The following is a 57369-nucleotide window of genomic DNA, read 5'->3' as shown; positions in this document are numbered from 1 at the left end:
ACGCCGTACAGCTCTTCGCTGCTGTAAAGCGGCGCCACGGGCGTACTTTGCAGCAACTCGCCCTGTTTGCGCCAATTGAGGTTGGCCACGCTGCGCCGGGCCAGCGCCAGCGCGTGTTCATCGCTGTCGGCATAGTGATCGGCCACGCCGGAGATCTTGCAGTGCACATCGGCACCGCCGAGGTCTTCGGCACTCACGACTTCACCGGTCGCGGCCTTCACCAGTGGCGGCCCGGCGAGGAAGATGGTGGCTTGCTGGCGCACCATGATCGCTTCATCCGCCATGGCCGGCACGTAGGCGCCACCGGCGGTGCACGAGCCCATCACCACCGCAATCTGCGGAATGCCCTGTGCACTCATGTTGGCCTGGTTGAAGAAGATCCGCCCGAAGTGCTCGCGGTCGGGGAACACCTCGTCCTGACGCGGCAGATTGGCGCCGCCGGAGTCGACCAGGTAGATGCATGGCAGGCGGTTCTGCTCAGCGATGGTCTGGGCGCGCAGGTGTTTTTTCACGGTGAGCGGGTAGTAGGAGCCGCCTTTCACCGTCGCATCGTTGGCGACAATCATGCATTCGACGCCTTCCACCCGGCCGATCCCGGCAATCACTCCGGCGGCGGGTACGTCCTCGCCATACACCTGATGGGCGGCCAATTGGCTGAGTTCAAGAAACGGCGAGCCGGGGTCGAGCAACCGATTGATACGTTCACGGGGCAACAGTTTGCCGCGTGAGGTGTGCCGCTCCTGGGCCTTGGCGCCGCCGCCTTGTTGCACGTGGGCAAGCAGGCTGTGCAGGGCGTCGACCTGTTGGCGCATCGCCGCGCTGTTGGCGGCAAACTCCGCCGAGCGCGGGTTGAGTTGGGTATGCAAGGTGGCCATGGTGCGCTCCTTCAGCGGGTTTCGTTGAAGAGTTCGCGACCGATCAGCATCCGGCGGATTTCACTGGTGCCGGCGCCGATCTCATACAGCTTGGCGTCGCGCAACAGGCGCCCGGCCGGGAATTCGTTGATATAGCCATTGCCACCGAGGATCTGAATCGCATCGAGGGCCATTTGCGTGGCGCGCTCGGCGCTGTAGAGGATCACCCCGGCCGCATCCTTGCGCGTGGTCTCGCCGCGCTCGCAGGCCTGGGCCACTGCGTAGAGGTAGGCACGGCTTGCGTTGAGTTGGGTGTACATGTCGGCAACCTTGCCCTGGATCAGCTGGAATTCGCCGATGCTCTGGCCGAACTGCTTGCGGTCGTGGATGTAGGGCACGATCAGGTCCATGCACGCCTGCATGATCCCGGTAGGGCCGCCGGACAGCACCACGCGTTCGTAGTCCAGGCCGCTCATCAGCACTTTGACGCCGCCATTGAGCGTGCCGAGGATGTTTTCCTCCGGCACCTCCACGTCATCGAAAAACAGCTCGCAGGTGTTGGAGCCGCGCATGCCCAGCTTGTCGAACTTGTTACTGCGGCTGAAGCCTTTCCAGTCGCGCTCGACGATAAAGGCGGTGATGCCGTGCGGACCCTTTTCCAGGTCAGTCTTGGCGTAGATCACATAAGTGCTGGCGTCGGGACCGTTGGTGATCCAGGTCTTGCTGCCGTTGAGCACGTAATGGTCGCCGCGTTTGTCGGCGCGCAGTTTCATCGAGACCACATCGGAGCCGGCATTGGGCTCGCTCATGGCCAGGGCGCCGACGTGTTCGCCGCTGATGAGTTTGGGCAGGTACTTGAGTTTCTGTGCGTGGTTGCCGTTACGGTTGATCTGATTCACACACAGGTTGGAATGCGCGCCGTAGGACAACGCCACCGACGCCGAACCCCGGCTGATCTCTTCCATCGCCACCACGTGGGCCAGGTAGCCCAGGCCGGCGCCGCCGTATTCTTCCGGGACGGTGATGCCCAACAGGCCCATGTCGCCGAATTTCTGCCACAGGTCGGCGGGGAACAGGTTGTCACGGTCGATCTGTGCCGCGCGCGGCGCGATTTCCTTGCTCACGAAGGACTGCACCTGGTCGCGCAGCATGTCGATGGTTTCACCGAGGGCGAAGTTCAGGGACGGGTAACTCATGGACAGGCACCTTAATGTGAGCTTTGTTTTTGTGTGGAGGGCGCGCCAGGGGAGGGCGCTCACCTTTACGTTAACGTAAACTTGCGTTACGGCGGTGTCAATCGTAGTTTACGTTTACGTCAACCTACAAAAAAGACAAACAGGGGTCGTTATGGATCAACCGAACCAGAGCTACAGCCGTGGCTCCCAGGACAAGACCTTGCTGGCCATGACGATTGGCCAAGCCTTTGACCGCACCGTCGCGCAATTCCCCGATGGCGAGGCCCTGGTGGTGCGACACCAGCAGCGTCGTTACACCTGGCGGCAATTGGCCGAAACGGTCGATTTGCACGCCCGTGCCTTTCTCGCCCTGGGTATGCAGACCGGCGACCGCCTGGGTATCTGGGCACCCAATTGCGCCGAGTGGTGCATCAGCCAGATCGCCAGCGCCAAGCTCGGCGTGATCCTGGTCAATATCAACCCGGCGTACCGCAGCAGTGAACTGGAATACGTGCTCAAGCAGTCCGGCTGCCAGTGGCTGGTGTGCGCCGGGTCATTCAAGACCTCCGACTACCACGCGATGCTGCAGGCACTGAACCCCGATCTACGCGGCATGATCAGCCTAGACCCCAGCCCGCCCCCGGGATTCCTGCCCTGGGCGCAATTGGCCGCGCTCGGGACAGGCATCCCGCTCGAACAGTTGCACAGCCGCCAGGCCAGCCTGCACTTCGACCAGGCGGTGAATATCCAGTACACCTCCGGCACCACCGGTTTCCCCAAAGGCGCCACCCTCAGTCACCACAACATCCTCAATAACGGTTACATGGTCGGCGAAAGCCTGGGCCTGACCGCGCAAGACCGCCTGGTGATCCCGGTGCCGCTGTATCACTGCTTCGGCATGGTCATGGGTAACCTGGGCTGCATCACCCATGGCACCACCATGATCTATCCCAATGACGGCTTCGACCCGCTGCTGACGCTCACCGCCGTCGCCGAAGAGCACGCCACCGGCCTGTACGGCGTGCCCACCATGTTCATCGCTATGCTCGATCATCCACAGCTGGGCGGCTTTGACTTGTCCAGCCTGCGCACCGGCATCATGGCCGGCGCCACGTGCCCCATCGAAGTGATGCGCCGGGTGATCAGCGAGATGCACATGAGCGAGGTGCAGATTGCCTACGGCATGACGGAAACCAGTCCGGTGTCCTTGCAGACGGGGGCGGATGATGACCTGGAGCGCCGCGTGACCACGGTCGGGCGCACCCAGCCGCAGTTGGAAAACAAGATCATCGATGCCGACGGCAATACGGTGGCGCGAGGCGAGATCGGCGAGTTGTGCACCCGTGGCTACAGCGTGATGCTTGGCTACTGGAACAACCCCGATGCCACCCGCGAGGCCATCGACGACGCTGGCTGGATGCACACCGGCGACCTGGCGAGCATGGACGCCCATGGCTACGTGTGCATTGCCGGGCGCAACAAGGACATGATCATCCGTGGTGGCGAGAACGTTTACCCGCGTGAGCTGGAGGAGTTTTTCTTCACCCACCCGGCAGTGGCGGATGTGCAGGTCATCGGCATTCCGGATGAGCGTTACGGTGAAGCCATCGTCGCCTGGGTCAAGTTCCATCCAGGCCATGTGGCCAATGAGCTTGAGCTGCAAACCTGGTGCAAGGGCCGCATTGCGCACTTCAAGACGCCCAAGCATTTCAAGTTCGTGGAGGAGTTCCCGATGACGGTAACGGGCAAGATCCAGAAATTCCGCATGCGCGAGATCTCAATACAAGAGCTGAAGAACGCGCTCTAGCTAATGACGCAAGACCAATGTGGAGCGGACTTGCTGCGAATGGGGTGCCTCAGTCGCCACCTGTATCGACTGAACCACCGCATTCGCGAGCAAGCCCGCTCCTGCATTTTTTGACGCGTGCCAGGCCAGGGTTTATCAATTCCCAGAAAGCACAAAGGGGACCCGAGGGTCCCCTTTAATTTGTCGTTGCGTGCTCTTTTTTTATTATTGAGGGGCGGTCTATTGTTGTTTTTGGCAACCGTTACCCTTTACCGCTGTTTTTGGCGACCCCCATGCGGGGTCAAGAGCAAACGTATTTTTTTGAGCGCTGATCTGCTTCTTCGTTATCGATCCAACCAGTGGGTAGCTACCTGAGGTAGTTTTATTTTTCTCTAACCGGTTGCGGGTTTCGGCATGCCGTACCCTGCGAAGCACATCTTCTCCAAAAAAATCTGTTAGCTGCGTCTCTGCCGTGTTGTTTTTGTTATGTCAGAGTCGTTTCGTCTTATTTTTATTAGGTTTGGCGCTTTTTATTCTTGTTATGCCATAGAGATAGCAGAAGCCGTGCCAACTTTTAAAAATGCTTTAAAATCAATAACATAATTTTTATGTAGGGATTGGCCTACGGCAAATACGACAAAATATGTTCCCGTGTTACTCGATGTGTAGCAGGGCGGTAACACATTCTTACCGCTAAGCTACTCAACCGGCGTTACGCGCCTTCGCCACGCGCGACCCGGTAGGCCTACCCAGCACGCTGCTGATTTGCTGGCCCGCGCCGATCAAGGCCTCCAGGTCGATACCGGTCTCGATACCCAGGCCATTGAGCAGGTACACCACATCTTCGGTGGCGACGTTACCGCTGGCACCTTTGGCGTAAGGGCAGCCGCCGAGGCCCGCGATAGAGCTGTCGAACACCGAAATCCCTTCCAGCAGGCTGGCGTAGATGTTCGCGATGGCCTGTCCATAGGTGTCATGGAAGTGCCCCGCCAGCTTGTCCCGTGGCACCTGCGCACCGACCACCTCGAACAGGCGACGCGTGGCGCCCGCTGTGCCGGTGCCGATGGTGTCGCCGAGGGACACCTCGTAGCAGCCCATGGCATACAACTCCCGTGCGACCGCCGCCACTTGCTCTGGCGCGATCTGACCTTCATAGGGACAACCCAGCACGCACGAGACATAACCCCGCACGCTGACCCCATTCTGCTTGGCCGCCGCCATGATTGGCGCGAAGCGCTCCAGGCTTTCGCTGATGGAACAGTTGATATTGCGCTGGGAAAACGCCTCGGATGCCGCCGCAAACACCGCCACTTCCTTCACGCCGGCCGACACTGCGTCCTCGAAACCGCGCAGGTTCGGCGCCAGGGCACCATAGGTCACGCCAGGCTTGCGCTGGATCTGCGCGAAGACCTCGGCGGAACCGGCCATCTGCGGCACCCACTTGGGCGATACAAAACTGCCGACTTCGATATAACTCAGGCCCGCCGCGCTGAGGGCGTCCACCAACCGGACCTTGTCCGACACGCTGATGGGCTGGGCTTCGTTCTGCAGACCGTCGCGTGGGCCGACTTCCACCAGGCGGACGTGTGAGGGGAGTGACATGGCAGTTACCTTCTGATCAATGGCCGGCCTGGCGCATGGTGTGGGCCAGGGCCTGGGTGCAGCGTTCTTCGGCGGTGTCCAGTTCCAGCTTCATCTGTTCGATGTCCAGCAGTTGCTGTTCCAGCTGTTCACGGCGCTCGGCAATTTTTGCGAGCATGCTGTTGAGTTGCACATGGTTGCCGCTGGTGGGGTCGTAGAGTTCGATCAACTCACGGCATTCCGCCAGGGAAAAACCGATCCGTTTGCCGCGCAGGATCAGCTTGAGGCTGACCTTGTCCCGCGCCGAGTAGATGCGCTCCTGGCCCCGGCGTTCCGGAGCCAGCAGGCCTTGTTCCTCGTAGAAGCGAATGGCGCGGGTGGTGATGTCGAGCTCGCGGGCGAGGTCGGAGATGCTGTAGGTAGTGCTCATGGCGGCGCTCAAGAAGGTCTTGGCGCTAAGCTAATGGCAGGTTGACGTAAGCGTCAAGCTCAACCCTGTAGGCGCTAGCCTTAGGGTTGTTGCTTGTCGAGCTTCTTTTCGTGCGCCGTGACCTGCTGGCACAACTCGATCATCTGCTCACGCATCCAGCGGTTGGCCGGGTCCTGGTCGGTGCTTTCGTGCCAATACAAATGGGTTTCCACCGGCGGCACGTCGTTGACCGGCAGGTTGAACCAATGCAGTTCGTGGCGGCGGGCGAAGCGCTCGGGCACGGTCATCACCATGTCGGTCTGCTGCAGCACCTGCGAGGCCATCAGGTAGTGCTGGGAACGCAGAGCGATCTTGCGCTGCAGGCCCATCTTGCCCAGTGCCAGGTCCACATGGCCCAGACCGTTGCGCCGGCTGGAGATATGGATGTGGGTCAGCCCCAGGTAATCATCCAGGGTCAGCTTGTCCTTGCCCGCCAGCGGATGACCCTTGCGCATGGCGCACACGTAGCGGTCTTCCATCAGCTTGACGTGTCGCACCTGCGGATCGGTGTTGAGCGGCGCGTCCACGGCAAAGTCCAGGCGCCCGGCGGCCAGTTCCTTGGTGGTTTCGCGGCGTTTGGACAGGAAACTCTCGATCACCACGGTAGGCGCCAGGCGGCGCAGACGCTGAAACAGCAGCGGCAGGATCACCGCTTCGGTGAGGTCGGTCATGCTGATGCGGTAGGTCTTGGCCGCCTGTTGCGGGTTGAAGATGCGGCTTTCCTGCACCGACACCCGCAGCAACGACAACGCATTGCGCACCGGGCCGATGATGTTCTGCGCCATCGGCGTGGGCACCATGCCTTGGGCGGTGCGCACGAACAGCGGGTCGTTGAAGGTCTCGCGCAGGCGTGCCAGAGCGTTGGACACCGCCGGCTGGGTGATGCCGACAATCTGCCCGGCGCGGGTCAGGTTGGCTTCGGTGTAGATCGCGTCAAAGACGATAAACAGGTTGAGGTCGACCTTGCTCAGATTCATTTCGTAGCGCTCTTATTGTTAGGTGGCCATACGTCGATCATATATCGGTGATGAATGTTAATACACGCCGAGAATAGGCTAGGTAAATTATCAACGCTGTTCTAGCATCGATTGCATGACCTAAACAACCTCTCAGAGAAGGGAGCTGCTCATGGATTTCGCCTATTCGCCCAAGGTTCAGGAACTGCGTGAACGCGTCACTGCGTTCATGGACGCTTACGTGTACCCGGCCGAGCCGGTATTCGAACGCCAGGTCAGCGAAGGCGACCGCTGGCAGCCCACCGCAATCATGGAAGAGCTGAAGGCCAAGGCTAAAGCTGAAGGCCTGTGGAACCTGTTCCTGCCGGAGTCCGAACTGGGCGCCGGCCTCACCAACCTCGAATACGCACCGTTGGCTGAAATCATGGGCCGTTCGCTGTTGGGCCCTGAGCCGTTCAACTGCTCCGCCCCCGACACCGGTAACATGGAAGTGCTGGTGCGCTATGCCAACGAAGAGCAAAAGCAACGCTGGTTGGAGCCGTTGCTGCGAGGCGAGATCCGCTCGGCCTTCGCCATGACCGAACCGGATGTGGCGTCCTCAGACGCCACCAACATGGCCGCCCGCGCCGAGCGCCAGGGCGATGAATGGGTGATCAACGGCAAAAAGTGGTGGACCTCCGGCGCCTGCGACCCGCGCTGCAAAATCCTGATCTTCATGGGCCTGAGCAACCCGGACGCACCGCGCCACCAGCAACATTCGATGATCCTGGTGCCGGTGGACACCCCCGGCGTGAAGATCGTGCGCCCGCTGCCGGTGTTCGGCTACGACGACGCGCCCCACGGCCATGCCGAAGTGCTGTTCGACAATGTGCGGGTACCCTACGAAAACGTGCTGCTGGGTGAGGGGCGGGGCTTTGAGATCGCCCAGGGCCGCCTTGGTCCGGGCCGTATCCACCACTGTATGCGCTCCATCGGCATGGCCGAGCGCGCACTGGAACTGATGTGCAAGCGCTCCGTCAGCCGGACTGCATTCGGCAAGCCACTGGCGCGCCTGGGCGGCAATATCGACAAGATCGCCGACTCACGCATGGAGATCGATATGGCACGCCTGCTGACCTTGAAGGCGGCGTACATGATGGACACCGTGGGTAACAAAGTCGCGAAAAGCGAAATCGCCCAGATCAAGGTGGTCGCGCCGAATGTGGCCTTGAAGGTGATCGACCGCGCGATCCAGATCCATGGTGGTGCCGGTGTTTCCAACGATTTCCCGCTGGCCTACATGTACGCCATGCAACGCACCCTGCGCCTGGCCGATGGCCCGGACGAAGTACACCGGGCGGCGATCGGCAAGTTCGAGATTGGCAAGTATGTGCCTAAAGAGCTGATGCGCGGCGGGCAGTAAGACCGAGCCGCCTGCATCACGGGCAAGCCCGGCTCCCACATTAGATGGCGTTTACATGAACGACTCGATCCACTGTGGGAGCCGGGCTTGCCCGCGATGAGGCCGGCCCGAACACCACAACGCTCAAGGTTCAGTAGACCCAAACCTCCACGCGCCGATTCTTGATCCGGCCTTCATCCGCCGTATTCGCCGCCACCGGCATCTGCGCGCCAAACCCTCGGATATCGCGCAATACCACGCCGTTCTTGACCAATTCCCGGCGCACCGCCATTGCCCTGAGTTTCGACAGCAATGCCGCCCGCTGCGGGTCATTCTTGGCATCTCCAAACCCCACCAGCGTCACCTGTTTATCCAGCTTGTCGTGGCTTTTGAGATACGCCACCACCCGCTGCAGATCCTGGCGTGCCTTGTTGTCCAGGCTGGCGCTGCCTTCCTCGAAACGAAAATTCACCGTCAGGCGCTGAGCATCACGTGCGATCGCTTGATAGTCCTCAGGCATCGACGCGCGCGGCTCCACGGCGATCGCCTGCACCTGCTGCGCGATAAAGCCGTTGGCTGCCACAATCGCCTGGCCCTTGCTGCTCTGGCTGAAGTCCACCAGCGCCTTGGCCCATGGATTGCGACTGGATGGCGGCAAGTAAAAGAACAGTCGACGTGAGAGTGGGTAATCCTCGGTAGCAATCAGGCTGTTCAGCGGCAGCATGGGGTGCGAGTCGCCATCCACAATCGCCACCGCCTTGGCCTGGCGTACGTAGGGCAGGCCGATAAAACCGATGCCTTGGGGGTCCTGGCTGACCGAATCGGACAACTGCTCGCTGGACTCGAAACGTGTGGCGCCCGAGGCGAGCGACTTGCCACGCAGGCGCAGTACCAGTTCCTTGAAGGTGTCATAGGTGCCCGACTGATCATCCCGTGCGTACACGTGAATCGGCCCACCCACGCCACCCAATGCCTCCCAGGTGCTGATCTCGCCATTGAAGACCTGCGCCAGTTGCTCGGTATTCAGGGTGTTCAGCGGGTTTTGCGGGTGGAGGATGATGGCCAGGCCATCGATGGCGATCACCTGTTCGGCTTCGGGGCTTTTCAGGTCGCCGAGGGGTTCGAGGTCCACCAGTTCGCTGTCCTTTATCGGGCGCGATGAGGCCGCCAGGTCGGCAGTGGATTTCTTTAGGGCAGTGAAACCGGTGCTTGAACCATGAGCGGCGATTTCGATGATCACCGTCTTGCCTTGGCGGGTCTTGCCGATCACGCGCTGTTCATTGGCGCCTTCCGCCGGTTCACCGTGCACCGCCTGCAAACCCTGATGCTCCATCAAGCCCTTGACCAGCGCCGGGCCCAACGCCGCGCCAATGGTATTGGAACCCTGGATGCGTAAAGCAGGGCCTTGATCGGGAGCGGGTAGGGGGGCGGAAACAGCGTAGAGAGGAAAGAGTGCCAGCAGAAACAGAACGCGCAGCATCATGCCGGCACCTTCTTAAGCCAAAGGGAGTGCCGCGAGAATAAGTCAGGCCGGTTGCAGAAATATGACTGATAAGCCAAGGATCCAATTGTGGGAGCTGGCTTGCCTGCGATAGCGGTGTATCAGCAAACCAATCTTTCACTGGCCCACCGCTATCGCAGGCAAGCCAGCTCCCACATTGAATGGTGGTGTCAGCTCAATTCCAGCCAGATCGGCGCATGGTCCGACGGTTTTTCCAGCCCCCGCAGTTCGTAGTCCACCCCGGCATCCTTGACCCGCGACAGCAGGCCATTGGAGGCCAGGATCACGTCGATGCGCAGGCCGCGCTTGGGCTCGTCTTCAAACCCACGGCTGCGGTAGTCGAACCAGCTGAAACGATCGGCAACGTCCGGGTTGAGGTGGCGGAAGCTGTCCACCAGGCCCCAGTTCTTCAGGCGCGCCATCCACTCGCGCTCTTCCGGCAGGAAGCTGCACTTGCCGGTCTTCAGCCAGCGCTTGGCGTTGTCGGCGCCGATGCCGATGTCGATGTCTTCCGGGGAAATATTGATGTCGCCCATCACCACCAGTGCCTGATCATTGCTGAACTGGCTTTCCAGCAGTTGCTGCAAGTCTTCGTAGAAGCGCTGCTTGGCCGGGAACTTGGTGGGGTGGTCACGGCTTTCGCCCTGGGGGAAGTAACCGTTCATGATGGTGACCGGGTGGCCATTCTCGTCGGCGAAGGTGCCCCAGATAAAGCGGCGCTGGGCATCTTCTTCGTCACTGGCGAAGCCTTTGTGCAGGCTCAACGCCGGCTGGCGCGAGAGCAGGGCGACACCGTAGTGACCTTTTTGGCCATGGTAGTACACGTGGTAGCCAAGGGCCTGTACTTCGGCGAGTGGGAATTGGTCATCGTGGACCTTGGTTTCCTGCAGGCCGATCACATCGGGCTGGTGCTTTTCAATCAGCGCCGCCAGCTGATGAGGGCGGGCGCGCAGCCCGTTGATATTGAAGGAGACGATTTTCATGGTCGGCAGTCCAGTCCTGGCAAAAGGGCGATGCTAGCGGACAAGACGGACGGGGGCCAGCGTGGCGGTAGGACAGATGCACTGCTAATGTCTGGGAACGACTGATGCTGTGTAGGTTCGTACCATAAGAGCGCCATCCTTTCAGTGGCGCCCAGGGAGATTGACGGTATGCCGGACACTTCAACTGCAATCGCTGAAATTCGCCTGCTCAACAGCGGCTATTCACGCGAAGCCCGTTCCTTGTTGTACCAGGCTTATCGGCATGAGCCGACGTTCGCCTACATCTTCGAAGCCGAACGCCCTGGCTATGAACAGCGGGTACGCGCCACCGTGCGCGAACTGGTCAAGCAGCACTTCTTTCAGAAACTTCCGGCCATCGGCCTGTTCGTCAACGACCGGCTGATCGGTATCGCCCTGATCGCACCGCCGCAGCGGCGCCTGGGCATTACCGAAAGCTGGGCCTGGCAACTGCGCATGTGGCTGAGCACGGGTGTGCGCGGTACGCGACGTTACCTCGACTACCATCACGCGGTGCTGGCGTGCCTGCCCACTGAATCAGTGCATGTGCTGCCGTTGTTGGGTATTCACCCGCACTTCCAGGGCAAACACTACGGCGAGCAGTTGCTGGAGGCCGTGCACAATTGGTGCGCCGAAGACCCGCATTCGTCCGGCGTGGTACTGGACACGGGCAACTCGCGTTATCTGGAGTTCTATAAGCGTCAGGGCTATCAGGAAATCGGTGAAGTCGCTGTAGGCCCCATCCTGGAGCATGTGTTTTTTCACCCCAATCCCCAGTCGTTACATGCTGCAACGGCTTAATACAGAATTATTCAGACATTTCCGAGTTCAAAGAGGCTCCCCAGGTCGTGTAGCATCCGCGCCTATGAAGTTTCCAGGAAGATTTACCAGCGGCTTGATTCTGCTGTTCACAAGCTGCGGCGCCTTGGCGCAAAGCGAATTGGACGTGCGAGTCAAACCTTCAAACGACGCGTTGAAAGCCAACATCGAAGGCTATATCGGCGGGGTGGGCGATCGTGATGAAGAGGCCTTGCTACGGTTCAGCCGTGGCGCGGAGGAGCAGGCGCGCAAAGCCGCCCAGGCCCTAGGCTTCTATCAGCCACGGATCGAGAGTGACGTGAAGGGCGGCAACAACCCGCGCCTGATCCTCACCATTGACCCCGGCGAGCCCGTGCATTTGCGTAACGTGACCATTCGGGTCGACGGCCCGGCCGCCGACCTCAAGGCCTTTCGCGTGCCCGTCAGCAACGACCTCAAGTCCGGCGCCGTGCTCAATCACGGCCATTACGAAGACGCCAAGCGTCTGATTCAGAACCAGGCCTCGCGCTATGGCTTTTTCAGTGGGCGCTTCACCCGTCAGAAATTGGCAGTAGACCCGCAGGCTGGCGTCGCCGATATCGAACTCATCTACGACAGCGGTCCGCGCTATACCCTCGGCAAAGTGAGCTTTGCCGGCGATACGCCATTTGACGAAGAACTGCTGCACCGCATGGTGCCGTTCAAAAGCGGCACGCCCTACGACTCTGAACTGATCGCCGAACTCAACCAGAACCTGCAAGCCAGTGGCTTCTTCGAAGGCGTGCGCGTGGACGCGGCCCCGGCCGCTTCGACCAACGACATCATTCCGGTGGCTGTGCGCTTGGAAACCCGCAAGCCGCGCACCATGGGGCTCGGCCTGGGGTTTTCCACCGACGTCGGTCCGCGTGGCAAAGCCAACTGGACCCGCCACTGGGTCAACCCCCAGGGCCACAGTTATGGCTGGGAAGCCGAGCTGTCGGCGCCCCGGCAGAACGTCGGCCTGTGGTACGACATCCCGCTCGACCCGCCGTTGACCGACAAGCTGCGTTTCGCCGGGGGCTACCAGAACGAAGAAATCGCCAACACCGATACGGTCAGTAAATTGCTGACCCTCGGCCCTGAATGGCATAGCAAGTTGCCGAGCGGCTGGACACGTGTGATTTCGCTCAAATACCAGCGTGAGGAATACCGCCTGGGCAATGACTCCGGCCTGAGTAACCTGGTGATGCCGGGCGTCAGCTATTCCTACCTGCGCAGCGATAATCGCATCGACCCGCACAACGGCTACCGCCTGCAATTCGACACCAAGGTCGCCAAAGAGGGCCTGGGCTCCGATACCAACCTGCTGTATGGCACGGCCCTGGTCAAAGGCCTGACCACGTTGTGGGACAACCACCGCTTCCTGGCCCGCGCACAGGTGGGTGGCAGTGCCACCAACGGCTATAAATCGGTGCCGCCGTCACTGCGTTTCTTTGCCGGTGGTGACCAGAGTGTGCGGGGCTACGAGTATCAGACGCTGTCGCCCGAGAACGACCGTGGCGACCGCATCGGTGGCCGCTACATGGTGGCCCTGAGTGCCGAGTACCAATATTCCATTGCCGAGAAATGGCGGATCGCAACCTTCATCGACCAGGGTAATTCCTTCAACAACCTGGACCTGCCGAGCCTGAAAACCGGCGTGGGTGTCGGCATCCGCTGGGTTTCGCCGGTCGGTCCGATCCGTCTTGACCTGGCCCATGCCCTGGAAGACCCGGGCGGTATTCGATTGCACTTTTCCATGGGGCCTGAGCTGTGATGCGTGGTGTAAAAATAGCGGGGCTGGCGGTGGTGGCCATCCTTGCCGTGCTGTTACTGGCACTGTGGGCGGTGCTCGGCACCCAGGCGGGCAGCCGCTGGGCGTTGGGCCGCGTGCCGGGTTTGACCCTGGAAAATTTCCAGGGGCATTTGGGCGGCCAGTGGAGCGCCGACCATGTGCTGTGGCAGCAGGACAGCAGCCGTGTCGAACTCAAGGCGCCCACATTTGATTGGTCGCCGGCATGCCTATTGCGCATGACCCTGTGTATCGAGACGTTGGATGTGGAGCAGGTCAGCCTGCAATTTCCTCCGAGCACCGAAGAAAGCAGCGGGCCGATTCAACTGTCTGACTTGAAACTGCCGCTGGCCATCCAGTTGGGCGACGTTCGCGTCGGCAGCCTGCTGTTCAATGGCAGTGAGGAACTCAAGGGCCTGCAATTGGCGGCGCATTGGACCGCCGCCGGATTGCAGATCGACTCGGTGCACCTGCAACGCGATGACCTGGTGCTGGACCTCACCGGGCTGCTGCAACCCACCGGCGACTGGCCGTTGAACGCTACCGGTAACCTGAGCCTGCCTTACGCGCCGGGCGGCGCTTCGTGGAAGGTGGCGCTCCAGGTCGACGGCGACCTGCTCAAGACCCTCAAGCTTGACGCTGACAGTACGGGTTACCTGCCGGCCAAGCTCACGGGCGAACTGCAACCCCTGGTGGAAAATCTACCGGCTCAATTGCACATCACTGCCGACGGCTTCAAACCGAGCGCCGATCTGCCCGATACCCTGCAACTCAATCAACTGGACCTCACCGCCAAAGGTGACTTGAACCGCGGCTACCAACTGCTTGGCAAAGCCGTATTGCCGGCGGAAAAAGGTCCGGTGGATCTGCTGCTGCAAGGCCGGGTCGACGGCAAGGGTGCGCAGATCGCTGGCCTGGACCTGAATGCCGGTGACAAACAAAGCCTCAAGTTGACGGCCCAACTGGATTGGCAGCAAGGCTTCAGCGCCGACGCCAAGATCGACTGGCTGGATTTCCCCTGGCATCGCCTCTATCCGGTGATCGACGAGCCGCAGGTCGCCCTGCGGACGTTCAACGGCGAGATTTCCTACAAGGACGGCAACTACCTGGGTAATCTCAAGGCCGACCTCGACGGCCCGGCGGGCACGTTCAATGTGGTCACGCCCTTCAGTGGCGACCTCAAGCAGATCTTCCTGCCCGAGCTGAAACTCGCCGCCGGCCAGGGCAAGGCTGAAGGCCACCTGAACCTGCAATTTGCCGACGGCATTTCCTGGGACACCGCGCTGGACCTGTCGGCGCTGAACCCGGCGTACTGGGTCGCAGAACTGCCGGGCACCCTGGCGGGACCGCTACGCAGCAAGGGCGAGTTCAAGAATGAGCAACTCAAGCTGAACGCCGACCTCGACCTCAAGGGCCGCCTGCGTGGGCAAACCGCCGTGTTGGCGGCCAAGGCTGAAGGCGCTGGCGAGCAGTGGACGTTGGCCAACCTGGATATTCGCCTGGGTGACAACCGCATCAACGGCAGTGGCAGCCTGCAACAGCGTTTGGCCGGGCAGATCGATATCAAGCTGGCGCGCCTGGCCCAGCTCTGGCCGCAATTGCGCGGCCAGGTCAACGGCCGACTTGACGTGGCCGGCAGCCTCAAGGCTCCCCAGGGCAAACTCGACCTCACGGGCCAACAACTGGCGTTTGCCGACAATCGCCTGCAAAGCCTCACCCTCGACGCCACCCTCGACAGTGCCCAGCGCGCCAAGATCGACTTGAAAGGCAGCGGCATCCAATCCGGCGACACCCAGGTTGGCACCCTGACCGCCAGCGCCCAAGGCGATATCAAAAACCAGAAAGTCCAACTGGACCTGGCGGGACCGCTGGTCAAGCTTGCCCTGGCGTTGGATGGCAACCTCGACAAAGGCAACTGGCGCGGGCGCCTGGCCAGTGGCGATGTACAAGCCGGTGGCCAGGACTGGAAGCTGCAAGCCCCGGCGAAGATCGAACGCATGGCCGATGGCAAGCTGACGTTTGCCGCGCACTGCTGGGTGTCCGGCCCTGCCAGCCTGTGTGGCGAAGACCAGCGCCTGATGCCCGAGCCGAAACTGCGCTACCACCTCAAGCAATTCCCCATCGACAGCCTCGCGGCGTTCCTGCCTAAGGATTTCGCCTGGCAGGGCACGCTCAACGCCGACGTGCAACTGGACTTGCCCGACAGCGGCCCCAAAGGCGTGGTCGCGGTGGATGCCAGTGGCGGCACCTTGCGTGTCAAGGACAAGGACCAGTGGCTGGACTTCCCCTACGACACCTTGAAGCTGGAAACCACCCTCAATCCCAAGCGGATCGACACGCAGCTGAATTTTCGTGGCGGCAAGCTTGGCGAATTGATGGTGCAGGCGCAGATCAACCCGCTGCCGAAGAACAAACCGATCACCGGCAATTTCAGCCTGGTCGGTCTGGACCTCGCGGTGGCGCGACCGTTTGTGCCGATGGTGGAAACCCTCAGCGGCAAGCTCAATGGCAACGGGCGTATTGCTGGTGGCCTGTTGGCGCCCCAGGTCAACGGCAACGTGAACCTGGTGGGCGGCGAGGTTTCCGGTCCGGAACTGCCCATCAGCCTGCAAGGTTTGGACGTGCAAGCAGTGATTGCCGGCGAGAGCGTGCAGCTCAACGGTGGCTGGCGCAGTGGCAAGGCCGGGCAGGGCAGCCTCAAAGGCCAGATCGAATGGGGGCAGGCGTTGGCGGTGGACCTCAGCCTGCAAGGCTCGCAACTGCCGGTGACGGTGGAGCCCTACGCGGTGCTGGAAGTGGCGCCCGATCTGAAAATCAGCCTGAAGAACGACAAGCTGGCCGTCGCCGGCAAAGTGCACATCCCGCGCGGCGATATCACGGTGCGCGAGTTGCCGCCGTCCACCGTCAAGGTCTCGGATGACACGGTGATCATCGGCAGCCAGACCGAAGAGGGCAAGCCGCCGATGGCGATGGCCATGGACATCGACGTGATGGTGGGCGAGGACAAGCTCAACTTCTCGGGCTTCGGCCTCACCGCCAAGGTACAGGGCCAGGTGCATATCGGCGACAACCTCGACACCCGTGGCGAGCTGTGGCTCAACGATGGCCGTTACCGCGCCTACGGGCAGAAGCTTGATGTACGCCGTGCGCGACTGCTGTTCGCCGGCCCCCTGGACCAGCCATACCTGGACATCGAAGCGATTCGCAAGACCGACGATGTGATCGCCGGGATCCGCCTGAGCGGCAGCGCCGAGCAGCCCACCACGCAGATCTTCTCGGAGCCGGCCATGAGCCAGGAACAGGCGCTGTCCTACCTGGTGCTGGGGCGTCCGCTGAGCACCACCGGTGAAGACAACAATATGCTGGCCCAGGCCGCGTTGGGCCTGGGTTTGATGGGCAGCGCCGGAGTGACGTCGGACCTGGCGAAGAACTTGGGCATCCAGGACTTCGAACTGGATACCCAAGGCAGCGGCAACAACACTGCCGTCGTGGCCAGCGGCAAGATCACCGAAAAACTCAGCCTGCGTTACGGCGTAGGGGTGTTCGAACCGGCGAGTACCATCGCCTTGCGTTATCTGTTGAGCAAGAAGGTGTACCTGGAAGTGGCGAGCGGTGTGGCCAGCTCCCTGGATATCTTCTACAAGCGCGACTTTTAAGTCCGACCACTCGGCACCTCGCCCGGCTTAGCGTGCCCATACTCCGACATGGATTTGGGCCAGCGTGTTTGACGAGGTGCTTACGGGTTCGGCGCGCAGGTGAGTGCTACCCGCTCGTAGTTCAGCGCCTTGTTGCGTTCGCCCAACGCATAAGGTGCCTGGCAGTGCTGGTCGGCCCATTTGATCACCAGCGTACCCGTATCTTCTTCCACCAAGGCCAACGCCTTGCCACTCGGATCGGCGATCGCCATCTGCTTGCCCGCCATGCTTTCCAGCGACGCGCCAAACGGGATCGGCCGATGTTGGGCGTCGAACAAGGCGAACTGCACGCGGCGCCCGCTCTTGCTGGCATAGCGCGCCAAGACCACGGCCCCGCGCCGAGGGACAACTTGCTGGGTGGCGTTATCGATTTCGATATCAGCGCCCAGGTCGCGGGTGTCCAGGCTGATCCAGTTAACCCGATAAGGCTGCGTATTGGGGATCACTGCATAGCCGTTGCTGCCAGTCCTGGCGCCGGAGAAACTGCTGATCTTCACACCGGGCACGCCTTCGACTTGCGCCAGCGCAAAGGTCTCGCCCACGGTCTGTCCCAGGTTGATACCGCCCGCGTGGGCCACCACTGACCCGGCCACATTGAGGTTCTGTGCGCTGTACCCACGGCCCTGGCTGTAGCCACCGCTGATGTCCATCAGCGCCGTGCGGGTGCTGAGGTTGGCCGAACCGGTGCTGCCGCCCGTGCTGCTGTTGCCGGCTTGCAGCGAATAATAGGTGTTGCTGTCTTCCGTCAGGTAGCCGTTGACGCCCATTTGCGTGGTGTCGTTGTCTTTTTGCGTGCTGGCAGAAACGAATGCCCTCGGCGCACGGGGCTTCGAGCCCAGCGGAAACGACAGTGACAGGTTAATCAACGTGTCGTTGTTCGACGGCCCGTAGTTGCCCACATCCTTGGTGTGCGTGGCGCTGAGGTTGTAGGTCACGTCTCTCCAGTAATTGCTGTAGCCCGCCGACAAGCTTTGCGCGCCGCCGCGTCCCCAGTAGCGCTGGTCGCTGGCGTTCAGGTACACACTGCCGAACTGCTGGTTGCGCCCCAGGCTCTGGTTGACGGTCAGGTCGGTGCGGGTTTTCGAGTTGCCGAGGTGTGTCCGGCCGTCGCTGCTCAATTCCTCGACATGTTCGGTGAGGGTGCGATAGCCCTCGGTCGAGTACCTATAGGCCGCTAGGGTGAAGTTGGTGTCGGTGCCGGTAAAGGTCTTGGCATACAGCGCGCGCAGGCTGTTGCCCGTGACCTGCCGGCCGAAGGTACGGCTGGCGGAGTGGGTCATGTCCAGCGACACCGCACCAATCGATGTGTTGCGCCCGGCCCCGACCGACAGCGCCTGGAAGTCCTGCGTGGCCTGCACCCCGACGATCCCCGACAGGTTGCTGCTGATGCCATAGGCCAGGGTGCTGCTGACAAACTGCGGGGTTTTCTGCCCGTCACTGTTGCTGTTGTACTGACCGGCCGAGAGGCTGTATTTCACCTGGCCTTCACGCACCATGATCGGCAAGCTGGAAAACGCCTGCACCGTGACCCGGCGACGGCCGTCCGCCTCGATCACCGTCACTTCAAGGTCGCCGTTGGAGCCGCTGGGGTAAATGTCACTGATTTCGAACGGCCCCGGCGGCACGTTGGCGGTATAGAGGATGTAGTTGTTCTGGCGGATCTCCACGGTGGCGCTGGACTGCGCAACGCCCCGGATGATCGGCGCGTAGCCGCGTTCGCTGTCGGCGCGCATGCCGTCATCAGAGGCCATCTTCAGGCCGCGATAGCGCACGCTGTCAAACAGGTCGGCATCCGAAAAAATGTCCCCGGCGCTGAACTGCCCCTTCAAGGCGGTCAGGTCATGTTGCAGGTAGCTGCGGTTGCTCTTGAACGTGCTGGAGCGGCCGGTGCTGCTGCTGAAGTTCGACTCGTTGCGCAGGCGCCAGCCCCCGAGGTTGATACCGTTGCGCAGGCCCAGGTTGTTTGAAAGCGTGGTGTTGGCGTCGTTGCTGCTGCGGTTGCTGCTCAACTGGTAGTTCATGAACGCGGCGGGTACGCCATCGTCCCACAGGGCCGGATCGACATAACCGCGGCGCCCGCGCTCCATGGCGCGTTGCGGCACACTGACCAGCAAGCGCAGGCGCGGTACGTCGTAGCGAACGCTGGCGTGTTCGATCAGTGCGGGCAGGTCGAGACAGGCGTTGGGATCGGTGTCGACGAGTTTCCCGTTGGCCTGTAAGGCGCCGATATCGACGCCCACTTGTTGCAGCATCTCCAGGGTCAGGCAGGCCTCGACCCGGCCGTTCGAAGGGTTGCGGCGAAAGTCGATATCGCGTCGGCCTACCAGGGTGTCGTTACCATACAGGTCAACCCGGTAATTGCCGGGGAGCACGCTGCTGCTGGCGAGCAACGACTGCAGGTCGACCGGCGCCGCTGCGCCCTGTAAAAACGAAGTATTGAAGTGTTCATCGCCGTCGGCGTGACAGACCGAGCTGAAGCCCACGGCAATCAAAAGTGGCGCCAGACTATCGCGCTTGAATAAAAACATGCAGGAACCCTATATCACCTCCGATACGAACTAACGGAGCGAAGAGAAATACAGTGAAAGTGCGGCTGCGCGAAGGGCAGGCGCGTTATGGTGATTCTTTGTTCAAACTGGCGCTTATTTGAGCGCTGTTGGAAATTTGCGCGCTGTAGGGATCTTGTGCGCCATAGTCATTAATACTGCTGAACTTCAAGTGCGCTGTATTAGTGACCGGAAGTTGTTTGAGGACGAACTCTTTTTGTTCGCCTGGCGCAATCATCATCGTATCGAATGGGTGTTCGCTGACGGCACCGGCCTGCAGGGTAATGTCGGCAATCGACACGTGATAAGCCCCAGGGTTGCTCACCCGCAGCACAGGCTTGCCGCCGTGCTCGGCCAGTTGCCAGCGCAGTTCGGTCGGCGCCAGGTAGGCGTTGTTTTTCATGCCGGCTGGGCGAAAGAACACCTTGATGCGCTGGCGCACGGCAAGCTGCAAGGTGTTCTCGGTTTTCGAGGCCTTGGGAATTTCCTGCACGTTGAGCCAAACGACGGACTCGCGGTCGGTGGGCATGCCCGTGCCTTCGTAGATCACCCGCAACAGTTGTTGCTCATTGCTGGTGACCCGCGCCAGCGGCGGGGTGACGGCGAACGGTACGGAGCTTGCGTCGGCGTCGTCCGTGTCGACCCAGGACTGAATCAATATGTCCTCGCCGCTGTTGCGTACGGTGATACCGGCTTCTTTGTGCTGGCCGTCGAACACCAGGCGTGTGCTGCTCAACGAAATGCCGGCTGTGGCCTGGCCGACCGCAAACAGGCCGAGCAGACCCGCACAGAGGGACAGTGAATAGCGAAAAAACATAATGGCTACCGCTATGTTTGAGAGGTATGCGAGGCCCGCAGGCCCCGCAACAGGTTGGGCTTATTCGTACTGCAGGGTGAATGGCAGGGTGGCATCGGCGCGACCGGCCACGGCGGAGGCGGCGTCAGCGGTGGTGACGTAGGCAGCCGAGAATTTCAGCGTGGTATTGCTGTCTTGCAGGGTGTTCTCGACCTTCGCGGCGGTCGGCGAGCTCAGGTCGATCAGCGCGCCATTGGAGTCGAGCAGGGCGATACCGATGTTCTTGGCGGCGCCCAGGCCGTCGGTCAGCTTCAACACTTTGGTGCCGGTCACGATGCCGGAGCCGGCGCCTTTGGTCGGTTGGAAGATCATCGCCACCTTGGTGCCAGCGTTGCAGTTGATCGTCATGCCGAAGTTCTCGGCGCTCAGGGTGCCGTTGCCTTTCGGTGCGGTGGCTGTGCCTATGTCCTTGATCGACACTTCGCCCATGCTGACCGAGATAGTTTTGTTCTCACCGATGCCTTCAACAGAGCAAGCATCATTGTTGATGCTGCCGGTGAAGTTGATGGTGCCGCTACCGGCTTTGGTAGGGGTTGCCGGTGGGTCGGCGGCAAACGCATTACCAGCGGCGAAGATCGACAATGCCAGAAGTGTGCGAGACAGCTGTTTCATGTTGTTTTTTCCATGTTGGGGTTAAAACAACACAATAAGGCTGCAGCGGTGAGTGGGACATCAGACGATCCCTAGAAACCGGTGTTAGTTGAACAAGTTGCGCTCTATGCAATAAGCCAACAAGTCCTGATCGCTGCCGACTTCCAACTTGCGCATGGCCGAGACTTTTTGTGTGCTGATGGTTTTGGCGCTGCGGTTCAAACCTCGCGCAATTTCATTGACACTTTGTCCTGAGATAAACAAACGCAGGATCTCATGTTCCTTTGGGGATAACCGAGTGAAGCGCTCATCGAGATCGGACGATTCCAGTACCGAGGTCGGTTGCGGGCCCTTGCTGCGTACCGGGATGCCCCGGGCGATGGCCTTGAGCACGGCCTGAATCTCATTGTGCAGTTGGTTTTTCTGGATCACGGCCAGCACGCCCACTTCCTGCAAGCGCGTGAGGATCAGCGGATTGGAGATCATCGTCAGCACCAGCACGCGTACCTTGGGGAAATGCCGCACCAGGTATTCCACTAACTTCAGGCCATCGCCGTAGGGCGAGTCCGCCGGCATATTGAAGTCGGTGATCACCAGGTCCACTGCAGTGTTTTCCAGTAGCGTCACCAGTTCGTTGGAGCACACGGCTTCGCCCACCACGCGAAAACGCTTGTCGCGCTCGACCAGCTCCCGTACCCCGACCAGCACGATGGGGTGATCGTCTGCAATGACTACGTTGAGGGTTTCCATGGGTTGATTATCCAGAGTGAAATTATTCAAAGGAGTCGAGCAATGCCGTGAGGCGAGCCAGGTTGCGCCGTACTTCCAGGGCAAGCGTGGGCGTGATGGCCATGCCGGTCAGGCGCAGTTCCAGTTCGACAAAGGCGTTGGCCAAATCAACGAGCTGCACCGCGCCGAGGGCTCCGGCCATGCTGTGCAATTGTTGCGCCGTGCCGCTGGCGTCCTGGTTGTCCAATGCGGCCAGGGTGGTGTGCACATCCTGACGCAGCGTGGTGACAAACAGTTCGCGCATCTTGGGCGACAGCGGCGGCATATCGACGACGGCGGGCACTTCGATCTTGCAGTGTTTTTCCAATTGCGCACGCAAGGTGGCGAGGTTCAGCGGCTTGACCATCCACCCGTTCATGCCAACAGCCGTACAGTGTTCGCCTTCTTCGCGCATGGCATTGGCGGTTATCCCGATAATCGGCAACGTGGCATCTTGTCGGCGCAATGCTTCGGCCAACTGATAGCCGTTCATTACCGGCATATTCACGTCGGTCAGCACCAGGTCGAAGCGTCCGGGCAACCATTGGGTCAGTGCCTGTTCGCCGTCGGAGGTGAGTACCACCGAGCAGCCCAGGGCTTCCAGTTGCTCCTGGATGATGGCCGCGTTGATCACATTGTCCTCGGCCACCAGTACCTGCAGGTTCAGCGGGCGTGCCTGGGTGGGTGGCGCGGGGCGATGGTCGGCCTCGGCACCGTGCTGCGCCAGGTAGACCGCCCAGGCAATGGCGCGAACATCGTTGGCGTCGACCGCCCAATCGCTGCCGTACGGTTGCGCCGGGCTCGGCCCTCCGGCGCTGGCGATGATGCGTGTGCCGGGCCATGCCGGGTCATGGGTGAAATCCACCAGCAGCGCGGCGGCGGGTGTGTCGGTGGCACATACGCGGCTGTCGAGCCCCAGGCGTTTGAGCCAGTCGATCATGCATTGCGTCCGCTCCGCTTCCGGCGCGCGCACGTAGACAGCCGGCGTGTCGGGGCTGAAGACGGGGCAATCGGCCAAGGTGCCGGGCACGGACTCCAGCGCGACTTGCAGGGTAAAGCTGCTGCCCAGGCCGGGTTCGCTGACCACGTTCAGTTGGCCGTGCATCAACTCGCACAGCCATTTGCAGATGGCCAGGCCCAGGCCGGCGCCGGCCTGTCGGGTGGCATCTTCGGCCTGGTAGAACGGGTCGAATAGTTGATGCTGTTGTGCTTGGGCAATGCCCACGCCAGAGTCACTGACTTGCCACTGCAACTCGACCCGCCCATCGCTGGTTTCCAGGCCCCGCAGGCGCAGCACCACGCGCCCGTTATCGGTGAACTTGATCGCATTGCTCAGCAGGTTATTGAGGATCTGGCGGATACGCAGCGGGTCACCGCGTAACCTGTCCGGCAGGTTCGCGTCGATGCAGGCATACAGCTGCAAGCCCTTGGAGCGGGCGAATGCGCCGTAGGTGCGCACGCATTCTTCCGTCAGTTCCAGGGGGCAGAAATCCTGGAGTTCGAGGGTCATTTGCCCGGCCTCGATCTTCGACACATCCAATACATCGCTGATCAACTGGAACAAGGTGGTGGAAGAACGCTGGATGGTCTGCAGGTAATCCTGCTGGCGTGGCGCGAGTGACGTCAGGCCAAGCAGCTCCAGGGTGCCCAGCACGCCATACAACGGCGTGCGAATTTCATGGCTCATAGTCGCGAGGAAACGGCTCTTGGCCTGGCTCGCCGAGTCTGCGGCCTGACGCGCTTCTTCCAGGGCGGCAGCGTCTTCGATATGCCGGGTCACGTCATGCACCACGCACAGCCACGCGTCCTGGCTCTGATAGCGAGTGGGCACGAACGCCACGTGCAGATGCCGGCCGCGGCTTTCCAGGTCGGCCTGGCCCGGTGCGGTGTGAGGCTGTTGCTTGAGCAAGTCGTACAAGGGGCGAGCGTCTTGCCATTGCAGGGCGTGCTGGTTCTGCAGGAGTACGTGATGATCACTGCGACGGATCACGCACAAACCGATCGGGGCCGTGTCGATGAGTGCACGGCTGAAGGCCTCGCTTTCGGCGATACTGGCATGGGCCTGATGGGCGGGGAGGACCACCCGTACGGTGTACCAACGCGTGAACGCCCGACTGCACCCCAGCATCGCCAGCGCCACGGCCACCAGGCACAGTAATGGCCACATCGCATAGTCGAGAAAACGCTGCACGCTGATCACATAGATCGCCGTCCAGTGTTGCTCGCCCTGGCTGGTCAACTTGAACACTAGGCCATCACGGGTGAAGTTTATGCCCTCGTTCAGCACCTGGCCGGGCTTCGTCGCACCGGTCAGCACTACACCGGCGGGCGTGATCAGGGTGAAGTCGTCGTAGATCGACCATTGCATCAGCCGCTCGATGTTATTGACCTTGGCCAGGTCCAGCAACGAGGCCACCACCACCCAAGTACTGGCGCCGTCGATGGTCAGCGCGGTCGAGGCCAGGTTGATGTCGACATAGCCCAGCAGCACAGGGGCGCCCTTGTCATCGGACGCGGGATGGTAGGGTTCCCAGCGCACGGGATGATCTGGCAATGACGCGTTCTGCAGGTGCAGGCGCTTGTTCACTTGGGTTATCACCTCCACCAGTGCACCGATCTGCACGTGGCCGCCATCGCGCAGTCGGCCGGTGGCGGGCACGCTGATGTCGAAGTTGTCCGGGCCGTTGACCACCACCACTTGCGGGGATTGGTAGTGGGATGCCGCCCAGAAGGCACTGTAGTAGGCGGACAGGTAGGTGCCCAGCGCGAACACTTTGGGGTATTGGTCGACGGCGACCTTTTGCGGGTTGATCTTCAGGCTATAGGGCAGGGAAAACGGCAGCCCGCGGCCTTCATAGATATTGGCGCCTTCTTCAGGCAGGTGTTTTTGCACGTAGGGCGGCAGCATGGCCGAGGGGTTGAACTTACCCTTGCTGCTGCCCCGCGAGATATCGCCGAGGAACGCTTCCTGCTCGCGGATGTTTTCCATCAGCCGGGCGAAGTGGAACTGCAAGGTGTCGCGCTGCTCCTGAACCATGCGCTGCACCCCCAGATAGCTGATGCCCAGCAGCAACAGTACCAAGGCTCCCAGCACCAGCAAGCCTTTGTTCAGGCGCAGCGAGCTGCTGGTAAGTTTCTCCAGGAAGGCGTTGGGGTGATGCATGACGCGGTGACCTCGCAAGCTAACGGCGTTCGACCACACCCGGCCGGCGGGTCAATAGGCGCTCGCCGGACCGTCGTGGGTCAGCAATTGCTGGAACTGATCCGCAGACACGGCGTGGGAGATCAGGAATCCTTGGACCTGAGTGCAGTCGATTTTACGCAACAGCGCAAGTTCTTGCGCGGTTTCTACACCTTCAGCCACCACGATCAAACCCAGCTGGCGTCCCAAGCTGACGATGCTGGTGAGCGCCTGGGCCAGTTCCTCGTTGGCGTTGCAGCCTTGCACCAGTGCACGGTCAATTTTCAACTCGGTGAAAGGCGCCGACACCAGGTTCATGTACGAGCTGTAGCCTTTGCCGAAATCATCTTGGGACAAGCCAAAGCCCTTGATGCGCAAGCGACAGGCCCCAGCGTAGAAGTTGCTGATGTCATCCGGTACCGAGCACTCCATCAGCTCGAAACAGATGCGCGCGGGCAAGCCCTGGTGTTCCAGCACGAACGCCTGGATGCGGTCGGGAAGGTCGTGGCTGTTGAGCAGGTGAGTGGGCAAGTTGATCGATACCGGAATGTCGTAGCCTTGTTGGCGCCACGTGGCTTGGGCGGCCATCGCCTGTTTCAGCACGCACCACAACAGGCGTTCCTCCAGGTTGCAGGCAATCAATGCCGGCAGGAACACACCGGGCAATAACAGCCCATGCTCGGGGTGGGCCCAGCGCACCAAGGCTTCGGCCGCGACGATGCGGCCATTGCTCAGGGCCTTCTTGGGCTGGAACCAGGCTTGCAGGTCACCATTGACCAGGGCGTTCATCAGGCTTTGGCAATCAATGCCCGGCTGGATCTCTGCCGGTGCGACCTGACGCAGCGCTTGCAACTGATCGGTCAGGCAGCGCAAAGCGGCGGCATTCACCGGCTTGGAGATCAGCCCGATCACCTTCACTTGCAGGTTGCTCGCCACCAGGCTCGCACCCATCAGCATGCGCCGCGACGCGGCGCTCATAATTGCCAGCGCCGGACGTGACGGTTGCGCAGCGAGGCCCTGGATAAATTGCACGCCGTCCATGCCCGGCATCAGCAGGTCGGTGAGCACCAGGTCGAAATCACGTTGTTTCAGGCAGGCCAGTGCTTCTTCACCGTCCCTGGCGCACACCAGGTCGAAATCGCCCAACTCGCTGAACAGGTTCTGCAAATACAGGTGCTGAAAGGGATGGTCTTCGACAATCAAAATGCTACAGGGCTTCATGGGTGGCTCGTTCGTAGGGAGCCAGGACAGTGGACAAGGCTCGCAGCGTAAAGGGTTTGACCAGGCAGTGATTCATGCCGGCCGCCAGGCACAAGGCCTCTTCTCCGCGCAGGGCGTTGGCGGTGGCGCCGATGATCGGGGTGGTACAGCCCAGCCGCCGGAGTGCTTCGGCCAGTTCGTAGCCGTTGAGCCTAGGCATGTTGACGTCGGTGAGGACGACGTCAAAGGTGCCTTCGTGCCAGCGTGCCAAGGCGTCTTCTCCATCACCGGCCAGTTCCACGCTGCACCCGAGTTCTTCAAGCTGGTCGCGCAGGATCAACTGGTTGATGACGTTGTCTTCGGCCACCAGGATGTGCAGGTGCAAGGGGCGCAGGTCGCGCGCTTCGCAGCGCGTCTGGGGTGGCACGACTTGGCCGTTCTGGGCATGGCGAACCGCTTGTTGGATCGCGTCCAGGTCGTTCAGGTTGACCTGCCAGCCATCGCCGTTGAACTGCGGTTCGTGGGCTCCGTCATTGCTGGCCAGTACCCGTGGCCCCTGCCAGGGCAAGTCGAGGCGGCGTTCCATGAGTTCAAGCAATACACAGTGCCCCGCCAGCTGCGTGCTGGTCGGCAGACCGACCTGCGCGCGCGCGCCCCAGCGGCGCAGCCAGCCGCAGAGACTGTCGGCCAGTTCGCGGATCGGCGACAGCACATACACGATCTCCGGCGCCAGTGCCTGCAAGCTCTGCGGCGCGTTGCCGGAAGGTTGCTCCAGTGGCACGGTCAGTGAAAAGCTGCTGCCCAGTCCCGGCTCGCTGACCATGCGTAGTGTGCCGTTCATCAAGTGGGTCAGGCGCAGACAGATTGGCAGGCCCAGGCCGGTGCCGGCGATCACATGGGAGTTGCCTTCGCTCTGGTAGAACGGTTCAAAGATGAACGCCTGGTCGGCAGGGGCGATGCCTTTGCCGGTGTCGGAAATTTGCCATTGCAGGCACACCCGTTCGCCTTCGCGGCCGAGCTTTTTGACCCGCAGCACCACGCGGCCGGAGTCGGTGAACTTGACGGCGTTGCTCAGCAGGTTGTTGAGGATCTGGCGCACGCGGCTGGCGTCGCCGATCAAGCGCCGGGGCAGTTGCGGGTCGAGGCAGGCATACAGCTGCAAGCCTTTGCTGTGTGCCGCTGCCGCATAGCCTTGCACCACTTCCTGTACCAGGGTCGGCACACAGAATTCGCTTAATTCCAGGGCCAGTTGTCCGGCTTCGATTTTCGACACGTCGAGCACGTCGCAGATCAGTTGCAGCAGCGTCGCAGACGATCCTTCGATGGCGTGCAGGTAGCTTTTCTGCTGGGCATCCAGGCGGGTGCGGGCGAGCAGTTCGAGGGTGCCGAGTACGCCGTAAAGGGGCGTGCGGATTTCATGGCTCATGGTGGCCAGGAACAGTGTCTTCGCTTCGTTGGCTGCGTCGGCGGACTGGCGTGCCTGTTCCAGCGCCGCTTCGATCTGCGTGCGCGCGCTGATATCGCTGAAGGCGCAGAGCAACACGTCTTCGCCTTTGTAGCGGGTGGGCGCGCAGCTCAGGTACAGATGGCGGCCGTCGGCGGCTTCGAAGTAGTCGGTGAGGGACGGTGCGTCGGGGTCGAACGCCTGACGGATCCAGCCGGGACCGAGTTGTGCGCCACGTTCGCCGAGCCATTGTTGGGCAAGGGTGTTTTTCAGTACCTCTGCGCCATCGGTGCGACGTAGCACGCACAGCGCTACGGGGGCCGTCTGGATCACGTCGCGGCTGAACAGCTCGCTTTCCACCAGCGCCTGGATGCGGTGGATCGCCGGGGTGATGAAGCGGTGTTCCAAGCGGCGGGTCAGCAGGCACACCAGGCTGATGGTCAGCAGGCAGAACAGCAGGGCGCCGAGCATCTGCGGCCAGAGTGCCCACAGGACCGCGCGCAGGTCGATGGAGTAGGTGAGCTGCCAGTCCGAAGACTTCAGTTGTTTGCGCAGCACAATTTGCTCGGGCAGCCAGCCATCGCCGACAAAGCCGAAGAAGTCCTGCTGGCGCAGGTGCGGCAGATTTTGTCCTGGTGGTGGTCTATGGCTGTTGCTGAATAGCGGCATACCCTGGGTATTGAACATGGTGAAGTCGCCAGCGCTGTGATCACTCAAGGCGTTAGAGACTTCACGGTCGTCCATTTCCAGGCCGAGCCAGCCGGAGTTCAGGTCGCGCTCATCCAGGCGAATGAAGATGTACAGCTGTGAGTGACCGTCCGTGGCATGGGTCAGCCAGAGTTCCTGCAGGGTTTTCTGCTGCTTGAGGGCGTGCAATTGCTCAAGCATGGCCGCGGGAAAATCCGCAGCCACGGGCGTCGCATCGTATAGCCGCAGCACCTGGGCATCCGTGCTGACATACAGCAGGTTGAGCTGCTTGGACTTCAAGAAGGCACGCATGCGTTCGGTCAGCCAGATACTCCATTGCTTGCCCGGGGTGTTTCCCAGCAACAGGCGGATCTCTTCATCGGAGACCGGCAGGTCCAGTTTAACATTGCGTGTCGCCGACAGGCTGAGGCTTTCCAGCACGGCTTCACGGGTGGTGAAAAACGTATGCGCCTCGGCAATGGCGCTGCTCATGTAGCTGCGCCGCTGGGAGATCTCATTGTTGAAGGTGAATAGCAGGAAGCTGTACACACCGCCCAAGATGCCCACCAACAGTACCAACGCAAAAATGCGCAACAGGCGACGCGCGGCATTGGGCGTGGATAGTACGGGGCTGATCTGGTGCAGGTAGCTCTTTAATCTCATCCCGGCACTCTAGGGGTGGCCGAGCGCAGGAAAAATCAGACGATCCTTAGAACACCGCCACTCATCCGCCAGATACCAAGCAAGCTAATAATTCCATTTGACATTCGCTGCCTAAGCAGTAACATCTTGTCATACATTCACTGCCTAGGCAGTAATAAGGTGACTTCCGATGCCCCACTTCACCCCTGACAGCTTTCGCAACTGCCACCTCGGCCTTCTCCTGGGCCGGGCGGCGCTGCTCAAGGACCGCATTATCGACACCCATATGGAGCCGCACGGCGTGACAGCCGCGCAGTTCAAGGTGTTGATCATCATCGCCCAGTTCGACGTGGATACCCCGGCGGAGCTGTGCCGCAACCTGTCCCTGGACAGCGGTTCCATGACCCGCATGCTCGACCGCCTGGAGCAGAAAGGCTTGCTCGCGCGCCAGCGTTCCGAGCAGGACCGGCGCCAGGTGCGGTTGGTGCTTACGGAAGACGGCAAGCGCCTGGCGGACATGCTGCCGTACATCGGCGCCCAGTCGATGAACGAATTGGCGGGTGCCCTGGAGCCCGGCGAGTTGCAGACCCTGGAGCGCATCCTCAAGAAAATTCTGGTAGCTGCCGGTGACGCCATCGTCATCCAGCGGGTAGGTAATCAATGAACACACGCGCCTTATGCCTGGTGCTCGTGGCCATGAGCATGGCCGGTTGCGCCAACTACAGCGGCCTCGACACCCAAGGCAAACGCCTCGACGCCAGCACCTTGCAAGCCGGTAAGTCCCTCAGCGGCATGACCTTGTCGAGCGCCGCCTGGCCCACCGCTGACTGGTGGAAAAGCCTCGGCGACCCACAGCTGGACGGCCTGATCCAGGAAGCCCTGCAGAACAGCCCCGACATGCAAGTCGCCAGCGCCCGTGCCCATCAGGCCGAAGCGGCCGCTTACGCCGCCAATGCCGAGCGCATGCCGACTCTCGACGCTAGCGCGGGCGTGAGCCGCTCACGCCTGGCCAAGGATCAGGACCCGCGGGGGCAGGGCGATGCCTACTCGACAGTGCGCAACATCGGCGCCAGCTTCAACTACAACTTCGACCTCTGGGGTGGCCAGCGCGCTGCCTGGGAAGCCGCGTTGGGCGAGGCGCGCGCCGCCCAGGTCGATCAGCAGGCGGCGCGCCTGACCTTGGCCGCCAACGTCGCCAAGGCTTACAGCGACCTGGGCCAAGCGCACATCGTGCGCGACCTGGCCAACGACGACCTCAAGCGCACCCGGCAGATGCTTGACCTGAGCAAACGCCGCCTGGACTCGGGCATCGACAGCCACTACCAGTACCAACAGACCGAAAGCCTGGAAGCCAGCTCCCAGTCGCAACTGATTGATGCGGAAAAACAACTGCAGAGCGCGAAAATCGCCCTGGCGGTGCTGCTCGGCAAAGGCCCGGACCGTGGCAATGAGCTGGCCCGTCCCCACGTGCTGAAACCCAGCGCGGTCGCCGTGCCTTCAGTGCTGCCGGCTGAACTGCTGGGTCGTCGCCCGGACTTGATTGCTGCGCGCTGGCGTGTCGAGGCGGCGGGCAAAAGCATTGATGCGAGCAAGACCCGCTTCTACCCCAACCTCAACCTGAGCGCGAGCGCCGGGGCCGAGTCGTTGCTGGGTGACGCGATGTTTGGTTCGGCCAGCCGCTTCTTCAATATTGCACCAACAATTTCGCTGCCGATCTTCGACGGCGGCCGCCTGCGCGCCGACCTGGATGCGCGCGACGCCGACTATGACTTGGCCGTGGCGCAGTACAACAAGACCCTGGTGCAAGCCCTGGGCGATATCGGCAACACCCTTTCACAACTGCGCGACACCGGCCGGCAGATCCAGGCCCAGCAACATGCCGCTGACATTGCCCAGCAGTCCTACGACACCGGCGTGCAGCGTTATAGCGCCGGGATCGGTAACTACCTGGACGTGCTCAGCATCGAGCAGCAATTGCTGCAGGCCCAGCGCCAGCTGGCGACCCTGAATGCCGCGCAGATCGATCTGTCGATTCAACTGATGCAGGCCCTGGGCGGTGGCTACAGCGCCGACAACGTGGCAGCGACCACCCCAGCCACACGCACGGAATAATTTGAGGTATTTGTCATGGCCACTGCTGAAAACACCAACGCAACCGAACAACCTAAAGACAACAACCCACGCAAACGCAAAGTGATGCTGATCGGCCTGGCGCTGATCGTCGTCCTGGCGGTGGTGGGCGTGTGGGGCTGGTATGAGCTCTACGGCCGCTTCAACGAAAGCACCGACGACGCCTACGTGAACGGCAACGTGGTGGAAATCACCCCGCTGGTCACCGGCACCGTGGTCAGCATTGGCGCCGACGATGGCGACCTGGTCCATGAGGGTCAGGTGCTGGTCAACTTTGACCCGAACGATGCCGCCGTCGGCCTGCAAAGTGCCCAGGCCAACCTGGCGCGCACCGTGCGCCAGGTGCGTGGCTTGTACAGCAACGTCGACGGCATGAAAGCTCAGGTCAATGCGCAGAAAGCCGACGTGCAAACCGCCCAGGACAACTTCAACCGACGTAAAGCCCTGGCCCAGGGCGGGGCGATTTCCCAGGAAGAACTGTCCCACGCCCGTGACAGCCTGACGGCGGCGAAAAACGCACTGACCAACCTTGAGCAGCAACTCAAAACCACCAATGCCTTGGTGGATGACACCGTGATCTCGTCCCACCCCGACGTGCAAGCCGCCGCCGCGCAATTGCGCCAGGCCTACCTGACCAATGCGCGCAGCACCCTGATCGCACCGGTCACCGGCTATGTGGCCAAGCGCACCGTGCAACTGGGCCAACGCGTGCAACCGGGCACCGCATTGATGGCGGTGATCCCGCTGAATCAGCTGTGGATCGATGCCAACTTCAAGGAAACGCAACTGCGCGACATGCGTATCGGGCAGCCGGTGGACATTGAGTCGGACATTTACGGCAGCGACGTGAAATTCAGCGGCACCATCGACAGCCTGGGCGCCGGTACCGGTAGCGCGTTTGCCCTGCTGCCGGCGCAGAACGCCACGGGTAACTGGATCAAGATCGTGCAACGGGTGCCGGTGCGCATCCATATCAACGCCGATGAGCTGGCCAAGCATCCGCTGCGCGTGGGCTTGAGCACCCTGGTCAACGTCGACCTGCACGACCAGAGCGGCCCGGTACTGGCGCAACAGGCGCCGCAGAAAGCCTCGTTCACCACCAACGTGTATGACCGCCAACTCGCTGAAGCTGACGCCATGATCAACCAGTTGATCCATGACAACAGCCTCGCCGCGCCTAAGGCTGTGCAACGCTGATGAGCAATAACGCCTCCTTCACGCCACCCAGCCTGTTGATGGCCACCATTGGCCTGTCGCTGGCGACCTTTATGCAGGTGCTCGACACCACCATCGCCAACGTGGCGTTGCCGACCATTTCCGGCAACCTCGGCGTGAGTTCGGAGCAGGGCACTTGGGTGATCACTTCGTTTGCGGTGAGCAACGCGATTGCCTTGCCGCTGACCGGCTGGTTGAGCCGCCGCTTTGGCGAGGTGAAGCTGTTCTTGTGGGCGACCCTGCTGTTTGTGTTGGCGTCGTTTCTCTGTGGTATTTCTACGTCGATGCCCGAACTGATCGCCTTCCGGGTCATACAAGGCCTGGTGGCCGGGCCGTTGTACCCGATGACCCAGACCCTGCTGATCGCGGTCTACCCGCCGGCGAGGCGCGGCATGGCCCTGGCGTTATTGGCGATGGTCACGGTGGTGGCGCCCATTGCAGGGCCGATCCTCGGCGGTTGGATCACCGACAGCTACAGCTGGCCGTGGATCTTCTTCATTAACGTCCCCATCGGCATCTTTGCTGTGATGGTGGTGCGTTCACAGTTGAAGAAGCGTCCGGTCGAAACCAGTTACCAGCCGATGGACTACGTTGGCTTGCTGAGCCTGATTGTCGGTGTCGGCGCCTTGCAGATCATCCTCGACAAGGGCAATGACCTGGATTGGTTCGAATCCAACTTCATCATCATTGGCGCGGCGATTTCGGTGATTGCGCTGGCGGTATTCGTCATCTGGGAAATGACCGACAAACACCCGGTGGTGAATCTGCGGCTGTTTGCCTACCGTAATTTCCGTATCGGCACCATTGTGTTGATTCTGGGCTACGCGGGTTTCTTCGGTATCAACCTGATCCTGCCGCAATGGCTGCAGACCCAGATGGGCTACACCGCCACCTGGGCGGGGCTGGCGGTAGCGCCCATCGGCATCCTGCCGGTCTTGATGTCGCCGTTTGTCGGCAAGTACGCGCACAAGTTCGACCTGCGCCTGCTGGCGGGGCTGGCGTTCCTGGCGATCGGCTTGAGTTGCTTCATGCGCGCAGGCTTCACCAATGAAGTGGACTTCCAGCACATCGCCCTGGTGCAGCTGTTCATGGGTATCGGCGTGGCGCTGTTCTTTATGCCGACCCTGAGCATCTTGATGTCCGACCTGCCGCCGCACCAGATTGCCGACGGCGCTGGCCTGGCAACCTTCCTGCGGACCCTGGGCGGTAGTTTTGCGGCGTCGCTGACCACCTGGATCTGGATTCGCCGTGCAGACCAGCACCATGCGTACATGAGCGAAAACATGACCACCTACGACTCGGCCACCCGCGATGCCCTGCAGGCACTGGGTGGGGCAGGGCAGAAGGCCTACACGCAGCTGGACCAGATTCTCACCAGCCAGGCGTACATGATGTCCACCGTGGACTACTTCACGTTGCTGGGGTGGATGTTCATGGGGTTGATGCTGCTGGTGTGGCTGGCCAAGCCGCCGTTTGGCGCGAAGGCCGGGCCGGAAGCTTCCGGGCACTGATCACAGGATGTAAGCGGTCAAAAATGTGGGAGCGGGCTTGCTCGCGAAGGCAGTGTGCCAGTCAACTCATGTATCGACTGAGTCACCGCCTTCGCGAGCAAGCCCGCTCCCACATTTAGATCTCGATCCACAGGGAATCAGGGGGAGGGTCAGGCGCCAGGCAACGCCAATTGCGGGTTCACAAAATCAAACGCCGCCAACTGAAACCCTTGCTCATCCACCTGCAACGCCCAGCCCTGCTTGTCCCAATCCCCCAGCACAATGCGCTTGGCCGCTTGATCGCCAATCTGCAACTTGTGAATGGCGGGGCGGTGCGTATGGCCGTGGACCAGGGTGCGCACGCCAAACTGCTGCATCACCCGTGGCACTTCCTCGGGGGTTACATCAACGATGTCGTTGGCCTTCATGCGGGTCTGCGCGCGGCTTTCACTGCGCAGCTTGCGTGCCAGTTTATGGCGCGTGCTCAGGGGCAGGTGCCGCAGGATAAACAGCACAATCGGGTTACGCAGGATGCGTCGCAGCTTCATATAGCCGACGTCGCGGGTGCAGAGGCTGTCGCCATGCATCAACAGCACGGGCTCGCCATGGAGTTGCACGACACTCGGGTCCTTGAGCAAGGTGGCACCTGCTGCTTTGCAGAACGCCTTGCCGATCAGGAAGTCGCGGTTGCCGTGCATGATGAAAATCGGGGTGCCGCTGTCGCTCAGTTCGCGCAGGGCTGCGCAAATCGAGCGCTGAAAGGGCGTCATCCCATCGTCGCCAATCCAGGCTTCAAAGAAGTCCCCCAGAATGTACAACGCCTGGGCGCCACGGGCGCGGGTGTGGAGCAGATCCAGAAACGCCCGGGTGATATCCGGGCGCTCCTCTTCCAGATGCAAATCTGAAATCAGCAATATCACCCAACGATCTCGGCTTTCTCGACGATAACGTCTTCTACCGGAACGTCCTGGTGACCGGCTTTACCGGTGGTCTGCACGCCTTTGATCTTGTCGACGACGTCCTGGCCTTCGGTCACTTTACCGAATACCGCGTAGCCCCAGCCCTGTACGTTCTTGCCGCTGTGGTTGAGGAAGGCGTTGTCGGCGACGTTGATGAAGAACTGCGCGGAGGCCGAATGCGGCTCCATGGTACGGGCCATGGCGACGGTGTACTTGTCGTTGGAAAGGCCGTTGTCCGCTTCGTTCTGGATGCTTGGACGCTTGTCTTTCTTTTCTTTCATGCCAGGCTCGAAACCGCCGCCCTGGATCATGAAGTTGCCGATGACACGGTGGAAAACGGTGTTTTCGTAGTGGCCGGCGTTCACGTACTCGATGAAGTTGGCGACGGTGATCGGCGCTTTCTCGGCGTTCAGCTCGATGACGATGTCACCGTGGTTGGTGGTCAGTTTGACTTGAGTCATGTTCACTACTCTTTTCAGGGAATTCGTGGGTTTGGGTGCCTGGGCACCACGACCGGTATGGCGAAACTGCGGCCAAGGCGCGCAGTTTAGCGTGCCCTGCAGGAATTTCGAGGTGGTTTTTTACCGCCGATGCAATAAATGCAGCAGTTTTCGGCCTCGCTCTGTCAGGTACTTGACAGCATCAGCTATGATATCGCCTTTGTTTTGTCGGCCTAGCCCGGCCACGTACTCGTCTGTTCAAGGATCCTATGAGCAAGCCCACTGTCGACCCTACCTCGAATTCCAAGGCCGGACCTGCCGTCCCGGTCAATTTCCTGCGCCCGATCATCCAGGCGGACCTGGATTCGGGCAAGCACACGCAGATCGTCACCCGCTTCCCGCCAGAGCCCAACGGTTACCTGCACATTGGTCACGCCAAGTCGATCTGTGTGAACTTCGGCCTGGCCCAGGAGTTCGGTGGCGTCACGCACCTGCGTTTCGACGATACCAACCCGGCCAAGGAAGACCAGGAATACATCGACGCCATCGAAAGCGACATCAAGTGGCTGGGCTTCGAATGGTCCGGTGAAGTGCGCTATGCCTCCAAGTATTTCGACCAGTTGTTCGACTGGGCCGTCGAGCTGATCAAGGCCGGCAAGGCCTACGTTGACGACCTGACCCCGGAGCAGGCCAAGGAATACCGTGGCACCTTGACCGAGCCGGGCAAGAACAGCCCGTTCCGCGACCGCTCGGTGGAAGAGAACCTGGACTGGTTCGCCCGCATGCGCGCCGGTGAGTTCCCGGACGGCGCCCGCGTACTGCGTGCCAAGATCGACATGGCCTCGCCGAACATGAACCTGCGCGACCCGATCATGTACCGCATCCGCCACGCCCATCACCACCAGACCGGTGACAAGTGGTGCATCTATCCGAACTACGACTTCACCCACGGTCAGTCGGATGCCATCGAAGGCATCACCCACTCCATCTGCACCCTGGAGTTCGAAAGCCACCGTCCGCTGTATGAATGGTTCCTCGACAGCCTGCCGGTACCGGCGCACCCGCGCCAGTACGAGTTCAGCCGCTTGAACCTGAACTACACCATCACCAGCAAGCGCAAGCTCAAGCAACTGGTGGATGAAAAGCACGTACACGGTTGGGATGATCCGCGCATGTCCACGCTGTCGGGTTTCCGTCGCCGTGGCTACACACCTGCTTCGATCCGCAACTTCTGCGACATGGTCGGCACCAACCGTTCCGACGGCGTGGTCGACTTCGGCATGCTCGAATTCAGCATCCGCCAGGACCTCGATGCCAACGCTCCGCGCGCCATGTGCGTGCTGCGTCCGTTGAAGGTGGTGATCACCAACTACCCGGAAGACAAAGTCGACCACCTCGAACTGCCGCGTCATCCGCAGAAAGAAGAGCTCGGCGTGCGCAAGCTGCCGTTCGCCCGCGAAATCTACATCGACCGCGATGACTTCATGGAAGAGCCGCCAAAGGGCTACAAGCGCCTGGAGCCGAACGGCGAAGTGCGCTTGCGCGGCAGCTACGTGATCCGCGCCGACGAAGCGATCAAGGACGCCGATGGCAACATCGTCGAACTGCGTTGCTCCTACGACCCGGACACCCTGGGCAAGAACCCTGAAGGCCGCAAGGTCAAGGGCGTGATCCACTGGGTGCCGGCGGCGGCCAGCATCGAGTGTGAAGTGCGCCTGTACGATCGCCTGTTTCGCTCGCCGAACCCTGAAAAGGCTGAAGACAGCGCCAGCTTCCTCGACAACATCAACCCTGACTCCCTGCAAGTACTGACGGGTTGTCGTGCCGAGCCATCTTTGGCCGACGCACAGCCGGAAGATCGTTTCCAGTTCGAGCGCGAAGGTTACTTCTGCGCGGATATCAAGGACTCGAAACCCGGTCAGCCGGTATTCAACCGTACCGTGACCTTGCGTGATTCGTGGGGCCAGTGATGCAGCCGTGAGCGGCTTTGCATAGAGAGAAAAGGAAGCATCGTGCTAACGATCTACAACACGCTGAGCAAAACCAAAGAAGTCTTCAAGCCGCTGGATGGCAACAAGGTGCGCATGTATGTGTGCGGCATGACCGTGTACGACTATTGCCACATCGGCCACGGCCGCAGCATGGTTGCCTTCGACCTGGTGACCCGCTGGTTGCGGTTCAGCGGCTATGACTTGACCTATGTGCGCAACATCACCGACATCGACGACAAGATCATCAATCGCGCCAACGAAAACGGCGAGTCGTTCGACGCGCTGACCGAGCGCATGATTGCTGCGATGCACGAGGACGAGGCCCGCCTCAACATCCTCAAGCCGGACATGGAACCGCGTGCCACCGATCACATCCCTGGCATGCACGCGATGATCCAGACCCTGATCGACAAGGGTTACGCCTACGCCCCAGGCAACGGCGACGTGTACTACCGCGTCGCCAAGTTCATGGGCTACGGCAAGCTGTCGCGCAAGAAAATCGAAGACCTGCGTATCGGCGCACGCATCGAAGTCGACGAAGCCAAGCAAGACCCGCTCGACTTCGTGCTGTGGAAAGCCACCAAGCCGGGCGAACCGAGCTGGGAATCGCCATGGGGCGCGGGCCGTCCGGGTTGGCACATCGAATGCTCGGTGATGTCCACCTGCTGCCTGGGCGACACCTTCGACATTCATGGCGGCGGCAGCGACCTCGAGTTCCCGCACCACGAAAACGAAATCGCCCAAAGCGAAGCCGCCACCGGCAAGACCTACGCCAACGCCTGGATGCACTGCGGCATGATCCGCATCAATGGCGAGAAGATGTCCAAGTCCTTGAACAACTTCTTCACCATCCGCGACGTGCTGGAAAAGTACCACCCGGAAGTGGTGCGTTACCTGCTGGTGTCCAGCCACTACCGCAGCGCCATCAACTACTCGGAAGACAACCTCAAGGACGCCAAAGGCGCCCTGGAACGTTTCTACCATGCGTTGAAAGGCCTGCCCGCCGTTGCCCCGGCTGGCGGCGAAGCGTTCGTGGCACGGTTTACCGAAGTCATGAACGACGACTTCGGCACCCCCGAAGCCTGCGCGGTGCTGTTCGAAATGGTGCGCGAGATCAACCGCCTGCGCGAGAGCGATCTTGATGCAGCGGCGGGCCTGGCGGCACGCTTGAAAGAGCTGGCCAGCGTGCTGGGCGTGTTGCAGATGGAAGCCGATGACTTCCTGCAAGCCGGCGCCGAAGGGCGTGTGGATGCGGCAGAGGTGGATGCGTTGATCCAGGCGCGTCTGGCTGCGCGCACCAACAAAGACTGGGCCGAGTCCGACCGTATCCGTGACCAATTGACCGCGATGGGTGTGGTGTTGGAAGACGGCAAGGGTGGGACGACATGGCGGTTGGCTGATCAGGCTTGATCGGTAAACGCTAAATGAAAAACGCCCCGACTGGTTCGGGGCGTTTTTTTGCACACCGTTTAACGGCTCACTCGATCTACTGTGGGCGCTGGCTTGCCTGCGATGACGGAGTGTCAGTCACCGGAAATGTTGACTGACCTGCCGCAATCGCAGGCAAGCCAGCTCCCACATTTTTTACCGTGCGCACTTTGCGAACTCTTCGGTTTCAGATTTATGTGTGAGTCGAATGGTCTTTGAGGCTTAGTGTTTTATCCACCATTAGCTGGATCCCCTCCAGCATCCGACACATTCCCAAGGCCACGCTGCGAGGATTGCCGTCGATCTCAAAAGCCAAATGACTGCTGTCGGAAATTTCCTTGCTTCGCTTACTCGCCTGAAGTTTGCAATACCTGTGCTAGGTAGGGGGGCCTTGTACTGACTTTATAGGCGTTACTCGTTGCGTCGTTATAGATCGTCTCGTGGTACTTACCGTCCTTGAAATGCAAAGCGACGCCATCGTCGACCGCGTACGCGGGTTGTATCCCCTCAAGCTGAACAAGCTCGACAAACGAGGTTTCCCTTCCTGCTTCTGAGCTGAAATGCGGACACAGCGCTCCAGGCAGCAATCCCAGGCCCTGAACCAGCGCAAACGCTCCCCCTGAGTCGGAATGCCCATGCTCGAACCAGCAAATGGCGCCTGCACTGACACCGCATAGGACTTTGCCGTTTTCCCAGGCCTTCTTCAGATGGTCCACGACAGCAAATTCGTGCCAGACCGCCAACATGGCGCGGGTATTTCCGCCTGGTACGTAAATGATGTCGGCTTGCTCAAAGAGTGATGAAACATGATTGGCGTTGGGGAAGGGTGAAATAAAAAATGCCAGCGAGGTTACGCGACAGCCGGCGCTTTCATATTTGGCGGTGAAATCGGAAATCTTGATTCGGTCATCGCCATTGGCGGTGGAGACATAGAGCACGCTAGGGTGCGTTTTGCCTGATGACGCGACGATGTGTTTATCGATACGCGTCATGCGGGTCATGTCTTCGGTGGACTCGCCGCCAATGACAATAATGTGTTGAGTCATCCTGAACTCCAGTCCCTATTGCGCGGCGCGAGTGCCTGTCATCACTTGATACTGGCTCTGAACAAAACCATTGTCCGACACGTAGGTTCCGACGTGGTGCAGCGCATGCTCACTGCCAAGCTGGTTGAACAGTGGAATACCTTGCCCCAGCACAACCGGGATACGCGTAATGATCAGCTCATTGACCAGGCCTGCTTCAAGAAACGTCTGAATCGTCTGGCCGCCGTCGATATAGACGTGCTTCATACCGCGTTCGGCTAGCGTTGCCATGAGTGAGGTGACGTCTCCCGCCATGACCTCCAACTTGCCCTCCAGATGCGCAGGGATCCGCAGAGGCTGATGGGAGAGCGCAATGACCGGCGTACCCTCATAGGGCCACTCGGGAAAAGACAGCACTTTCTCCAGGGTTTTGCGCCCCATCACCAGCGCATCCACCGTGGCGATAAAGCTTTCATAGGTCACGCCGCTCAACTCGCTGGCTTCATACTCGGGTCGATGCAACCAGTCGATATCACCGTCCGGACGGGCAATGAAGCCGTCGACGCTCGCTGCGATGAAGACTGAGCATTTGATATCCATGGCGGAAACTCCTTTTAGTGCGCTTGGACGCTAATGTTAATTTAATCCCCGCGTGCAACAACCGGGCGTCTAAGAAGCAGCCCTGACACCCCTTTCTGCAGTGCGAGGATGTATGCGAAGTTGGTTGATCCGTTACCGTTACGCAATCATTTTCTGGATGTGCTTCGGCGTTTTCCGTACGTCCCTGGCTGACTGGAACCCCATTCCTTCTGGCTCCATGCGCCCGACCTTGCTGGAGGGCGATGTGGTGCTGGTGAACCGGGTGGCGTATGACCTCAAGGTGCCGCTCACGGACATTTCCCTGGCCAGGCTCGATAACCCTCAGCGCGGTGACGTGGTGACGTTCTCGTCGCCCAAGGATGGCATGCGCCTGATCAAGCGCATTGTCGGCATTCCCGGTGACACCCTGGAAATGAAAGATGAAGTGTTGTGGGTCAACGGCGTGCCTGCTACCTACAGTGATGCGCAAGACATCAGCGAACCGATTGTTCCCGGCCATACGGTGCCGGGGATCAAGCTGAATGAGTGGGTGGCCAACCGTCAGCGCACGGTGCAGTTCATGCCGACGGTGCGCGCGTTGCGTGATTTCGGGCCGGTGGTGGTGCCGGCCGAAAGCTATTTCATGCTGGGGGACAACCGCGATAACAGCGATGACTCGCGGTATATCGGCTTCGTGCCACGTCGGCTTCTGATCGGGCGCGCACATCATGTGCTGGCCTCTGCGGACATCCTGGATCATTGGATGCCACGCCTGAACAGATTTGGTGCAAAGATCCTGTAACGGCGAGCGCATCGATTGCCACCCGATGCATCGCTAGGTGCTGACAAGCCGGCTCCTTCCGTTGGGTGTGTTGCGCAGGCCCCATGAGTCCGGACACTTACTTTTGAGTGAGCCCATTACCTTTTCGTGCGTTCTTGTGGCCTGTTCGTCCCGTTCCTATCCTGGGTTTTCTTTTAACCAGGAGTAGGTTCCATGAGCTTTGATCTCGGACTAACAGGCCTTCGCGCGCTGGTCACCGGTGGCACCAAAGGTATCGGTGCGGCCGTGGTTGCCGTGTTGCAGGCGCAGGGCGCCCAGGTGGTTTCGGTCGCGCGTTCGGCGGTGGTTTCGCCACCCGAGGGTGTGCATTTCATCGCCGCCGACCTGGGCACTGCCGCCGGTTGCACCAGCGCTACCCAGGCGGTGAAGGAGCAATTTGGCGGCGTGGATATCATCGTCAATGTACTCGGCGGTTCGAGTGCGCCGGGCGGTGGTTTTGCGGTGCTCGATGATGAGCAATGGGCGAATGCGCTCAACCAGAACCTGATGGCGGCGGTGCGCGTGGATCGGGCGCTGTTGCCGGGCATGGTCGAGCGTGGGGCAGGTGTGATCATTCATGTCACGTCGATCCAGCGGGAGTTGCCGTTGCCGGAATCGACCACGGCGTATGCCGCTGCAAAGGCAGCGTTGGCGACGTACAGCAAGAGCCTGTCGAAAGAAGTGACGCCCAAGGGCGTTCGGGTCGTGCGGGTTTCGCCGGGTTGGGTGGAGACGGATGCGGCGGTCGCGCTGGCAGAGCGTCTGGCGGACGAAGCCGGAACCGATTACGCAGGTGGCAAGCAGATCATCATGCAGGCGCTGGGTGGCATACCTTTGGGTCGGCCTGCAAAGCCTGAGGAAGTGGCTGATTTGATCGCTTTCCTGGTCTCGCCCCGCGCCGCGTCGATCAGCGGCACCGAGTACGTGATCGACGGCGGCACCGTGCCCACGGTCTAGCGTGTCGTTTTGGCGGCCTGCCATTTGAGCAGGCCATCCAGCACCGGGCACAGGCTCTGGCCCCACTCGGTCATGCGGTACTCCACTTTGGGCGGCACCACCGGGTAGACCGTGCGCTGCACCAGACCATCAGCTTCGAGCTGGCGCAGTTGTTGAGCGAGCATCTTCTGTGAGATATCCGGGATCAGCCGTTCAAGGTCGGAATAACGCTGCACCTGGCCGCCGAACAGGTGAAACAGGATGATCAGCTTCCAGCGCCCGCCGAGCCAGGCGAGGGTGGTTTCGACATCGGCTGCGGCGGTGGCGGGGGTGTAGGTTTTGCTCATCGCATACGTCCTTGGGGCATTTCGGAAAATGCGCATTTATTTTGACGCCCGCCTGATCCTGGCTTTAGATGGTCGCCACGACCCAACTGGCGGTGATTCAAATGGAATGTATTTTCTGCAGCATCGTTAAAAAGACTTCCCCGGCGCACATCCTGTGGGAAGACGACCAGCATATGGCATTTTTGTCGATCTTCCCCAATACGCCGGGTTTCAGCGTAGTGATCCCCAAGCAGCATTACGGCAGCTATGCGTTTGCACAGTCGGATGAAGTGTTGGCCGGGCTCGCGATAGCGGCGAAGAAGACCGCGTTGCAGATCGACCGGGCGTTTCCGGATGTGGCGCGCACCGGGATGATGCTGGAAGGGTATGGGGTGGACCACCTGCATGCGAAGTTGTTTCCCATGCACGGGACGGGGTGTGACAGTACCTTCAAGCCGATCAGCTCCAAGGTGGAGAAGTTCTTCGAGGCGTACGAGGGCTATATCTCGTCCCACGATTATGTGCGGGCGGATGATGCTGAACTGGCGGAATTGGCAGCGCACATCAGGTCTTATGTCTGATACACAACCCAATGTGGGAGCGGGCTTGCTCGCGAAAGCGGAGTATCAGTCACTGTATGTGTTTCTGACACACCGCTTTCGCGAGCAAGCCGCTCCCACATTTTTCAAGGGGGTTCGCTTGATGAATCAGCGGCGGCTGCTGACCTCGGCCGGCACATCATCACCGGCCATGCGCTTGCGGAACAGTCCGGTGCGGGCCAATAGCAACGTGGTCACTGGCACCGTGATCGACAACAAAATCGGTATCAACCACCCGTGCAACACCGGCCCGGACTTGAGCACCGAAAAGTAGATGATCGACGCCAGCGCCACGCACCATGCGCCCAAGGTCGAGGCCAGTGCCGGCGGGTGCATGCGCTGAAAAAAGTCTTTCATCCGCAGCAAGCCAATCGCGCCAATCAACGCAAACACACTGCTCAATACCAGCAGTACGGCCACGATCACTTCCACCCATAACGGCATCATTCAATCACCTCCCCACGCAGCAGGAATTTCGCCAGGGCAAACGAGCCCACGAAGCCAAACAGCGCAATCAGCAGCGCCGCTTCAAAGTACGTGTCACTGGCATAACGAATGCCCAGCACCAGCATCATCAGCATCGCCAGGATGTACAAATAGTCCAGCGCCAGGACCCGATCCTGGGCCGACGGGCCTTTGAACAGGCGGATCAGTGTCAGCACCATGGCCAGCGAGAACAGGAACAGGCTCAACAGGATCGCATTGGAGAGCAGGGCGCTCATTCGAAGATCTCCATCAGGGGCCGTTCGTAGGTGGTCTTGAAGTGCTCGATGAAGGGCGCTTCGTCCTCCAGGTCAAACACGTGCAAGAGCAGGATGCTGCGGTCCAGCGCCAGTTCCGACCAGATAGTGCCGGGCACCACGGTGGTGATCATCGACAGCGCAGCCAGGCCGTTGGGGTCGCGCAGGTCCAGGGGGATCTTGACGAAGCGCGACCGCGGCGCTCGTGTGCCGCACATCAATACGCCCCAGGCCACTTGCAGGTTGGAGATGATTACATCGCGGCCGACCAGGAAGAACAGGCGAATGATCACCCCAGGGCGGCGAATGCGGATCGGCAAGGGGCGTAGCGGCGCCATCATCAATGGCGCAAGAAAGCCCAGCAAGGCGCCCAGCAGCAGGTTGCCGGGACTCACGGACAGGTTCAGCACCAGCCACAACGACCACAACGCCAGCGACAACCACGGGGCAGGGAACAGGCGCTTCATGGTTGCACCTCCAGCGCGGCGGTCTTGGCTTCAGGGCTTGGCACCGGACGCGTGGCCATCACCGCCATCACGTAGTGTTCCGGGTTGTTCAGGCTGACGGCTGTGTCCTGGGTGTAGCGCATCAACGGCTCGGCCTTGAAGGTGAGCAGGATGCTCAGACCCAGCAGGAAGAAGATCGGCAGGCACTCGTAGCGACGCAGTAGCGGCGAAGGGCGCTCTTCCGGGGTCCAGAAACGCTGGATGCCCAGGCGGGCGAAAGCGATCAGCGAGGCCAGGCCAGACAGGATCAACAGTGCGACCAAGCCCCAGGCAGCCGGGCGTATCGGCGCGTCAATGCTGACACCCAGGCCCAGCGGATTGACCAGCGCGCTCAACAAGCTGAGCTTGCCGATAAACCCGGACAGCGGCGGCATGCCGATAATCAGCAGTGCACAGGCAACAAAGCTCAAGCCAAGGAAGGCCATGGTCCAGGGAATCACTTGGCCGACCACGGCTTTCTGTTCATCGTCGAGGTTCACGCCGGGCCGCGGATGCAGGGATTCCATGGCCTTGGGCAACGCATCGATTTCCTCATCCAGTGGCAGGTCATTGGCCGAGCGCGAACGTTCGATCAGTTCAGCCAGCAGGAACAGCGCACTCAGCGCCAACGTCGAGCTGACCAGATAGAAAAGCGCCCCCGCCGTCAGGCTGGGTTGAGCGAAACCGACGGCAGACAACAAGATTCCCGCCGACACCAGAATGCTCAAGCTGGCCATGCGCTCCAGCCGCTGCGCCGCCACCATCGCCAAACCGGCGCAGAGGATGGTTGCCATGCCGCCATACACCAGCCAATCGCCGCCAAACAATGCCGATGCACCGGCCTGGCCGGAGAACAACAGGGTCCACAGGCGCAGCACGGTGTACACGCCGACCTTGGTCATGATCGCAAACATCGCCGCCACCGGCGCGCTGGCCGAGGAGTAGGCGGGGGCCAGCCAGAAGTTCAGCGGCCACATGCCAGCTTTGGCCAGGAACGCGGTCGCGAGGATAGCGGCACCTGCGTGCAACAGTCCGCGATCGGCCTCGGGCACCAGCGGGATTTTCAGCGCCAGGTCCGCGAAGTTCAGCGTGCCGGTGACACCGTAGATCATCGCCGCGCCAATCAGGAACAGCGACGAGGCCAGCAGGTTGATCGCAATGTAATGCAGCCCCGACGACACCCGCGCACGGCCGGAACCGTGCAGCATCAAACCATAGGACGCCGCCAGCAGCACCTCGAAGAACACGAACAGGTTGAACAGGTCCGCCGTGAGGAATGCGCCATACAAACCCATCATCTGAATCTGGAACAGTGCATGGAAGCTGGTGCCGGCACGGTCCCAACGGGCCATGGCGAACAGCAGCGCGCTCACACCGATGATCCCGGTAAGCACCAGCATCAACGCCGAGAGTTGGTCGACCACCAGCACGATGCCGAATGGCACCTGCCAGTTGCCCGGCAGGTAGACGCCAATCGAGCCGGGGCCGCCTTTTTGCGTCCAGTACAACAGCAGGATCGCGATGCCGAGGCCGATGACGCTGGAGAACAGGTTGATCTTGGCCTTCAGCGGACGGCGTTTTTCGCCGAGCATCAGCATCAGTGCGGCGGTGAGCAACGGCAGCAGGATGGGGGCGACGATCAGTTGGTTGACCCAATTCATTCCTTGGGCTCCCTGCCATCCACGTGGTCAGTGCCGGTCAGGCCCCGTGAGGCCAGCAGCACCACCAGAAACAGCGCGGTCATGGCGAAGCTGATCACGATGGCGGTGAGCACCAGCGCTTGGGGCAGCGGATCGGTGTAGTTGAGCAGGTCTTGTGGCACGCCGTCCTTGATGATCGGCTCCTTGCCGATAAACAGGCTGCCCATGCTGAAAATGAACAGGTTGACCCCGTACGACAGCAGGCACAGGCCCATCACCACCTGGAACGTCCGTGGCCGCAGGATCAGCCAGACGCCGGAGGCGGCCAGGACCCCAATGGCAATTGCGATGACTTCTTCCATCAGGCGGCTCCTTCCGTTGCGGCAACTACTTTGGCCTGGTTGCTCGGTTTATGGGCACGCACGGACTGGTGACCGAGGGCGGTGAGCATCAGCAGCGTGGAGCCTACGACCATGGCGTACACGCCGACGTCGAAGAACAAGGCGCTGGCGATGTGAATATCGCCGAGCACCGGCAGGCTGAAATGCCAGGTGTGGGTGGTGAGGAATGGATACCCGGCAAACAGTGCGCCGAGACCGGTCAGCGTCGCCGAGAACAGGCCAAAGCCCATCCAGCGCATCGGCCGCAGGCTCATCTGCGCCTCGACCCACTGCGTGCCGGCAACCATGTATTGCAGGATAAACGCCACGGACATCACCAGGCCCGCGACAAACCCGCCGCCTGGCTGATTGTGCCCGCGCATGAACAGGTAGAACGACACTACCAGCGCAATCGGCAGCAGCAGGCGCACCAGCACCGCCGGCACCATCATGAAGCCCAGGGCGGTGTCGCTGGCCTGGCGCGGGTTGACCAGGTCGGTGGCCACGTCCGGCGCCAACTGACGCTGTTGCGCGGGCAATTGCATGCTTTCCTTGGACGGGCGGAAGCGGCGCAGCAGGGCGTATACCGTCAGCGCCACGGCGCCAAGTACGGTGATTTCACCCAGTGTGTCGAAGCCGCGGAAATCCACCAGCATCACGTTCACCACATTGCTGCCGCCACCTTCGGGCAGGGCACGGCTGAGGTAGAACGAGGAGATATCGTTGGGCGTCTGGCGGGTCAGCATCGCATAGGACAGCAACGCCATGCCGCCACCCACCACGGTCGACAACAGGAAGTCGCGTACCCGTCGAATCCGCGCTTTGCGCAAGGTGTTCGGCAATGGCGACACCTCCTCTATCCGCCGGGGCAGCCAGCGCAGACCCAGCAGGATCAGCACGGTGGTGACCACTTCCACAACCAACTGGGTCAGCGCCAGGTCCGGCGCCGAGAACCACACGAAGGTCACGCAGGTCATCAGGCCGCACACGCTGACCATGGTCAGGGCCGCCAGCCGGTGGTACTTGGCTTGCCAGGCGGCACCCAGGGCGCAGGCAATTGCCAGCAGCCACAGGGTCACGAACACGATGGAGCCTGGGATTTTCGGGCGATCGCCCCAGCTCAAGCCACTGTTGAGCATCGGGATCATGCCGCCGATCACCGCCACCAATACCAGCAAGAAGAGTTGAGTCTGCAGGCGCTTGGTGCTGATGCGTTTTTCGATCTTGCGCACGCCGCGCATCATCACTACCAGGCTGCGCTCGAAGCCGCGCTTGCCGTTGAAGTAACTGATGATGGGCGGGTATTTGAAGCGACCGCGCTTGAGTTGCTTGCGCAGCAGCAGGTACAACACCACGCCGCCGGACATCGCCACCAGGCTCATGATCATCGGCGCGTTCCAGCCGTGCCAGATCGCCAGGCTGTATTCCGGTAGTTCACCGCCGACGACGGGCAGGGCGGCGGCAGCGAGGATCGAACCGACCACCTGAGCCGGGAAGATCCCCACCAGCAGGCAGGTGAACACCAGCAACTCGACCGGCGCGCGCATCCAGCGCGGCGGTTCGTGGGGCGTGTGCGGGAGATGGGTGGCAGGCGGACCGAAGAACACATCCACGGTAAAGCGCAGGGCATAGGCCACGCTGAACGTGCCGGCAATCGTCGCAATCAGCGGCAGGGCAATTTCGACCCACGCGGTCGATGAGATAAACACGGTCTCGGCAAAAAACATCTCTTTGGACAGGAATCCATTGAGCAGCGGCACGCCGGCCATCGAGGCACTGGCGACCATCGCCAGGGTCGCGGTAAACGGGATCAGCTTGACCAGCCCGCTGAGCTTGCGGATGTCCCGCGTGCCGCTCTCATGGTCGATGATGCCGGCCGCCATGAACAGCGAGGCCTTGAACGTGGCATGGTTGAGAATATGGAAAACGGCTGCGACGGCAGCCAGTGGGCTGTTGAGACCCAGCAGCAAGGTGATCAGCCCGAGGTGGCTGATGGTGGAGTAGGCCAGCAGGCCCTTGAGGTCATTTTGGAACATGGCGCAGTAGGCGCCGAGGAGGAGGGTGAGCGCGCCGGCACCGCCGACGATCCAGAACCATTCTTCGCTGCCGGACAGCGAGGGCCACAGGCGGGCCAGCAGGAACACGCCGGCCTTCACCATCGTCGCCGAATGCAGATACGCCGACACCGGCGTGGGGGCCGCCATCGCGTGGGGCAGCCAGAAGTGGAAGGGGAACTGGGCGCTTTTGCTCAGGGCGCCGATCAGTACCAGGGCGAGCATGACCGGGTACAGCGAATGGGCGCGAATCTGATCGCCCGCCGCCAGCACCCGGTCCAGGTCATAGCTGCCGACGATATGCCCCAGCAGCATCACGCCCGCCAACAGGCACAGGCCGCCGGCGCCGGTGACCATCAACGCCATGTATGCGCCGCGTCGCGCATCGGCGCGGTGGTGCCAATAGCCAATCAGTAGGAACGAGAACAGGCTGGTCAGTTCCCAGAAGAACACGATCTGGATCAGGTTGCCGGAGATCACCAGCCCGAGCATGGCGCCCATGAATGCCAGGAAAAACGCGAAGAAGCGCGGCACCGGGTCGTCCGGCGACATGTAATAGCGCGCATACAGCGACACCAGCGTGCCGATGCCCAGCACCAGCATCGAGAACAGCCAGGCAAACCCGTCCATGCGCAAAACGAAGTTCAGCCCAAGGCTGGGCAACCACATGAATTCTTCGCGGATCACGCCACCGTGGGCGATCTGAGGGTAAAGCAGGGCGACTTGAATAGTACCGACCAGTGCGACAAGGCCGGCCAACAGGGATTCGGTGTTACGTGCGTTGTGCGGCAGCAAGGCCGCCAGACAGCTGCCAATAAACGGCAGAAGCAGTAGAACTATCAGGGACATAGGCTTCTAATCTGCGGAAGTTTGGGATGCATCATACGTGCCGCTTTCACGATCACCAAACGGCAAGATGTGGCAGGATCCTACAAGGTAGGCCGAAACCGCTCATTTAGCTTTGTTTCAAGCGAGCCTGTTCCAGTGTCCACACCGCCCTCTGTAGGCGCCGGGCTTGCTTGCGATGGCGATCTGACAGCCACTGCAAGCATTCGGACCTTATCCCTGCTGTTCCTGTTCCCGCTCATCGCGCAATTCGAGGGCCTTCTGCCCCTTGGTCTTCATCTCACTGACAATCACCGCCGCCACAATCAACGCCGCGCCCACCATCGCAATCGGCGGGAAGCGCTCCCCGGCGATTCGCCCCACCACGCCTGCCCACACCGGCTCACCGGCATAAATCAACGTGGCACGGGTTGGCGATACGCTTTGCTGGGCCCAGTTCATGGCGACCTGGATCACCGCACTGGTCAAGCCCAGGCCCACTGCGCTGAACAGCAACAGCCAGGAGAAACCCGGCAATGCTTCGCCCATCGGCACCACCATCAGGAACGACAGCAACGATGCCGTGGCCAGTTGCACCACGGTCACCCGGCGCACATCCACCTGGCCGGCAAAGGCACTGATCAGGATGATCTCCGCCGCAATCGCGACCGCCCCGATCAAGGTGGCGATTTCACCAGGGCTGAAATTCAGCGAAGCGCCCGCCGGCCCGGTCAGCAGCATCAGCCCGGTGAACGCCAGCATGATACCGATGCTCGGCATCAACCCCGGGCGCCGCCCTAGCACCAGCCATTGCAGCAATGGCACGAAGGGCACATAGAGCGCGGTGATAAACGCCGACTGGCTGCTCAGGATCGTCTGCAGGCCAATGGTCTGCAATCCGTAGCCAAACATGATCGCTACGCCGATAAACACCCCGGCCTTCAACTCGAACAGGGTCAGGTCGCGCAGGGTGCGCAAGGAAAAGAACCCCACCACGATGGCCGCCGCCGCAAACCGCAGGCCGACGAAAAACATCGGGCCGCTGACGGTCATCGCATGCTGCACCAACAAAAAGGTGCCGCCCCAGATCATGGTGATCACCACCAGGATGCATTCGGCTTTGCTGAAGCGGTTGAAACGCGAAGGGGAGTTTGGGGTGGTCATGGCGGCTCGGTCTTGCAAGGGAAAGGCACGGACCGCACAATGCGCCGCACGCTGGGCAGTATACTGCGCACACCCACCCATTGAGCAATATAGTGCACAAAGAAAATCCACACCGGGCTTCGGTCCTGCAGCACGTCAGCCAGAACGTTCGTCGCCTGCGCCACGCCGCCGACCTGAGCCAGACCGCGCTTTCGGAAAAATCCGGGGTCAGCCGGCGCATGCTGGTGGCCATCGAGGCAGGGGAAAAGAATGTCAGCTTGTCCACCCTCGACCGTGTCGCCGAAGCGTTGGACGTAGCCTTCAGTGACCTGATCCAGGCCCCGGATGCGCCTGACCACAGCCGCATCAACGAACTGGCCTGGGCGGGTGAAATTCCGGGGAGCAAAGCGGTGCTGTTGGCCAAGGCCACGGCGCGGCGTGAGGTCGAATTATGGGAAATGCAACTGGAGCCAGGTGATCGCTACAGTCCCGACCCCGACCCGGATGGCTGGAGCGTGCAGCTATTTGTATTCGAAGGCTGCCTCACATTGCTGGTGGGCGATGAAGAGAAGCGCGTTGCCGCCGGTGAGTTTTATATGTTCGCCAGCCGTCACGTCCATGGCTATCGCAATGACGGCGATGTGGCTGTGCGGTTTGTGCGCAACGTGGTGATCTAACTGTTCACCCGGCAACAGTGGATGGACACTTTGCTGGTTTGAACTACGCGCTACTGCGCTTAATTGCCAGCAACTCGCTGATTTTATTGGCGATTAGATTCAGGCACGACTCCTGCAATCACTCCAGTATCCCCTCGGAGCCTGGAGTCGGCCCATGTCAGCCCACCCTCAACACCCTGCCCATGTCATCCGCTCGGACGCGGAAGCCATCGAAGTCGCCACGCGCCTGGCCGCACGGTTTGCTGTCGACGCCAGCGCGCGCGACCGTGAGCGTCGCCTGCCGGTGGCCGAACTCGACGAATTCTCTGCCAGCGGCCTATGGGGCATCACCATTCCCAAAGAGTACGGCGGCGCAGGAGTGTCCTATGTGACGGTCGCCGAGGTGATCAAATTGATCTCCGCCGCCGACCCGTCCCTGGGGCAGATCCCGCAGAACCACTTGGGCGTGGTGGACATCCTGCTGCAAACGGCCACAGAGGCACAAAAGCAGCACTACTTCGGCAAAGTCCTCCAGGGCTACCGCTTCGGCAACGCCTTCTCCGAAGCCAAGAGCAAAAACGCCGGCACCTTCGACACGCAGATTCGCTTCCACGGTGAAACCGCGCAAATCAACGGCGAGAAGTTCTACTGCACCGGCGCGCTGTTTGCCCATATCGTGCCGACGGTCGGCAATAACGAACACGGCCAGGCGTTCATTGGCTTTGTCGAGCGCGATGCACCAGGCCTGACCGTGATCGACAATTGGGATGGCTTTGGTCAGCGCACCACCGCCAGCGGCGGCGTGACCCTCGATGGCGTCACCGTGCCGTTGAGCGCGGTAGTCCCTGCGCACCTGGCCTTCGATCAACCCACGGCCGATGGCCCGATCTCGCAAATTATCCAGGCTGCCGTCGATACCGGCATCGCCCTCGGCGCCCTTGAGCAGGCGAAGATTTTCGCGCGCCAGGCACGCCCATGGATCGACAGCCAGCAGGATCACGGCTGGCAAGACCCGTTCACCATCGCCGCCATCGGCGACCTGGAATGGCGGGTGCACGGCACCGAAGCCATCCTCGCCAAGGCCGGCCAGGCGGTGGACCGCGCCCTTGCCGAGCCGAGTAAAGACTCCGTCGCCCATGCCTCGCTGGTCGTCGCCCAGGCCAAAGTGTTGTCCGCCGAAACCGCCTTGCTCGCCAGCAGCAAACTCTTCGAACTGGCCGGCACCCGCTCGGTCACCGGCAAGCACAACCTCGACCGTTTCTGGCGCAATGCGCGCACCCACACCCTGCACGACCCGGCCCGCTGGAAATATCACCTGATCGGTAATTTCGTGCTCAACGGCGTGAAACCCGCGCGCCACGCCTGGAACTAAGGAGCTTAACCATGACCGCACTGAGCCTTGCGCGCCAACTCTTGGACAGCACCCGCCGGCATGTCGAGAAAAGCGCTGACCCTTACGTGATCAGCCGCTTTGGCGACTTACAGATCCGCGTCGATGTCGCCGCTGCCCTGTTGGAACGCGCCGAAACCCACCCCAGCCCGGTGGCCGCCACCGAAGCGCAAATTGCCGCCGCCGAAGCCCTGATCGCCGCGAGCAACGCCGAATTCGAACTCACCGGGCAACGCACCGCACTGCCGTCGACCCTCGACGACCCCCTGCGCTGGAAATACCAGGTCGTCGGCAATTATCACCTCAACGGAGTGCTTTGATGTCCCGTGAAATCCGCTTGAATGCCTTCGACATGAATTGTGTCGGCCACCAATCTCCGGGACTGTGGGCCCATCCGCGTGACCGTTCGTGGCAGTACAAGGATCTGGAATACTGGACCGACCTGGCGAAAATCCTCGAACGAGGCAAGTTTGACGGCCTGTTTATCGCCGACGTGCTCGGTATTTATGACGTCTACAACGGCAACGGCGATGCGGCGATTCGCCAGGCCGCGCAGGTGCCGGTCAATGATCCGCTGTCGCTGATCGCGCCGATGGCCTTGGTCACCGAGCATCTGGGTTTTGGCCTCACTGCTTCGTTGTCCTTTGAGCATCCGTACCCGTTCGCCCGCCGTCTCTCCACCCTCGACCACCTGACCAAGGGCCGTGTCGGCTGGAACATCGTCACCTCCTACCTGGAAAGCGGCGCCAAGAATCTCGGGCAGCAAGCCCAGACCGAACACGACGCGCGCTACGACTACGCCGAGGAATACCTGGAGGTTTGCTACAAACTCTGGGAAGGCAGTTGGGAGGAGGGCGCTGTCTTGCGTGACCGTGAGCGCCGGATTTTCAGCGACCCGAGCAAGATCCACGAAATCCGCCATGTCGGCAAACACTTCCAGGTGCCCGGCATTCACCTCTGCGAGCCGTCGCCGCAGCGCACGCCGGTGCTCTACCAGGCCGGTGCGTCCAGCCGTGGCAAGCAGTTTGCCGCTGAACAGGCCGAGTGCGTATTCGTCGCCGCGCCCTCCAAGGTGCTGCTGAAAAAGACGGTCGCCGACATCCGCCGCCGCGCCGCCGAAGCCGGGCGGGATCCGCAGAAGATCCTGATCTTCAACCTGCAGACGGTGATCGTCGGTGAGACCGACGCCAAGGCCAAGGCCAAGTTTGACGAATACAAATCCTACGTCAGCTACGAAGGCGCGATGGCGCTGATCTCTGGCTGGACCGGTATCGACTTCAGCCAGTTCAAGCCTGATGAACCGCTCAAGCACGTGCACACCAACGCGATTCAATCGGCGGTGGAAGCCTTCTCCACGGCGGACCCGAACAAAGTCTGGACGCCAAACGAACTGGCCGATTGGGTCGGCATCGGCGGTTTTGGCCCGCTGTTTGTCGGCGGCCCGGAAACCGTGGCGGACCTGTTGCAGGAATGGGTCGAAGAGACCGATGTCGACGGCTTCAACCTAGCCTATGCACTGACCCATGAAACCTTCATCGACGCCGTGGACCTGCTGGTGCCGGAGTTGCAGAAGCGTGGTGTGTACAAGACCGAATACGCCCAGGGCACCTTGCGCGAGAAGTTGTTTGGCGACGGTGCGAGGTTGGCCTCTAACCATCCTGGCGCCAGCTACCGCGACCTCAAAGCCACCCGTCTCTGATTGAAACACCTCGGTCAATGTGGGAGCAGGCACGCCAGCTCCCACCGTTTGATCTTTATTGTTTGATCGATACCCGCCAGCGGACCACCGCACGCACACCACCCAATAGGAGCAACCCCCCTATGAGCGTGCACGAACTCAAACGTCCGCTGGTCCTGGAATGGCCTGCCGAACTCCTCGGCAACCTGCCCAAGGCGCTGGAACAACTGCAGCACTGGGCGCAGATCACGCCGCTGCACACCGCCCTGCGCCACAAGCGCCAGGGGCAGTGGTACGCGTGGCGCTGGATTGACGCATTGCGTGACGTCGAGCGCCTGGCCGATGGCTTGCGCCAGCAAGGTTTCGGCGAGCACTCGCGGCTGGCCCTGAGCGGTGCGTTCGAGCCGAACCTGTTGTTGCTGGCGCTGGCGGCGCAATCCATCGGCGGGCAGGTCCTGACCCTGGCCGATGACCTGGAACCCGAGGCGCTCCAGCCGCACCTGTGGCGCATTCGCCCCACCCATGCTTATGTGCAGAACCGCCAGACCGTGCGCCATTGGCAGTCGGCCAATTTGTTGGACTTCGTCCAATTGCTCGGTCCGTTGGCGCCCGCGCAACACCTCGCACGTTGGTGGCACCCCACAGGCGAAACTTCATTGTGGAGCGAAGAGGGCACCCATTGGCAGGGCGGCCTGGCGGTGGTCCTGGAGCAGTGGCTGAACAGCGGCCATGGCCTGGCCTTTCCGGAAAGCCTGGCGTCGGCGCGACGTGATCGCAGTGAAGTCGCTCCCACCGGCCTGCTGTTGTCGCCCGCACGCCTGCAGCACTTGGCCGACGAGATCGAAAGCCGCCTGGCGCCCCACGGCACCTGGCGTCGGCGCCTCTGCGACTGGGCCATCGCCCATCCTCAAAGCGGCCTGCGTCGCCTGCTGAAAAACCGCGTGCGCAAACTCCTGGGTTTCCAGCGACTGGCGTATATCTGGCAACCCGTCAAATCCACCCCTTCGCCGGCGTGGCTGGCGGAATTCAAGCGGGACATCGCATGAGCCAGGCCATTCTCCAAGTGCGGGATATTTCGCTGTCGTTCAAGGGCGTCAAGGCGATCAATGCCTTGTCCTTCGAGGTGGCGCGCGGCGAAATCTGCGCGCTGATCGGGCCCAATGGTGCCGGTAAAAGCTCGCTGCTCAACGTGCTCAATGGTGTGTATCGCTTCGACGCCGGCGAGATCGTCTTCGAAGACCAGCACTTCCACCGCATCGACCCCTTGGGGGCCGCGCGCCGGGGCATTGGCCGCACCTTCCAGAACAACGCGCTGTTCAAGAAGATGAGCGTGCTCGACAACATTCTCACCGGCCTGTCGCGCCACATGCGCAGCAGCGTTATCGAACAGGCCCTGGGCTTGCCCCGCGCACGCCGAGAAGCCGAAGCATTCCGGCTGCGGGCCCAGGGCATTCTCGAATTCCTTGAGCTGCAAGCCCATCGCGATGTGTTGGTGGGCAACCTGTCCTACGGCCTGCAAAAGCGCGTGGAACTCGGCCGGGCGTTGATCGCAGGGCCGAGCCTGTTGCTGCTGGATGAGCCCATGGCTGGCATGAATGCCGAAGAAAAACAGGAAATGGCGCGCTTCGTCGCCGACGTAAACCGCGACCTCGGCACTACCGTGGTGTTGATCGAACACGACATGGGCGTGGTGATGGGCCTGTCCGACCATGTGGTGGTGCTCGATTACGGGCGCAAGGTCGGCGACGGCACACCAGCCGACGTGCAGGCCAATCCCGAGGTGATCGCGGCCTACCTGGGAGTTGTAAACGCATGACGTTCTTCTTCGAAACCCTGCTCGGCGGCCTGCTCGCCGGCACCATGTACTCGCTGGTTGCCATCGGCTTCGTGCTGATCTACAAGGCCAGTGGTGTGTTCAATTTCGCCCAGGGCTCGATGCTGCTGTTTGCCGCGCTGACATTCGTCAGCCTGCATGACCAAGGCGTGCCGTTTGCCCTGGCGCTGCTGGTGACAGTGATCGTGATGATCGTCGGCGCCTTGCTCATCGAACGTTTGGTGCTGCGGCCGCTGGTAAACCGTTCGCAAATCACCCTGTTTATGGCCACATTGGGCCTGTCGTTCATTATCGAAGGCCTGGCCCAGGGCTTGATGGGTTCCCAGGTGCGCGCCCTTGACCTGGGCATCGACGACGTGCCGCTGTTCGTTGGCCCGCTGATGCTCAGCCAGTTCGACCTGATCGCTGCCGCCGCCGCTGTGGTGCTGGTGACCGTGCTGGCGCTGCTGTTCAACAAGACCCGCATCGGTGTGTCGCTGCGTGCGGTGGCGGATGACACCACGGCGGCGCTGTCCATCGGCATCAACCTCAACCGCATCTGGCAGATCGTCTGGGCGGTGGCGGGCATCGTCGGGCTGGTGGCTGGCCTGCTGTGGGGCGCGCGCCAGGGCGTACAGTTTTCCTTGTCGCTGGTGGTGCTAAAGGCTTTGCCGGTGCTGATCATCGGCGGGTTTACCTCGATTGGCGGGGCGATTGTCGGCGGGCTGATTGTCGGCGCGGCGGAGAACCTCGCCGAGGTGTACATCGGCCCATTGATTGGCGGCGGCATCACGCCTTGGTTCGCCTATGTATTGGCCCTGGCCTTCCTGTATATCCGTCCCGCCGGCCTGTTCGGCGAGCGCGCCATCGAGCGAGTCTGAAACCATGTCGATCCCCGTTGCTCAAGACACCGCGCCGTTGCTGCTGATTCAGCGGCGCATCCCCTGGGCCCTGATCGGCCTGTTGGCGCTGGCCTTTATCGTGGTGCCGCTGTGGGGCAATGACTATTGGCTGAACGCGATCCTGATCCCGTTCCTGGTGCTGTCGCTGGCCGGGCTGGGCCTGAACCTGCTCACCGGCTACACCGGCCAGACCTCAGTGGGGGCGGCCGGCTTCATGGCCGTCGGCGCGTTTGCGACCTATGGGTTTTTGCTGCGCCTGCCGGAGCTGGGGTTGCCGGTGGCTCTGCTCGGCGGTGGCATCATCAGCGCCTTGGTCGGCCTGCTGTTTGGCCTGCCGAGCTCGCGGATCAAGGGCTTCTACCTGATGGTCACCACCCTGGCCGCGCAGTTTTTCCTGGAGTGGCTGTTCGTCAAGTTCCCCTGGTTCTACAACTACGGTTCGTCAGGGACCATTTCCGCGCCGAAGCTGGCGCTGTTCGGTCATGACCTCAACACGCCGTTGGGCCGTTACCTGCTGACCCTGGTCACCGTGCTGCTGTTGACCTGGACCGCGATAAATCTGGTGCGCAGCCAGGTCGGGCGCAACTGGATGGCGATCCGTGACATGGACACCGCCGCCGCCGTGGTCGGCATCCCGGTGGTGCGCTACAAGCGCCTGGCGTTTGCGGTCAGCTCGTTTTACTTAGGGATTGCCGGCGCGCTGTGGGCCTTTGCCTACCTGGGCACGGCCAGCGCCAGTAGCTTCGATATCAATCGTTCCTTCCAGATCCTGTTCATCATCATTATCGGTGGCATGGGCAGCA

At 61.2% G+C, this 57369-nt stretch carries 48 protein-coding genes and 1 pseudogene (2 of these 49 running past the window's edge); 22 read left to right on the top strand and 27 right to left on the bottom strand.

Annotated elements, in window-relative coordinates; genetic code table 11:
* Both AB4N92_RS01080 and AB4N92_RS01075 read right to left on the bottom strand, forming a co-directional pair.
* Positions 1 to 875 carry the 5' portion of a carboxyl transferase domain-containing protein gene (locus AB4N92_RS01080; RefSeq protein WP_236266931.1) on the bottom strand. The gene continues 733 nt to the left of window position 1, outside the view, so only the first 875 of its 1608 coding nucleotides appear in the window; the start codon lies at positions 873 to 875; its stop codon lies off the left edge, out of view.
* A gap of 11 nt (positions 876 to 886) precedes the next feature.
* A complete protein-coding gene (locus AB4N92_RS01075; RefSeq protein WP_236266932.1) occupies positions 887 to 2050 on the bottom strand; it encodes an isovaleryl-CoA dehydrogenase in 1164 nt (387 codons plus the stop codon).
* Positions 2051 to 2201: 151 nt separating this feature from the next.
* On the opposite strand from AB4N92_RS01075, the gene AB4N92_RS01070 reads away from it, so the two are divergent.
* On the top strand, positions 2202 to 3836 hold the full coding sequence (locus AB4N92_RS01070; RefSeq protein ID WP_044287379.1) for an AMP-binding protein: 1635 nt from the start codon (positions 2202 to 2204) through the stop codon (positions 3834 to 3836).
* A gap of 681 nt (positions 3837 to 4517) precedes the next feature.
* Here AB4N92_RS01070 and AB4N92_RS01065 read toward each other — a convergent pair.
* The 3 genes from AB4N92_RS01065 to AB4N92_RS01055 all read right to left on the bottom strand — a co-directional run bounded on the left by AB4N92_RS01065 (position 4518) and on the right by AB4N92_RS01055 (position 6842).
* Positions 4518 to 5417 carry a hydroxymethylglutaryl-CoA lyase gene (locus tag AB4N92_RS01065; RefSeq protein WP_010209470.1) on the bottom strand — a complete coding sequence of 300 codons (900 nt, stop codon included), beginning with the start codon at positions 5415 to 5417 and terminating at the stop codon, positions 4518 to 4520.
* Between the two features lie 16 nt (positions 5418 to 5433).
* Positions 5434 to 5826 carry a MerR family transcriptional regulator gene (locus tag AB4N92_RS01060; RefSeq protein WP_010209471.1) on the bottom strand — a complete coding sequence of 131 codons (393 nt, stop codon included), beginning with the start codon at positions 5824 to 5826 and terminating at the stop codon, positions 5434 to 5436.
* 80 nt (positions 5827 to 5906) lie between these two features.
* Positions 5907 to 6842: a LysR family transcriptional regulator gene (locus AB4N92_RS01055; RefSeq protein WP_010209472.1), complete on the bottom strand. Its 936-nt coding sequence runs from the start codon at positions 6840 to 6842 to the stop codon at positions 5907 to 5909.
* A gap of 151 nt (positions 6843 to 6993) precedes the next feature.
* On the opposite strand from AB4N92_RS01055, the gene AB4N92_RS01050 reads away from it, so the two are divergent.
* Positions 6994 to 8223 (top strand): acyl-CoA dehydrogenase, encoded by a 1230-nt coding sequence (locus tag AB4N92_RS01050; RefSeq protein WP_021492800.1) that lies wholly within the window; start codon positions 6994 to 6996, stop codon positions 8221 to 8223.
* A gap of 130 nt (positions 8224 to 8353) precedes the next feature.
* On the opposite strand, the gene AB4N92_RS01045 is transcribed toward AB4N92_RS01050, so the two are convergent.
* Entirely contained in the window at positions 8354 to 9685 is a 1332-nt protein-coding gene (locus tag AB4N92_RS01045) for a substrate-binding domain-containing protein (RefSeq protein ID WP_010209475.1), read from the bottom strand.
* A gap of 188 nt (positions 9686 to 9873) precedes the next feature.
* Entirely contained in the window at positions 9874 to 10686 is an 813-nt protein-coding gene (gene xthA, locus AB4N92_RS01040; RefSeq protein ID WP_010209477.1) for an exodeoxyribonuclease III, read from the bottom strand.
* A 168-nt stretch (positions 10687 to 10854) separates the two neighbouring features.
* Between xthA and AB4N92_RS01035 the strand changes: the two genes are divergently transcribed.
* The 3 genes from AB4N92_RS01035 (at position 10855) to AB4N92_RS01025 (ending at position 16968) form a co-directional block, all read left to right on the top strand.
* The gene (locus AB4N92_RS01035; protein WP_021492799.1) at positions 10855 to 11505 is read left to right on the top strand and encodes a GNAT family N-acetyltransferase; all 651 of its coding nucleotides are present in this window, start codon (positions 10855 to 10857) and stop codon (positions 11503 to 11505) included.
* A gap of 64 nt (positions 11506 to 11569) precedes the next feature.
* On the top strand, positions 11570 to 13297 hold the full coding sequence (locus AB4N92_RS01030) for an autotransporter assembly complex protein TamA (RefSeq protein ID WP_021492798.1): 1728 nt from the start codon (positions 11570 to 11572) through the stop codon (positions 13295 to 13297).
* On the top strand, positions 13297 to 16968 hold the full coding sequence (locus AB4N92_RS01025) for a translocation/assembly module TamB domain-containing protein (protein WP_236266933.1): 3672 nt from the start codon (positions 13297 to 13299) through the stop codon (positions 16966 to 16968). The genes AB4N92_RS01030 and AB4N92_RS01025 overlap by 1 nt, the downstream gene beginning before the upstream one ends.
* An 80-nt stretch (positions 16969 to 17048) precedes the next feature.
* On the opposite strand, the gene AB4N92_RS01020 is transcribed toward AB4N92_RS01025, so the two are convergent.
* The 7 genes from AB4N92_RS01020 to AB4N92_RS00990 form a co-directional block, all read right to left on the bottom strand.
* Entirely contained in the window at positions 17049 to 19535 is a 2487-nt protein-coding gene (locus AB4N92_RS01020) for a fimbria/pilus outer membrane usher protein (RefSeq protein WP_236266934.1), read from the bottom strand.
* An 85-nt stretch (positions 19536 to 19620) separates the two neighbouring features.
* Complete coding sequence (locus AB4N92_RS01015; RefSeq protein WP_010209483.1) at positions 19621 to 20370, bottom strand: fimbrial biogenesis chaperone; 750 nt, start codon at positions 20368 to 20370, stop codon at positions 19621 to 19623.
* Between the two features lie 60 nt (positions 20371 to 20430).
* On the bottom strand, positions 20431 to 21021 hold the full coding sequence (locus AB4N92_RS01010) for a fimbrial protein (protein WP_010209484.1): 591 nt from the start codon (positions 21019 to 21021) through the stop codon (positions 20431 to 20433).
* Positions 21022 to 21105: 84 nt separating this feature from the next.
* Positions 21106 to 21750, bottom strand: a complete 645-nt coding sequence (locus AB4N92_RS01005) for a response regulator (RefSeq protein ID WP_010209485.1) — start codon at positions 21748 to 21750, stop codon at positions 21106 to 21108.
* A 22-nt stretch (positions 21751 to 21772) separates the two neighbouring features.
* A complete protein-coding gene (locus AB4N92_RS01000; RefSeq protein WP_236266935.1) occupies positions 21773 to 24931 on the bottom strand; it encodes a hybrid sensor histidine kinase/response regulator in 3159 nt (1052 codons plus the stop codon).
* A gap of 51 nt (positions 24932 to 24982) precedes the next feature.
* Positions 24983 to 26170, bottom strand: a complete 1188-nt coding sequence (gene pvrR / locus AB4N92_RS00995) for a response regulator cyclic di-GMP phosphodiesterase PvrR (RefSeq protein WP_010209487.1) — start codon at positions 26168 to 26170, stop codon at positions 24983 to 24985.
* Positions 26157 to 28943, bottom strand: coding sequence for an ATP-binding protein (locus AB4N92_RS00990; RefSeq protein WP_044287374.1), 2787 nt, complete (start codon positions 28941 to 28943; stop codon positions 26157 to 26159). The genes pvrR and AB4N92_RS00990 overlap by 14 nt, the downstream gene beginning before the upstream one ends.
* 169 nt (positions 28944 to 29112) lie before the next feature.
* Between AB4N92_RS00990 and AB4N92_RS00985 the strand changes: the two genes are divergently transcribed.
* Genes AB4N92_RS00985 through AB4N92_RS00970 form a run of 4 tightly spaced genes read left to right on the top strand, consistent with a single transcriptional unit; the run spans position 29113 to position 33778 of the window.
* Positions 29113 to 29586: a MarR family winged helix-turn-helix transcriptional regulator gene (locus AB4N92_RS00985; RefSeq protein WP_010209489.1), complete on the top strand. Its 474-nt coding sequence runs from the start codon at positions 29113 to 29115 to the stop codon at positions 29584 to 29586.
* A complete protein-coding gene (locus tag AB4N92_RS00980; protein ID WP_010209491.1) occupies positions 29583 to 31034 on the top strand; it encodes an efflux transporter outer membrane subunit in 1452 nt (483 codons plus the stop codon). The genes AB4N92_RS00985 and AB4N92_RS00980 overlap by 4 nt, the downstream gene beginning before the upstream one ends.
* A 15-nt stretch (positions 31035 to 31049) precedes the next feature.
* Positions 31050 to 32249: an HlyD family secretion protein gene (locus tag AB4N92_RS00975; protein ID WP_010209492.1), complete on the top strand. Its 1200-nt coding sequence runs from the start codon at positions 31050 to 31052 to the stop codon at positions 32247 to 32249.
* Positions 32249 to 33778, top strand: a complete 1530-nt coding sequence (locus AB4N92_RS00970) for a DHA2 family efflux MFS transporter permease subunit (RefSeq protein ID WP_010209494.1) — start codon at positions 32249 to 32251, stop codon at positions 33776 to 33778. Before AB4N92_RS00975 ends, AB4N92_RS00970 begins: the two co-directional genes overlap by 1 nt.
* 149 nt (positions 33779 to 33927) lie before the next feature.
* On the opposite strand, the gene lpxH is transcribed toward AB4N92_RS00970, so the two are convergent.
* A complete protein-coding gene (lpxH, locus tag AB4N92_RS00965; protein WP_069672533.1) occupies positions 33928 to 34677 on the bottom strand; it encodes a UDP-2,3-diacylglucosamine diphosphatase in 750 nt (249 codons plus the stop codon).
* Positions 34674 to 35177 carry a peptidylprolyl isomerase gene (locus AB4N92_RS00960; RefSeq protein WP_010209496.1) on the bottom strand — a complete coding sequence of 168 codons (504 nt, stop codon included), beginning with the start codon at positions 35175 to 35177 and terminating at the stop codon, positions 34674 to 34676. The genes lpxH and AB4N92_RS00960 overlap by 4 nt, the downstream gene beginning before the upstream one ends.
* Positions 35178 to 35425: 248 nt before the next feature.
* On the opposite strand from AB4N92_RS00960, the gene AB4N92_RS00955 reads away from it, so the two are divergent.
* Positions 35426 to 37126: a glutamine--tRNA ligase/YqeY domain fusion protein gene (locus tag AB4N92_RS00955; RefSeq protein WP_010209497.1), complete on the top strand. Its 1701-nt coding sequence runs from the start codon at positions 35426 to 35428 to the stop codon at positions 37124 to 37126.
* Between the two features lie 42 nt (positions 37127 to 37168).
* Complete coding sequence (cysS, locus tag AB4N92_RS00950; protein WP_021492791.1) at positions 37169 to 38557, top strand: cysteine--tRNA ligase; 1389 nt, start codon at positions 37169 to 37171, stop codon at positions 38555 to 38557.
* Positions 38558 to 38768: 211 nt separating this feature from the next.
* Here the strand turns inward: cysS and AB4N92_RS00945 are convergent.
* The 3 genes and pseudogenes from AB4N92_RS00945 to AB4N92_RS00935 form a co-directional block, all read right to left on the bottom strand.
* Positions 38769 to 38900, bottom strand: a pseudogene (locus tag AB4N92_RS00945) (DUF6124 family protein); the annotation flags it as partial.
* Positions 38901 to 38922: 22 nt separating this feature from the next.
* Positions 38923 to 39621, bottom strand: coding sequence for a Type 1 glutamine amidotransferase-like domain-containing protein (locus AB4N92_RS00940; protein WP_010209499.1), 699 nt, complete (start codon positions 39619 to 39621; stop codon positions 38923 to 38925).
* Between the two features lie 15 nt (positions 39622 to 39636).
* Positions 39637 to 40200, bottom strand: coding sequence for a dihydrofolate reductase family protein (locus AB4N92_RS00935; protein ID WP_010209500.1), 564 nt, complete (start codon positions 40198 to 40200; stop codon positions 39637 to 39639).
* Between the two features lie 112 nt (positions 40201 to 40312).
* On the opposite strand from AB4N92_RS00935, the gene lepB reads away from it, so the two are divergent.
* Both lepB and AB4N92_RS00925 read left to right on the top strand, forming a co-directional pair.
* Positions 40313 to 40981 (top strand): signal peptidase I, encoded by a 669-nt coding sequence (gene lepB / locus AB4N92_RS00930; protein WP_029529106.1) that lies wholly within the window; start codon positions 40313 to 40315, stop codon positions 40979 to 40981.
* Between the two features lie 192 nt (positions 40982 to 41173).
* The gene (locus AB4N92_RS00925; protein ID WP_042572127.1) at positions 41174 to 41956 is read left to right on the top strand and encodes an SDR family oxidoreductase; all 783 of its coding nucleotides are present in this window, start codon (positions 41174 to 41176) and stop codon (positions 41954 to 41956) included.
* Here the strand turns inward: AB4N92_RS00925 and AB4N92_RS00920 are convergent.
* A complete protein-coding gene (locus tag AB4N92_RS00920) occupies positions 41953 to 42282 on the bottom strand; it encodes a winged helix-turn-helix transcriptional regulator (RefSeq protein ID WP_010209504.1) in 330 nt (109 codons plus the stop codon). The two genes, AB4N92_RS00925 and AB4N92_RS00920, sit on opposite strands and share 4 nt — an antisense overlap.
* Before the next feature lie 101 nt (positions 42283 to 42383).
* Here AB4N92_RS00920 and AB4N92_RS00915 point away from each other — a divergent pair, with 101 nt between their 5' ends.
* Positions 42384 to 42842, top strand: coding sequence for an HIT family protein (locus tag AB4N92_RS00915; protein WP_010209505.1), 459 nt, complete (start codon positions 42384 to 42386; stop codon positions 42840 to 42842).
* Positions 42843 to 42968: 126 nt separating this feature from the next.
* Here the strand turns inward: AB4N92_RS00915 and AB4N92_RS00910 are convergent, their stop codons facing one another.
* From AB4N92_RS00910 to AB4N92_RS00880, 7 genes are all read right to left on the bottom strand, one after another.
* Entirely contained in the window at positions 42969 to 43307 is a 339-nt protein-coding gene (locus tag AB4N92_RS00910) for a Na+/H+ antiporter subunit G (protein WP_010209506.1), read from the bottom strand.
* Complete coding sequence (locus AB4N92_RS00905) at positions 43304 to 43582, bottom strand: K+/H+ antiporter subunit F (protein WP_010209507.1); 279 nt, start codon at positions 43580 to 43582, stop codon at positions 43304 to 43306. Before AB4N92_RS00905 ends, AB4N92_RS00910 begins: the two co-directional genes overlap by 4 nt.
* A complete protein-coding gene (locus AB4N92_RS00900; protein ID WP_010209508.1) occupies positions 43579 to 44067 on the bottom strand; it encodes a Na+/H+ antiporter subunit E in 489 nt (162 codons plus the stop codon). Before AB4N92_RS00900 ends, AB4N92_RS00905 begins: the two co-directional genes overlap by 4 nt.
* Positions 44064 to 45746, bottom strand: coding sequence for a monovalent cation/H+ antiporter subunit D (locus AB4N92_RS00895; protein ID WP_010209510.1), 1683 nt, complete (start codon positions 45744 to 45746; stop codon positions 44064 to 44066). The genes AB4N92_RS00900 and AB4N92_RS00895 overlap by 4 nt, the downstream gene beginning before the upstream one ends.
* Positions 45743 to 46087, bottom strand: a complete 345-nt coding sequence (locus tag AB4N92_RS00890) for a Na+/H+ antiporter subunit C (protein ID WP_003192163.1) — start codon at positions 46085 to 46087, stop codon at positions 45743 to 45745. The genes AB4N92_RS00895 and AB4N92_RS00890 overlap by 4 nt, the downstream gene beginning before the upstream one ends.
* Positions 46087 to 49008 carry a monovalent cation/H+ antiporter subunit A gene (locus AB4N92_RS00885; protein WP_038453379.1) on the bottom strand — a complete coding sequence of 974 codons (2922 nt, stop codon included), beginning with the start codon at positions 49006 to 49008 and terminating at the stop codon, positions 46087 to 46089. The genes AB4N92_RS00890 and AB4N92_RS00885 overlap by 1 nt, the downstream gene beginning before the upstream one ends.
* A 210-nt stretch (positions 49009 to 49218) precedes the next feature.
* Positions 49219 to 50148: a DMT family transporter gene (locus tag AB4N92_RS00880; protein WP_010209516.1), complete on the bottom strand. Its 930-nt coding sequence runs from the start codon at positions 50146 to 50148 to the stop codon at positions 49219 to 49221.
* 92 nt (positions 50149 to 50240) lie between these two features.
* Here AB4N92_RS00880 and AB4N92_RS00875 point away from each other — a divergent pair, with 92 nt between their 5' ends.
* The 8 genes from AB4N92_RS00875 to AB4N92_RS00840 form a co-directional block, all read left to right on the top strand.
* Positions 50241 to 50804 (top strand): helix-turn-helix domain-containing protein, encoded by a 564-nt coding sequence (locus AB4N92_RS00875; protein ID WP_044287368.1) that lies wholly within the window; start codon positions 50241 to 50243, stop codon positions 50802 to 50804.
* 154 nt (positions 50805 to 50958) lie between these two features.
* Positions 50959 to 52155, top strand: a complete 1197-nt coding sequence (locus AB4N92_RS00870; RefSeq protein ID WP_236266936.1) for an SfnB family sulfur acquisition oxidoreductase — start codon at positions 50959 to 50961, stop codon at positions 52153 to 52155.
* Between the two features lie 11 nt (positions 52156 to 52166).
* The gene (locus AB4N92_RS00865) at positions 52167 to 52493 is read left to right on the top strand and encodes an acyl-CoA dehydrogenase (protein ID WP_010209519.1); all 327 of its coding nucleotides are present in this window, start codon (positions 52167 to 52169) and stop codon (positions 52491 to 52493) included.
* Positions 52493 to 53872 (top strand): LLM class flavin-dependent oxidoreductase, encoded by a 1380-nt coding sequence (locus AB4N92_RS00860; protein ID WP_010209520.1) that lies wholly within the window; start codon positions 52493 to 52495, stop codon positions 53870 to 53872. Before AB4N92_RS00865 ends, AB4N92_RS00860 begins: the two co-directional genes overlap by 1 nt.
* 122 nt (positions 53873 to 53994) lie before the next feature.
* Entirely contained in the window at positions 53995 to 54897 is a 903-nt protein-coding gene (locus AB4N92_RS00855) for an AMP-binding protein (protein ID WP_069672535.1), read from the top strand.
* Positions 54894 to 55667, top strand: coding sequence for an ABC transporter ATP-binding protein (locus AB4N92_RS00850; RefSeq protein WP_021492783.1), 774 nt, complete (start codon positions 54894 to 54896; stop codon positions 55665 to 55667). Before AB4N92_RS00855 ends, AB4N92_RS00850 begins: the two co-directional genes overlap by 4 nt.
* Entirely contained in the window at positions 55664 to 56545 is an 882-nt protein-coding gene (locus AB4N92_RS00845) for a branched-chain amino acid ABC transporter permease (protein ID WP_010209524.1), read from the top strand. Before AB4N92_RS00850 ends, AB4N92_RS00845 begins: the two co-directional genes overlap by 4 nt.
* 4 nt (positions 56546 to 56549) lie before the next feature.
* On the top strand, positions 56550 to 57369 hold the 5' portion of the coding sequence (locus AB4N92_RS00840; protein WP_010209525.1) for a branched-chain amino acid ABC transporter permease. 230 nt of this gene lie beyond the right edge of the window; 820 of the gene's 1050 nt are visible here — the first part of the coding sequence; its start codon is at positions 56550 to 56552; its stop codon lies beyond the right edge, outside the window.

The sequence above is a fragment of the Pseudomonas sp. S3_A09 genome, assembly GCF_054668065.1.
The sequence above is the reverse complement of the archived record's forward strand: the minus strand, read 5'-3'. Positions and strand labels throughout refer to the sequence as shown.

Excerpts from the sequence above, each read along its gene's own strand:
- AB4N92_RS00890 (WP_003192163.1), bottom strand. The coding sequence starts at position 46,087 with ATGGAAGAAGTCATCGCAATTGCCATTGGGGTCCTGGCCGCCTCCGGC.
- AB4N92_RS00880 (WP_010209516.1), bottom strand. The coding sequence starts at position 50,148 with ATGACCACCCCAAACTCCCCTTCGCGTTTCAACCGCTTCAGCAAAGCC.
- AB4N92_RS00850 (WP_021492783.1), top strand. The coding sequence starts at position 54,894 with ATGAGCCAGGCCATTCTCCAAGTGCGGGATATTTCGCTGTCGTTCAAG.
- AB4N92_RS00905 (WP_010209507.1), bottom strand. The coding sequence starts at position 43,582 with ATGAGCGCCCTGCTCTCCAATGCGATCCTGTTGAGCCTGTTCCTGTTC.
- AB4N92_RS00955 (WP_010209497.1), top strand. The coding sequence starts at position 35,426 with ATGAGCAAGCCCACTGTCGACCCTACCTCGAATTCCAAGGCCGGACCT.
- AB4N92_RS00870 (WP_236266936.1), top strand. The coding sequence starts at position 50,959 with ATGTCAGCCCACCCTCAACACCCTGCCCATGTCATCCGCTCGGACGCG.
- AB4N92_RS00845 (WP_010209524.1), top strand. The coding sequence starts at position 55,664 with ATGACGTTCTTCTTCGAAACCCTGCTCGGCGGCCTGCTCGCCGGCACC.
- AB4N92_RS01050 (WP_021492800.1), top strand. The coding sequence starts at position 6,994 with ATGGATTTCGCCTATTCGCCCAAGGTTCAGGAACTGCGTGAACGCGTC.
- AB4N92_RS01055 (WP_010209472.1), bottom strand. The coding sequence starts at position 6,842 with ATGAATCTGAGCAAGGTCGACCTCAACCTGTTTATCGTCTTTGACGCG.
- AB4N92_RS00980 (WP_010209491.1), top strand. The coding sequence starts at position 29,583 with ATGAACACACGCGCCTTATGCCTGGTGCTCGTGGCCATGAGCATGGCC.
- AB4N92_RS01065 (WP_010209470.1), bottom strand. The coding sequence starts at position 5,417 with ATGTCACTCCCCTCACACGTCCGCCTGGTGGAAGTCGGCCCACGCGAC.
- AB4N92_RS01075 (WP_236266932.1), bottom strand. The coding sequence starts at position 2,050 with ATGAGTTACCCGTCCCTGAACTTCGCCCTCGGTGAAACCATCGACATG.
- AB4N92_RS01015 (WP_010209483.1), bottom strand. The coding sequence starts at position 20,370 with ATGTTTTTTCGCTATTCACTGTCCCTCTGTGCGGGTCTGCTCGGCCTG.
- AB4N92_RS00910 (WP_010209506.1), bottom strand. The coding sequence starts at position 43,307 with ATGATGCCGTTATGGGTGGAAGTGATCGTGGCCGTACTGCTGGTATTG.
- AB4N92_RS01045 (WP_010209475.1), bottom strand. The coding sequence starts at position 9,685 with ATGATGCTGCGCGTTCTGTTTCTGCTGGCACTCTTTCCTCTCTACGCT.
- AB4N92_RS00990 (WP_044287374.1), bottom strand. The coding sequence starts at position 28,943 with ATGAGATTAAAGAGCTACCTGCACCAGATCAGCCCCGTACTATCCACG.
- AB4N92_RS00975 (WP_010209492.1), top strand. The coding sequence starts at position 31,050 with ATGGCCACTGCTGAAAACACCAACGCAACCGAACAACCTAAAGACAAC.
- AB4N92_RS01025 (WP_236266933.1), top strand. The coding sequence starts at position 13,297 with ATGCGTGGTGTAAAAATAGCGGGGCTGGCGGTGGTGGCCATCCTTGCC.
- AB4N92_RS01060 (WP_010209471.1), bottom strand. The coding sequence starts at position 5,826 with ATGAGCACTACCTACAGCATCTCCGACCTCGCCCGCGAGCTCGACATC.
- AB4N92_RS01000 (WP_236266935.1), bottom strand. The coding sequence starts at position 24,931 with ATGCATCACCCCAACGCCTTCCTGGAGAAACTTACCAGCAGCTCGCTG.
- AB4N92_RS01035 (WP_021492799.1), top strand. The coding sequence starts at position 10,855 with ATGCCGGACACTTCAACTGCAATCGCTGAAATTCGCCTGCTCAACAGC.
- AB4N92_RS00855 (WP_069672535.1), top strand. The coding sequence starts at position 53,995 with ATGAGCGTGCACGAACTCAAACGTCCGCTGGTCCTGGAATGGCCTGCC.
- AB4N92_RS01005 (WP_010209485.1), bottom strand. The coding sequence starts at position 21,750 with ATGGAAACCCTCAACGTAGTCATTGCAGACGATCACCCCATCGTGCTG.
- AB4N92_RS00865 (WP_010209519.1), top strand. The coding sequence starts at position 52,167 with ATGACCGCACTGAGCCTTGCGCGCCAACTCTTGGACAGCACCCGCCGG.
- AB4N92_RS00920 (WP_010209504.1), bottom strand. The coding sequence starts at position 42,282 with ATGAGCAAAACCTACACCCCCGCCACCGCCGCAGCCGATGTCGAAACC.
- AB4N92_RS00860 (WP_010209520.1), top strand. The coding sequence starts at position 52,493 with ATGTCCCGTGAAATCCGCTTGAATGCCTTCGACATGAATTGTGTCGGC.
- AB4N92_RS00935 (WP_010209500.1), bottom strand. The coding sequence starts at position 40,200 with ATGGATATCAAATGCTCAGTCTTCATCGCAGCGAGCGTCGACGGCTTC.
- pvrR (WP_010209487.1), bottom strand. The coding sequence starts at position 26,170 with ATGAAGCCCTGTAGCATTTTGATTGTCGAAGACCATCCCTTTCAGCAC.
- AB4N92_RS00915 (WP_010209505.1), top strand. The coding sequence starts at position 42,384 with ATGGAATGTATTTTCTGCAGCATCGTTAAAAAGACTTCCCCGGCGCAC.
- AB4N92_RS00940 (WP_010209499.1), bottom strand. The coding sequence starts at position 39,621 with ATGACTCAACACATTATTGTCATTGGCGGCGAGTCCACCGAAGACATG.
- AB4N92_RS00885 (WP_038453379.1), bottom strand. The coding sequence starts at position 49,008 with ATGTCCCTGATAGTTCTACTGCTTCTGCCGTTTATTGGCAGCTGTCTG.
- AB4N92_RS00985 (WP_010209489.1), top strand. The coding sequence starts at position 29,113 with ATGCCCCACTTCACCCCTGACAGCTTTCGCAACTGCCACCTCGGCCTT.
- AB4N92_RS01030 (WP_021492798.1), top strand. The coding sequence starts at position 11,570 with ATGAAGTTTCCAGGAAGATTTACCAGCGGCTTGATTCTGCTGTTCACA.
- xthA (WP_010209477.1), bottom strand. The coding sequence starts at position 10,686 with ATGAAAATCGTCTCCTTCAATATCAACGGGCTGCGCGCCCGCCCTCAT.
- lepB (WP_029529106.1), top strand. The coding sequence starts at position 40,313 with ATGCGAAGTTGGTTGATCCGTTACCGTTACGCAATCATTTTCTGGATG.
- AB4N92_RS00895 (WP_010209510.1), bottom strand. The coding sequence starts at position 45,746 with ATGAATTGGGTCAACCAACTGATCGTCGCCCCCATCCTGCTGCCGTTG.
- AB4N92_RS01070 (WP_044287379.1), top strand. The coding sequence starts at position 2,202 with ATGGATCAACCGAACCAGAGCTACAGCCGTGGCTCCCAGGACAAGACC.
- AB4N92_RS00960 (WP_010209496.1), bottom strand. The coding sequence starts at position 35,177 with ATGACTCAAGTCAAACTGACCACCAACCACGGTGACATCGTCATCGAG.
- AB4N92_RS01020 (WP_236266934.1), bottom strand. The coding sequence starts at position 19,535 with ATGTTTTTATTCAAGCGCGATAGTCTGGCGCCACTTTTGATTGCCGTG.
- AB4N92_RS00970 (WP_010209494.1), top strand. The coding sequence starts at position 32,249 with ATGAGCAATAACGCCTCCTTCACGCCACCCAGCCTGTTGATGGCCACC.
- AB4N92_RS01010 (WP_010209484.1), bottom strand. The coding sequence starts at position 21,021 with ATGAAACAGCTGTCTCGCACACTTCTGGCATTGTCGATCTTCGCCGCT.
- AB4N92_RS00925 (WP_042572127.1), top strand. The coding sequence starts at position 41,174 with ATGAGCTTTGATCTCGGACTAACAGGCCTTCGCGCGCTGGTCACCGGT.
- AB4N92_RS00900 (WP_010209508.1), bottom strand. The coding sequence starts at position 44,067 with ATGAAGCGCCTGTTCCCTGCCCCGTGGTTGTCGCTGGCGTTGTGGTCG.